General features: G+C 70.6%; 55 protein-coding genes and 2 pseudogenes (2 of these 57 only partly in view). 28 read left to right on the top strand and 29 right to left on the bottom strand.

The annotated features are described in order from the left end of the window. The 3 genes from ACFQVC_RS10210 to ACFQVC_RS10200 form a co-directional block, all read right to left on the bottom strand. Positions 1-648 carry the 5' end (the start) of a Gfo/Idh/MocA family protein gene (locus ACFQVC_RS10210; RefSeq protein ID WP_381829131.1) on the bottom strand. Its footprint begins 843 nt before the window's first position, so 648 of the gene's 1,491 nt are visible here — the first part of the coding sequence; its start codon is at positions 646-648; its stop codon lies beyond the left edge, outside the window. A gap of 447 nt (positions 649-1,095) precedes the next feature. Beyond that, positions 1,096-4,056, bottom strand: coding sequence for an FAD-binding and (Fe-S)-binding domain-containing protein (locus ACFQVC_RS10205; protein ID WP_381829129.1), 2,961 nt, complete (start codon positions 4,054-4,056; stop codon positions 1,096-1,098). 27 nt (positions 4,057-4,083) lie between these two features. After that, entirely contained in the window at positions 4,084-4,521 is a 438-nt protein-coding gene (locus ACFQVC_RS10200; RefSeq protein WP_381829127.1) for a MarR family winged helix-turn-helix transcriptional regulator, read from the bottom strand. 115 nt (positions 4,522-4,636) lie between these two features. On the opposite strand from ACFQVC_RS10200, the gene ACFQVC_RS10195 reads away from it, so the two are divergent. Further along, positions 4,637-6,463 (top strand): ABC transporter ATP-binding protein, encoded by a 1,827-nt coding sequence (locus tag ACFQVC_RS10195; RefSeq protein WP_381829125.1) that lies wholly within the window; start codon positions 4,637-4,639, stop codon positions 6,461-6,463. Positions 6,464-6,555: 92 nt separating this feature from the next. Next, the gene (gene mltG, locus ACFQVC_RS10190; RefSeq protein ID WP_381829123.1) at positions 6,556-7,407 is read left to right on the top strand and encodes an endolytic transglycosylase MltG; all 852 of its coding nucleotides are present in this window, start codon (positions 6,556-6,558) and stop codon (positions 7,405-7,407) included. 153 nt (positions 7,408-7,560) lie between these two features. Here mltG and ACFQVC_RS10185 read toward each other — a convergent pair whose 3' ends face one another. The 7 genes from ACFQVC_RS10185 to ACFQVC_RS10155 all read right to left on the bottom strand — a co-directional run bounded on the left by ACFQVC_RS10185 (position 7,561) and on the right by ACFQVC_RS10155 (position 13,948). Beyond that, positions 7,561-8,715: an NAD(P)-binding domain-containing protein gene (locus ACFQVC_RS10185; RefSeq protein WP_381829121.1), complete on the bottom strand. Its 1,155-nt coding sequence runs from the start codon at positions 8,713-8,715 to the stop codon at positions 7,561-7,563. Positions 8,716-8,737: 22 nt separating this feature from the next. Then, the gene (locus ACFQVC_RS10180; protein ID WP_381829119.1) at positions 8,738-9,481 is read right to left on the bottom strand and encodes a glucose 1-dehydrogenase; all 744 of its coding nucleotides are present in this window, start codon (positions 9,479-9,481) and stop codon (positions 8,738-8,740) included. Positions 9,482-9,655: 174 nt separating this feature from the next. Next, entirely contained in the window at positions 9,656-10,864 is a 1,209-nt protein-coding gene (locus ACFQVC_RS10175) for an LLM class flavin-dependent oxidoreductase (protein ID WP_381829117.1), read from the bottom strand. Next, entirely contained in the window at positions 10,861-11,949 is a 1,089-nt protein-coding gene (locus ACFQVC_RS10170) for an ABC transporter substrate-binding protein (protein WP_381829115.1), read from the bottom strand. Before ACFQVC_RS10170 ends, ACFQVC_RS10175 begins: the two co-directional genes overlap by 4 nt. Positions 11,950-12,084: 135 nt before the next feature. Further along, a complete protein-coding gene (locus ACFQVC_RS10165) occupies positions 12,085-12,840 on the bottom strand; it encodes an ABC transporter ATP-binding protein (RefSeq protein WP_381829113.1) in 756 nt (251 codons plus the stop codon). Further along, on the bottom strand, positions 12,813-13,682 hold the full coding sequence (locus ACFQVC_RS10160) for an ABC transporter permease (RefSeq protein ID WP_381829111.1): 870 nt from the start codon (positions 13,680-13,682) through the stop codon (positions 12,813-12,815). The genes ACFQVC_RS10165 and ACFQVC_RS10160 overlap by 28 nt, the downstream gene beginning before the upstream one ends. Before the next feature lie 197 nt (positions 13,683-13,879). Then, a complete protein-coding gene (locus ACFQVC_RS10155) occupies positions 13,880-13,948 on the bottom strand; it encodes a putative leader peptide (RefSeq protein WP_351286961.1) in 69 nt (22 codons plus the stop codon). Between the two features lie 149 nt (positions 13,949-14,097). Here ACFQVC_RS10155 and ACFQVC_RS10150 point away from each other — a divergent pair, with 149 nt between their 5' ends. After that, a complete protein-coding gene (locus ACFQVC_RS10150) occupies positions 14,098-14,520 on the top strand; it encodes a secondary thiamine-phosphate synthase enzyme YjbQ (RefSeq protein WP_381829109.1) in 423 nt (140 codons plus the stop codon). A gap of 41 nt (positions 14,521-14,561) precedes the next feature. Here the strand turns inward: ACFQVC_RS10150 and ACFQVC_RS10145 are convergent, their stop codons facing one another. The 4 genes and pseudogenes from ACFQVC_RS10145 to ACFQVC_RS10135 all read right to left on the bottom strand — a co-directional run bounded on the left by ACFQVC_RS10145 (position 14,562) and on the right by ACFQVC_RS10135 (position 17,725). Continuing rightward, positions 14,562-14,996: a SpoIIE family protein phosphatase gene (locus tag ACFQVC_RS10145; protein ID WP_381829544.1), complete on the bottom strand. Its 435-nt coding sequence runs from the start codon at positions 14,994-14,996 to the stop codon at positions 14,562-14,564. Positions 14,997-15,112: 116 nt separating this feature from the next. Next, positions 15,113-15,436: pseudogene (locus tag ACFQVC_RS42590) on the bottom strand (winged helix-turn-helix domain-containing protein); the annotation flags it as partial. Between the two features lie 308 nt (positions 15,437-15,744). After that, positions 15,745-16,167: pseudogene (locus ACFQVC_RS42585) on the bottom strand (NB-ARC domain-containing protein); the annotation flags it as partial. Positions 16,168-16,354: 187 nt separating this feature from the next. Then, positions 16,355-17,725, bottom strand: a complete 1,371-nt coding sequence (locus tag ACFQVC_RS10135) for a helix-turn-helix domain-containing protein (protein ID WP_381829105.1) — start codon at positions 17,723-17,725, stop codon at positions 16,355-16,357. Positions 17,726-17,912: 187 nt separating this feature from the next. Between ACFQVC_RS10135 and ACFQVC_RS10130 the strand changes: the two genes are divergently transcribed. Beyond that, positions 17,913-18,641 (top strand): DUF4232 domain-containing protein, encoded by a 729-nt coding sequence (locus tag ACFQVC_RS10130; protein WP_381829103.1) that lies wholly within the window; start codon positions 17,913-17,915, stop codon positions 18,639-18,641. Positions 18,642-19,159: 518 nt separating this feature from the next. Here ACFQVC_RS10130 and ACFQVC_RS10125 read toward each other — a convergent pair. Next, positions 19,160-20,365, bottom strand: a complete 1,206-nt coding sequence (locus ACFQVC_RS10125) for a family 2 encapsulin nanocompartment cargo protein terpene cyclase (RefSeq protein ID WP_381829101.1) — start codon at positions 20,363-20,365, stop codon at positions 19,160-19,162. A 435-nt stretch (positions 20,366-20,800) separates the two neighbouring features. Here ACFQVC_RS10125 and ACFQVC_RS10120 point away from each other — a divergent pair, with 435 nt between their 5' ends. The 13 genes from ACFQVC_RS10120 to ACFQVC_RS10060 all read left to right on the top strand — a co-directional run bounded on the left by ACFQVC_RS10120 (position 20,801) and on the right by ACFQVC_RS10060 (position 32,700). After that, on the top strand, positions 20,801-22,228 hold the full coding sequence (locus tag ACFQVC_RS10120) for a family 2B encapsulin nanocompartment shell protein (RefSeq protein WP_381829098.1): 1,428 nt from the start codon (positions 20,801-20,803) through the stop codon (positions 22,226-22,228). A 27-nt stretch (positions 22,229-22,255) separates the two neighbouring features. Further along, positions 22,256-23,116 carry a geranyl diphosphate 2-C-methyltransferase gene (locus ACFQVC_RS10115; RefSeq protein WP_381829096.1) on the top strand — a complete coding sequence of 287 codons (861 nt, stop codon included), beginning with the start codon at positions 22,256-22,258 and terminating at the stop codon, positions 23,114-23,116. A gap of 213 nt (positions 23,117-23,329) precedes the next feature. Continuing rightward, complete coding sequence (locus ACFQVC_RS10110; protein WP_381829574.1) at positions 23,330-24,238, top strand: hypothetical protein; 909 nt, start codon at positions 23,330-23,332, stop codon at positions 24,236-24,238. After that, positions 24,144-24,743, top strand: a complete 600-nt coding sequence (locus ACFQVC_RS10105; RefSeq protein WP_381829542.1) for a CHAT domain-containing protein — start codon at positions 24,144-24,146, stop codon at positions 24,741-24,743. The genes ACFQVC_RS10110 and ACFQVC_RS10105 overlap by 95 nt, the downstream gene beginning before the upstream one ends. Before the next feature lie 147 nt (positions 24,744-24,890). After that, complete coding sequence (locus ACFQVC_RS10100; protein ID WP_381829094.1) at positions 24,891-25,637, top strand: hypothetical protein; 747 nt, start codon at positions 24,891-24,893, stop codon at positions 25,635-25,637. Positions 25,638-25,665: 28 nt separating this feature from the next. Next, positions 25,666-26,208, top strand: coding sequence for an NUDIX domain-containing protein (locus ACFQVC_RS10095; protein ID WP_381829092.1), 543 nt, complete (start codon positions 25,666-25,668; stop codon positions 26,206-26,208). Between the two features lie 187 nt (positions 26,209-26,395). Further along, positions 26,396-27,073: a chitinase gene (locus ACFQVC_RS10090; protein ID WP_381829090.1), complete on the top strand. Its 678-nt coding sequence runs from the start codon at positions 26,396-26,398 to the stop codon at positions 27,071-27,073. 157 nt (positions 27,074-27,230) lie between these two features. Further along, positions 27,231-28,937 (top strand): hypothetical protein, encoded by a 1,707-nt coding sequence (locus ACFQVC_RS10085; RefSeq protein ID WP_381829088.1) that lies wholly within the window; start codon positions 27,231-27,233, stop codon positions 28,935-28,937. A 251-nt stretch (positions 28,938-29,188) separates the two neighbouring features. Beyond that, on the top strand, positions 29,189-29,494 hold the full coding sequence (locus ACFQVC_RS10080; protein ID WP_381829086.1) for a hypothetical protein: 306 nt from the start codon (positions 29,189-29,191) through the stop codon (positions 29,492-29,494). Further along, the gene (locus tag ACFQVC_RS10075; RefSeq protein WP_381829084.1) at positions 29,481-30,377 is read left to right on the top strand and encodes a M60 family metallopeptidase; all 897 of its coding nucleotides are present in this window, start codon (positions 29,481-29,483) and stop codon (positions 30,375-30,377) included. The genes ACFQVC_RS10080 and ACFQVC_RS10075 overlap by 14 nt, the downstream gene beginning before the upstream one ends. Positions 30,378-30,711: 334 nt before the next feature. Further along, positions 30,712-31,908: a cytochrome P450 gene (locus ACFQVC_RS10070; protein WP_381829082.1), complete on the top strand. Its 1,197-nt coding sequence runs from the start codon at positions 30,712-30,714 to the stop codon at positions 31,906-31,908. Between the two features lie 9 nt (positions 31,909-31,917). Further along, a complete protein-coding gene (locus ACFQVC_RS10065) occupies positions 31,918-32,115 on the top strand; it encodes a ferredoxin (protein WP_381829080.1) in 198 nt (65 codons plus the stop codon). A gap of 69 nt (positions 32,116-32,184) precedes the next feature. Then, a complete protein-coding gene (locus tag ACFQVC_RS10060) occupies positions 32,185-32,700 on the top strand; it encodes a GNAT family N-acetyltransferase (protein WP_381829078.1) in 516 nt (171 codons plus the stop codon). A gap of 34 nt (positions 32,701-32,734) precedes the next feature. On the opposite strand, the gene ACFQVC_RS10055 is transcribed toward ACFQVC_RS10060, so the two are convergent. After that, positions 32,735-33,223: an SbtR family transcriptional regulator gene (locus tag ACFQVC_RS10055; RefSeq protein WP_381829076.1), complete on the bottom strand. Its 489-nt coding sequence runs from the start codon at positions 33,221-33,223 to the stop codon at positions 32,735-32,737. 101 nt (positions 33,224-33,324) lie between these two features. Between ACFQVC_RS10055 and ACFQVC_RS10050 the strand changes: the two genes are divergently transcribed. Continuing rightward, positions 33,325-34,206, top strand: coding sequence for a fructosamine kinase family protein (locus ACFQVC_RS10050; RefSeq protein WP_381829074.1), 882 nt, complete (start codon positions 33,325-33,327; stop codon positions 34,204-34,206). Between the two features lie 101 nt (positions 34,207-34,307). Continuing rightward, positions 34,308-36,026 (top strand): sensor histidine kinase, encoded by a 1,719-nt coding sequence (locus tag ACFQVC_RS10045; protein WP_381829072.1) that lies wholly within the window; start codon positions 34,308-34,310, stop codon positions 36,024-36,026. A 79-nt stretch (positions 36,027-36,105) separates the two neighbouring features. On the opposite strand, the gene ACFQVC_RS10040 is transcribed toward ACFQVC_RS10045, so the two are convergent. The 5 genes from ACFQVC_RS10040 to ACFQVC_RS10020 all read right to left on the bottom strand — a co-directional run bounded on the left by ACFQVC_RS10040 (position 36,106) and on the right by ACFQVC_RS10020 (position 40,529). After that, on the bottom strand, positions 36,106-36,828 hold the full coding sequence (locus ACFQVC_RS10040) for a response regulator (protein WP_381829070.1): 723 nt from the start codon (positions 36,826-36,828) through the stop codon (positions 36,106-36,108). A 155-nt stretch (positions 36,829-36,983) separates the two neighbouring features. Continuing rightward, a complete protein-coding gene (locus tag ACFQVC_RS10035) occupies positions 36,984-37,442 on the bottom strand; it encodes a Crp/Fnr family transcriptional regulator (protein WP_381829540.1) in 459 nt (152 codons plus the stop codon). A gap of 212 nt (positions 37,443-37,654) precedes the next feature. Then, positions 37,655-38,245 carry an Rv1733c family protein gene (locus ACFQVC_RS10030; protein WP_381829069.1) on the bottom strand — a complete coding sequence of 197 codons (591 nt, stop codon included), beginning with the start codon at positions 38,243-38,245 and terminating at the stop codon, positions 37,655-37,657. Between the two features lie 606 nt (positions 38,246-38,851). Further along, positions 38,852-39,514 carry a TetR/AcrR family transcriptional regulator gene (locus ACFQVC_RS10025; protein ID WP_381829067.1) on the bottom strand — a complete coding sequence of 221 codons (663 nt, stop codon included), beginning with the start codon at positions 39,512-39,514 and terminating at the stop codon, positions 38,852-38,854. Positions 39,515-39,569: 55 nt separating this feature from the next. Continuing rightward, the gene (locus ACFQVC_RS10020) at positions 39,570-40,529 is read right to left on the bottom strand and encodes an alpha/beta fold hydrolase (RefSeq protein ID WP_381829065.1); all 960 of its coding nucleotides are present in this window, start codon (positions 40,527-40,529) and stop codon (positions 39,570-39,572) included. A gap of 136 nt (positions 40,530-40,665) precedes the next feature. On the opposite strand from ACFQVC_RS10020, the gene ACFQVC_RS10015 reads away from it, so the two are divergent. The 5 genes from ACFQVC_RS10015 to ACFQVC_RS09995 all read left to right on the top strand — a co-directional run bounded on the left by ACFQVC_RS10015 (position 40,666) and on the right by ACFQVC_RS09995 (position 44,806). Further along, positions 40,666-41,595: an enoyl-CoA hydratase-related protein gene (locus ACFQVC_RS10015; protein ID WP_381829063.1), complete on the top strand. Its 930-nt coding sequence runs from the start codon at positions 40,666-40,668 to the stop codon at positions 41,593-41,595. Between the two features lie 110 nt (positions 41,596-41,705). Further along, positions 41,706-42,356, top strand: a complete 651-nt coding sequence (locus tag ACFQVC_RS10010) for an HAD family hydrolase (RefSeq protein ID WP_381829061.1) — start codon at positions 41,706-41,708, stop codon at positions 42,354-42,356. A gap of 29 nt (positions 42,357-42,385) precedes the next feature. Then, positions 42,386-43,624, top strand: coding sequence for an acyl-CoA dehydrogenase family protein (locus tag ACFQVC_RS10005; RefSeq protein ID WP_381829059.1), 1,239 nt, complete (start codon positions 42,386-42,388; stop codon positions 43,622-43,624). Further along, complete coding sequence (locus ACFQVC_RS10000; protein ID WP_381829057.1) at positions 43,621-44,406, top strand: SDR family oxidoreductase; 786 nt, start codon at positions 43,621-43,623, stop codon at positions 44,404-44,406. The genes ACFQVC_RS10005 and ACFQVC_RS10000 overlap by 4 nt, the downstream gene beginning before the upstream one ends. An 82-nt stretch (positions 44,407-44,488) precedes the next feature. Further along, positions 44,489-44,806, top strand: a complete 318-nt coding sequence (locus ACFQVC_RS09995; RefSeq protein WP_381829055.1) for a putative quinol monooxygenase — start codon at positions 44,489-44,491, stop codon at positions 44,804-44,806. 73 nt (positions 44,807-44,879) lie between these two features. On the opposite strand, the gene ACFQVC_RS09990 is transcribed toward ACFQVC_RS09995, so the two are convergent. From ACFQVC_RS09990 to ACFQVC_RS09970, 5 genes are all read right to left on the bottom strand, one after another. Further along, positions 44,880-45,839, bottom strand: a complete 960-nt coding sequence (locus ACFQVC_RS09990) for a phosphotriesterase family protein (protein WP_381829053.1) — start codon at positions 45,837-45,839, stop codon at positions 44,880-44,882. A 179-nt stretch (positions 45,840-46,018) separates the two neighbouring features. Then, positions 46,019-46,579, bottom strand: coding sequence for a GNAT family N-acetyltransferase (locus ACFQVC_RS09985; protein ID WP_381829052.1), 561 nt, complete (start codon positions 46,577-46,579; stop codon positions 46,019-46,021). Between the two features lie 2 nt (positions 46,580-46,581). Continuing rightward, on the bottom strand, positions 46,582-47,559 hold the full coding sequence (locus ACFQVC_RS09980) for a helix-turn-helix domain-containing protein (RefSeq protein ID WP_381829538.1): 978 nt from the start codon (positions 47,557-47,559) through the stop codon (positions 46,582-46,584). A gap of 176 nt (positions 47,560-47,735) precedes the next feature. Further along, entirely contained in the window at positions 47,736-47,921 is a 186-nt protein-coding gene (locus ACFQVC_RS09975; RefSeq protein ID WP_381829050.1) for a hypothetical protein, read from the bottom strand. A 34-nt stretch (positions 47,922-47,955) separates the two neighbouring features. After that, positions 47,956-48,474 carry a hypothetical protein gene (locus ACFQVC_RS09970; RefSeq protein WP_381829048.1) on the bottom strand — a complete coding sequence of 173 codons (519 nt, stop codon included), beginning with the start codon at positions 48,472-48,474 and terminating at the stop codon, positions 47,956-47,958. A 354-nt stretch (positions 48,475-48,828) separates the two neighbouring features. On the opposite strand from ACFQVC_RS09970, the gene ACFQVC_RS09965 reads away from it, so the two are divergent. Beyond that, positions 48,829-49,629, top strand: a complete 801-nt coding sequence (locus ACFQVC_RS09965; protein WP_381829046.1) for an alpha/beta fold hydrolase — start codon at positions 48,829-48,831, stop codon at positions 49,627-49,629. A gap of 369 nt (positions 49,630-49,998) precedes the next feature. Here the strand turns inward: ACFQVC_RS09965 and ACFQVC_RS09960 are convergent, their stop codons facing one another. Then, positions 49,999-50,400, bottom strand: coding sequence for a DUF5997 family protein (locus ACFQVC_RS09960; protein ID WP_381829044.1), 402 nt, complete (start codon positions 50,398-50,400; stop codon positions 49,999-50,001). 58 nt (positions 50,401-50,458) lie between these two features. Between ACFQVC_RS09960 and ACFQVC_RS09955 the strand changes: the two genes are divergently transcribed. The 3 genes from ACFQVC_RS09955 to ACFQVC_RS09945 all read left to right on the top strand — a co-directional run bounded on the left by ACFQVC_RS09955 (position 50,459) and on the right by ACFQVC_RS09945 (position 52,950). Next, positions 50,459-51,298 (top strand): LysR substrate-binding domain-containing protein, encoded by an 840-nt coding sequence (locus tag ACFQVC_RS09955; protein WP_381829042.1) that lies wholly within the window; start codon positions 50,459-50,461, stop codon positions 51,296-51,298. Between the two features lie 69 nt (positions 51,299-51,367). Beyond that, on the top strand, positions 51,368-52,462 hold the full coding sequence (locus ACFQVC_RS09950; RefSeq protein ID WP_381829040.1) for an NAD(P)H-dependent amine dehydrogenase family protein: 1,095 nt from the start codon (positions 51,368-51,370) through the stop codon (positions 52,460-52,462). An 8-nt stretch (positions 52,463-52,470) separates the two neighbouring features. Further along, a complete protein-coding gene (locus ACFQVC_RS09945; RefSeq protein WP_381829038.1) occupies positions 52,471-52,950 on the top strand; it encodes a carboxymuconolactone decarboxylase family protein in 480 nt (159 codons plus the stop codon). Positions 52,951-53,058: 108 nt separating this feature from the next. On the opposite strand, the gene ACFQVC_RS09940 is transcribed toward ACFQVC_RS09945, so the two are convergent. Beyond that, a complete protein-coding gene (locus tag ACFQVC_RS09940) occupies positions 53,059-54,699 on the bottom strand; it encodes a GMC oxidoreductase (RefSeq protein WP_381829036.1) in 1,641 nt (546 codons plus the stop codon). A gap of 181 nt (positions 54,700-54,880) precedes the next feature. Then, a protein-coding gene (locus ACFQVC_RS09935) for an AMP-dependent synthetase/ligase (protein WP_381829034.1) crosses the window boundary here: on the bottom strand, positions 54,881-54,978 show its end. It continues 1,801 nt past the right edge of the window; 98 of the gene's 1,899 nt are visible here — the last part of the coding sequence; the start codon falls outside the window, past its right edge — the gene reads right to left on this strand; its stop codon occupies positions 54,881-54,883.

Below are 54,978 nucleotides of genomic sequence, written 5' to 3'. Positions count from 1 at the left end.
GGTGCGCTCGGAGAGGTCCACGAGCTGCCACAACTGGTCGAGCTGGAGCGCGATCGGACACTCCACGCCGACGTGCTTGCCGTTCAGCATCGCCGACTTGGCCATCTCGAAGTGCCAGTCCCAGGGCGTGGCGACGTACACGAAGTCCACGTCGGTGCGCTTGCACAGGTTCTCGAAGTCGTGATCGTCCTTGGTGTACGTCGCCGGGGCGGGCTGCCCCGCGTCCGTCACCTTCTTCGCCGCGGCGGCGGTCTTCTCCTTCACCGGGTCGCACAGCGCGACCACCTTGACCCCCGGCAGCGCGAGGAACAGATCGATCATGCCGCCGCCGCGGTTGCCGAGCCCGATGATCCCGACCCGTACCGTGGCGCGCTTCTCGAACGGCACCCCGATCATGGTCGGGCCCTGCCGCGGCGGTGCCTGCGCGGCGGCCGACGCCTGCTCGGGAGTGGCCGCGGTGGCCGGGTTCGCATGCGCCGCGGCGCCGGTCAGGCCGGTGAGGCCGAGACCGACGCCGGTGACACCGGCCGCGCGCATCATGGATCTCCGTGAGACACCGGAGGGCTCCTGGCCGGACGGTTCGGCGGGCTCTCCGACGGTTTCTCCGGCGGGCTCTCCGGGAATCGGCAGGGCCTGGTCGTCGTGCATGGGGCCTCCATACGCGTAAAGGTGCGTGGGCGGAGCTATGCCGGGAGTCACCCTGGCCGGGTGATCACAGGTACGCAAGGGACCGAAGTGGCCGGGGAATTGGACTTCCCGCAGCCGATGGTTGGACTCTCCGGTTCCGCCCCGGCGGCAGGACTCGGCCGAGCACCTCGAAGCCGACGTGCCGGGCACCCTGGCCGTCAGCCCGGCCGCCACCACGACGCACGACGGCAACGTCAGCGACCGCGCGAATGGACGGACCTTCCGGTGTTCCGCACCTGATGGGGCGCGCTTTCACGGGCGGGCGAGCCTTTATGGACGGGCAAAAGGGGCGCGGGGAACTGCGCGACCGGCCACGACGCACCCGCAGGTGTCATACCGGCCTTCCCGCGGAGCGCTCAGAGGGCTGCGCCCCAACGAGTGCCCCTGCCCCTGCGAGTGCCCCCGCCCCTACGACTGCCCCCGCCGCGGCGCCTTCGCTCCCGGCCGGGTGGCGCGCTCCAGTTCCATCAGCGCGGAGTAGTAGCTGCGCCCCGTCGCGTGGTCCATGCCGACCTCGCACATGCGGTTGGCCGACAGATGGGCGTCGTAGGACCGCATGGTCACCTCGGCGGCCTCACGCGCGGTGGCGGACTCGGTGAGCTCCTTGTGCAGCATGCCGCGGTCGCCCGCGAAACCGCAGCAGGCCTCGTCGTCGGGTGTGACCACCTCGTCGGCACAGGCCTCCGCGACCGCCCGCAGCTGCTCGCCGTCGCCGAGGTGTCGCATGGAGCAGGTGGTGTGAAGGACCGCGGAGCCCACCGTGCGAAGGACCGTCAGATGCGGCAGGAGCTCGTCGGCGGCCCACACGATGGAGTCGACGATCCGCAGCTCGGCGTGCAACTCCCGGTTGGCGTCGGTGAGATAGGGCACCACCTCGTGCGCGATCCCGAGCGTGCAGGAGGAGGCGTCGACGACGAGCGGCAGCCTGCCGCCGGCGGTCCAGCCCCAGGCGGCCTCGACGATCCGGTTGGCCATCACCGCGTTGCCCTCGTCGTAGCCCTTGGAGTGCCAGATCGTCGCGCAGCACGTGCCGGCCACGTCACCGGGGATCCACACCGGCCTGCCCGCCCGCGCGGACACGGCGACGACGGCCTGCGCGAGGGACGGCCCCTTGTGGTCCTCGGGGCCGCCGAAGATGCGGTTGACGCACGCCGGGTAGTACACGGCGGCGGCGCCCACGCGCGCGGTGTGCGGCAGTTTGCGGGCGGCGGCGCCGGGGATCTCCGGGAGCCACTCGGGCACCAGGTCGGGGCGGACGGCCTTGCGCGCGGCGCGGGTCACCGTCGTGAGCAACCGGTCGTTGATCTTGTCAGCGGCGGCCACCGCGAGCCGCGCGGAGTGTTCCACCAGCTTGAAGTTCTTCGCCGCGAGCGCCGCGACCTTCTCCTCGCGCGGTGTGTGCCGCGCGTGCCGGAAGGCCTTCATCATCATGCCGGTGTCGATGCCGACCGGGCAGGCCAGCTTGCAGGTGGAGTCGCCGGCGCAGGTGTCCACGGCGTCATAGCCGTACGCCTCGACGAGACCGTCCTCGACCGGGGAACCGGGCGACTGGCGCATCATCTCGCGGCGCAGCACGATGCGCTGGCGCGGTGTGGTCGTCAAGTCGTGGCTGGGGCAGGTCGGTTCGCAGAAGCCGCACTCGATGCACGGATCCGCGATGGCCTCCACCTGCGGGATGGTCTTCAGGCCGCGCAGATGGGCCTTGGGGTCGCGGTCGAGGACGATCCGCGGGGCAAGGACCCCGTCGGGGTCGATGACCTGCTTGATGCGCCACATCAGCTCGGTCGCCCGCGGACCCCACTCCAGTTCCAGGAAAGGCGCGATGTTGCGGCCGGTGGCGTGCTCGGCCTTGAGGGAGCCGTCGAACCTCTCGACGGTCAGCGCACAGAACTCGTCCATGAACGCGGCGTAGCGCTGTACGTCCTCGGGCTTGCCCGCGTCGAAGGCGAGCAGGAAGTGCAGATTGCCGTGGGCCGCGTGCCCGGCCACGGCCGCGTCGAAGCCGTGCCGTGTCTGCAGTTCGAGGAGTGCCGAGCAGGCGTCGGCGAGCTTGGCGGGCGGCACCGCGAAGTCCTCGGTGATCAGGGTCGTGCCCGAGGGCCGGGAGCCGCCGACGGCGGTGACGAATGCCTTGCGGGCCTTCCAGTAGCCGCTGATGGCCTTCGGGTCGCGGGTGAAGGCATTGGTCACCGAGGCCACGGGCGCGACCAGTTCGAGCGTCTCCAGGGCGCGGGCCGCCCGCTCCTCGCAGGCGCGCTGCCGCTCCTCGTCGGGGGCGCGGAACTCCACGAGCAGCGCGGTGGTCTCCTTGGGCAGGTCCGCCCAGTCCGCGGGCACGCCCTGCACGCTCACCGAGGCGCGCAGGGTGTTGCCGTCCATCAGCTCCACGGCGAGCGCGCCCGCCTCGTTGAACTTCGGCACCGCGGCCGCCGCCTCGGTGAGCGACGGGAAGAACAGCAGCGCGGTGGAGACGAGCCGGTCGAGGGGCAGCGTGTCGAAGACGGTCTCCGCGATGAACCCGAACGTCCCTTCCGAGCCCACCATCAGGCCGCGAAGGATCTCCACCGGCGTCGACCCGTCGAGGAAGGCGTCCAGGCGGTAGCCGTTGGTGTTCTTGATCTCGTACTTGGCGCGGATCCGGGCGGTGAGTTCCGGGTCGGCCTCGATCTCCCGCTTGATCGCCAACAGTCCTTCGCAGAGGGCGGGTTCGGCGTGTGCCAGCTGCTCGTCGGCGTCCGGCTCCGCGGTGTCGACGACCGTGCCGGACGGCAGGACGAAGGTGAGCGAGGCGAGCGTGCGGTACGAGTTGCGGGTGGTGCCCGCGGTCATGCCCGAGGCGTTGTTGGCGACGACGCCGCCGAGCGTGCAGGCGATGGCGCTCGCGGGGTCGGGGCCGAGTACCCGGTCGTGCCGGGCGAGTGTGGCGTTGGCCCGCACCACGGTCGTACCGGGGCCGATCCGGGCCCGCTTCCCGTCGTCGAGCACCTCGACGCCGGCCCAGTGCTTGCGTACGTCGACGAGGATGTCCTCGCCCTGCGCCTGGCCGTTGAGGCTGGTGCCGGCCGCGCGGAAGACCACCTCGCGGCCCTTTCCGTGGGCGTACGACATGACGGCCGACACATCGTCGATGTCCTCGGCGACCACCACGACCTGCGGCACGAAGCGGTAGGGGCTGGCGTCCGACGCGTACCGCACGAGGTCGGAGATCTTCGTCAGGACCTTGTCCTCGCCGAGCAGCGCGACCAGGTCGCTCCTGAGCGGCTCAGGGGTGCCCGTGGCCTGCCGGTCCTGCACCCGGTCGGGTGACGGCCCCGTGGTCTCCCGCGCGAGCGGACGCAGGGCTTCCGGCTTCGGCTCCAGCAGGGGCATCGCACACGCTCCTCGGCGTCGGCTTGCTCAACACGGTCCGGGGGCGTCCACCAGGGTGGACAGCAGACCGCCGAGCTGCTCGCGCTGCTGAGCGGTCAATGGAGCCAGGATGTCCTCTGCGGCGGCCAGGCGCGCGCTGCGCAGCTCGCCCAGGGCCTTGCGGCCGACGTCGGTGAGCTCGATCCGGATCACCCGGCGGTTCTCCGGATCCGGCACCCGGCGCGCGCAGTCCGCCTCCTCCAGCCCGTCCACCAGGGTCGTCACGGCGCGCGGCACCACCTCGAGGTCCTGCGCCAGGTCCGCCATGCGCGGCGGCGCGTCGTAGTGCGCGAGGAGGCGCAGAAGGCGGGACTGGCCGGGGGTCAGGCCCATCGGCGCGAGGTGGTGCTTCTGGAGGCGGTGCAGGCGGCGGGCGAGGCGGAGGAGCTGGTCGGCGAGCAGTCCGTCCGGATCGGGCGAGGTCATGACGGCAGCGTAGCAGGACCATGCTCATTGTGAACATAGGTAACAATGAGCTATGCTCCTCCGGTCATAGCGTTCTCACACCTCTCCGCCTGGGAGGTCCCGCCTCAGGAGGCCCATGCACCCCGAAGAATCCAACTGGACCCCACCGCCCCCCGATCCGGAGCAGCCCCGCGAGCTGCGGCGCATCCTCCGGCTCTTCCGTCCCTACCGCGGCCGCCTCGCCCTCGTCGGGCTCCTGGTCGCCGCCGCCTCGCTGGTCTCGGTCGCCACGCCCTTCCTGCTGAAGGAGATCCTGGACACCGCGATCCCCGAGGGCCGCACCGGACTGCTCAGCCTGCTCGCCCTCGGCATGATCCTCAGCGCCGTGGTCACCAGCGTCTTCGGCGTCCTGCAGACCCTGATCTCGACGACCGTCGGCCAGCGCGTGATGCACGATCTGCGCACCGCCGTCTACGGCCGCCTGCAGCGCATGTCGCTCGCCTTCTTCACCAGGACCCGCACCGGAGAGGTCCAGTCCCGCATCGCCAACGACATCGGCGGCATGCAGGCGACCGTGACCTCCACCGCGACCTCCCTGGTCTCCAATCTCACGAGCGTGATCGCGACCGTCGTCGCGATGCTCGCGCTCGACTGGCGGCTGACCGTCGTTTCGCTGCTGCTGCTGCCCGTCTTCGTCTGGATCAGCCGCAGGGTCGGCCGTGAGCGCAAGAAGATCGCCACCGAGCGGCAGCGGCAGATGGCCGCGATGGCCGCCACGGTCACCGAGTCGCTCTCCGTCAGCGGTATCCTCCTCGGCCGCACCATGGGCCGCGCCGACTCCCTCACGAAGTCCTTCGCCGGCGAGTCCGAGCGCCTCATCGACCTGGAGGTCCGCTCCAACATGGCGGGGCGCTGGCGGATGTCGGTGATCGGCATCGTCATGGCCGCCATGCCCGCCGTCATCTACTGGGCCGCGGGCCTCGCCCTGCACCTGGGCGGCCCCGCCATCTCGCTCGGCACGCTCGTGGCCTTCGTCTCGCTCCAACAGGGCCTGTTCCGGCCGACGGTGAGCCTGCTCTCCACCGGCGTCCAGATCCAGACCTCGCTCGCCCTGTTCCAGCGCATCTTCGAATACCTCGACCTGCCGATCGACATCAACGAACCCGCCGATCCGGTACGTCTGGACAAGCCGCGGGGCGAAGTCCGCTTCGAGGCCGTGGAGTTCCACTACGACGCGGACGACGGCGGGCGGGACGGGCGGGGCCCCGTGCTCGACGCCATCGATCTGACGGTGCCCGCGGGCGGCAGTCTCGCCGTCGTCGGCCCCACCGGCTCCGGCAAGTCGACGCTCAGCTACCTGGTGCCGCGGCTCTACGACGTGACGGGCGGCCGGGTCACGCTCGACGGTGTCGACGTACGCGATCTGGACTTCGACAGCCTGGCCCGAGCGGTCGGCGTCGTCTCCCAGGAGACCTATCTCTTCCACGCCTCGGTCGCGGACAACCTGCGCTTCGCCAAGCCCGACGCCACCGACGAGGAGCTGCACGCCGCGGCCCGCGCGGCCCAGATCCACGACCACGTCGCCGCTCTGCCCGACGGTTACGACACCGTGGTCGGCGAGCGCGGCCATCGCTTCTCCGGCGGCGAGAAGCAGCGCCTCGCCATCGCCCGCACCATCCTGCGCGACCCGCCGGTGCTGATCCTCGACGAGGCCACCAGCGCCCTGGACACCCGCACGGAACACGCGGTGCAGCAGGCCATCGACGCGCTCTCCGCCGACCGCACCACGATCACCATCGCCCACCGGCTCTCCACCGTCCGCGCCGCCGACGAGATCGTGGTCCTCGACGCGGGCCGCGTCGCCGAACGCGGTACGCACGAGGCGCTGATGGCGGCGGGCGGCCGGTACGCGGCGCTCGTGGACCGGGACGCGCGCCTGGAGCCGGTGGCGGCGGCGGGCTGATGCGGGGGCCCGTGCCGTCCGCGGGGCCACAACAGACTGTAAATATGCCGGATATACCCGATTTGCCCTGACTCTCGGGTTACCGTGCCCGCATGGTGAACAAGACTCCGCGCCAGGGCAAGATCCGGCTGACCCGCCGTGGCCGGGTCGCCCTCATCGCGACCGGTGCCGTCGTGATCGGAGCGGCCGTCGCGGTGCCGCTGCTGCGGGACGACGGCAACGGGCGGCCCGAGGCGCTCCTCATCCCGGAGGGCTGGCGCTCCGGGCAGGTGTACTCCGCGGTGGACAAGGCGCTCGGCGTCCCGGAGGGCACCGCCAAGAAGGCGGCGGGAACGGCGGGCCTGAAGCTGCCGGGAGAGTCCGGCGGCAACCCGGAGGGCTACTTCTTCCCGGCGACGTATCCGATCGGCGGCCAGTCCACACCGGCGTCCGTGCTCTCGTACATGGTCGACACCGCCAACAAGAAGTTCGGCGCCGGTCATGTCGCCGCGGGCGCCGGCCGCAACGCGGTGTCCGTCTACCAGACCGTCACGATCGCGAGCATCGTGCAGGCCGAGGCGGAGACCGAGCAGGACATGGGCAAGGTGGCCCGCGTCGTCTACAACCGGCTCGACCGCGGTATGCCCCTGCAGATGGACTCCACGATCAACTACGCGCTCAACCGGTCCACTCTGGACACCAAGAACACGGACACGAAGATCAACAGCCCGTACAACACCTACGAGAAGACGGGCCTGCCGCCCACTCCCATCGCCAATCCGGGCGACGACGCGATGAAGGCGGCCCTCAACCCCACCCCGGGCGACTGGCTGTACTTCGTCACCGTCAAGCCCGGCGACACCCGCTTCAGCGCCGACTACGAGCAGCACGGGCGCAACGTCGAGGAGTTCAACCGCGGCCGCAAGGACGCCCAGGGCTCCCAGCAGGCCACCGCCTCGGGCTGACCGTCCGGCCGGCGCCGTGGCGGTGGCGCGATGGCCGCCGGGGCTCCGGTCGCCGACTTCCGCCGACCGTCGCAAAGTTCACGGCCTTCGTGGCCTTCGCGTACGGCCCGGCGCCCGGTCGGGTCGGCCGTGAGCGGCTCTGCCCGGCCGGTGTCAGGAGGTCAACTCCGGCTCTCTGTCCAGAAGCCGGCGGATCTCACGGACCGCCGCGCGCCCCGCCCGGTTGGCTCCGATGGTGCTCGCCGAGGGGCCGTATCCGACGAGGTGGATCCGTGGGTCGCGGACCGCGCGGGTGCCCTCCAGACGGATGCCGCCGCCGGGCTCGCGCAGGCGCAGTGGCGCCAGATGGTCGGTGACGGGGCGGAAGCCGGTCGCCCAGAGGATCACATCGGCCTCGACCCGGCGGCCGTCATCCCAGGCCACGCCGTCGGCGGTGATCCGGTCGAACATCGGCAGACGGTCCAGGACACCGTCGTCGAGCCCCTTGCACACGGCGTCCGTCAGGGCCAACCCGGTCACCGACACCACGCTCCTGGGCGGAAGGCCGCGGCGTACCCGCTCCTCCACGAGCGCGACCGCCGCCCGCCCCTGCTCCTGGCCGAACTCCCCGTCGCGGAAGACGGGTTCGGTCCGGGTCACCCAGGTCGTCGCGGCCGCGAGCGGGGCGATCTCCAGGAGATGCTGGACGCCGGACGAGCCCCCGCCGACAACGATCACCCGCTGCCCGGCGAATTCCTCGGGGCCCGGGTACTGGGCGGTGTGCAACTGCCGCCCGCGGAAGGTCTCCTGGCCCGGATAGCGCGGCCAGAACGGACGGTCCCACGTGCCCGTCGCATTGATCAGGGTCCGGGTGGCGTACGTGCCCTCCGAACTCTCCACGAGCAGCCGCCCGTCCGCGCCCTCGCGCACCGCGCGCACGTCCACCGGACGGTGCACCCGCAGGCCGAAGGCGCGCTCGTAGTCGTCGAAGTACGCGCCGATCACCTCGGACGAGGGCCGCCCGGGATCGGCCCCGGTCAGCTCCATGCCGGGCAGGGCGTGTATGCCGTGCACCTTGCCGTACGTCAGGCTCGGCCAGCGGAACTGCCAGGCGCCGCCGGGCCGCGGCGCATGGTCGAGCACCACGAAGTCGCGCTCGGGCACGGCGCCGGTGCGCCGGAGGTGGTACGCGGCGGAGAGGCCGGCCTGCCCGGCCCCCACCACCACGGTCTCGACCTCCCGTGCGGTGTCGTCGCGTGCCCCGTCTCGTACCCCGATGTCGTTCACATTTCTACTAACCCGGTCGGGGGCCGAGATCTTCCCGTACATCAGGGGGACGGCGACCGAGGACTCAGGCGATACCGCCCCCGGCCCGGATATTCGCGCCCGTCACCCAGCGCGCGTCGGGACCCGCGAGGAATCCCACGACATCCGCCACGTCCGCGGGCTCCCCGAGGCGCCGCAACGGAGTCATCCCCACGACCATGTCGAGGACCTCCTCGCTGTTCGTGCCGCGCAGGAGCTCCGTGTCCGTGGCGCCGGGGGAGACGGAGTTCACGGTGATACCGCGCGGCCCCAGCTCCTGCGACGCCACCAGGGTGAGCTGCTCGACCGCTCCCTTGCTGCTCGCGTAGGGGGCGGAGCCGGGTGCGGGCCTGACCGTGTTGAGGGTGGAGATATTGATGATGCGGCCGCCGTCGCGCATATGGCGGGCCGCGTGCCGCACCGTCACGAACGCGGCTTTGGCGTTGACCGCCATGACCCGGTCGAAGGTCGCGTCGTCGGTCTCCGCGATGGGTGCCGTACGGAAACTCAGGGCGGCGTTGTTCACCAGGATGTCGAGGGCGCCGAGACGCTCCTGGGCGGCGTCCATCAACTCCTGCGCCGCGCCCGGCTCCGCCAGGTCGACACGGAGCGCATGCGCCGTACCGCCCGCTTCCTCGACGCCCGCCACGACAGCGGCCGCGGCGTCCGCGCTGCTCGCGTAGTTGAACACCACTTCCGCGCCATCGCGGGCAAGCCGCTCCACGATGGCCCGGCCGATGCCCCGTGAACCCCCGGTGACGACGGCCGTCTTGCCCTTGAGTACTGCCACTGCACCCTCCAGGTTGAGAACGGCTGCTCAGTGACCGAACCTACGGCGTCACCAGGGGTTCGCGGGGCGGGTCCCAGCGATCTGCGGCCGTTCCTCTGCCGAGGGCGTAGCGCCGCTGTGCCGGGGCACCCCCGCCGGGCATCGCTGTGCCGGCGGTGTCCCGCCGGGCGTGCGTCAGCGCCCCCCTGCCACAAGGAGCGGAGCGCCGCCGGGTGCCGACGCGGGCCTGCCGTTCGCGGCGGGGACGCCGAGGAGGGGCGAGGCCGGAGCCGCGGGCAGCAGTCCGCGCGCGGCCAGGTCGGGGATCACACCCTCGCCGAACCAGTACGCCTCCTCCAGGTGCGGATACCCGGAGAGCACGAAGTGCTCGACGCCGAGTGCGTGGTACTCCTCGATCCGGTCGGCGACCTCGGCATGGCTGCCGACCAGGGCGGTGCCCGCGCCGCCGCGCACCAGACCGACCCCGGCCCATAGATTCGGCGCGATCTCCAGCTCGTCCCGGGAGCCGCCGTGCAGCGCGAGCATCCGCTGCTGGCCCACCGACTCGCTCTTGCCCAGGGCCTGTTGGGCGGCGGCGACCGTGTCCGGGTCGAGATCGTCCAGGAGCCGGTTCGCGGTCGCCCAGGCCTCGGCGGACGAGTCACGGGAGATCGTGTGCAGACGGATGCCGAAGCGCACCGTGCGCCCCTCGGCCGCCGCGAGCCCCCGGATCCAGTCGATCTTCTCCTTCACCGCGGCCGGCGGCTCGCCCCAGGTCAGATACACATCGGTGTGCCGGGCCGCCACCGGCCCCGCCGCGGCGGACGAGCCACCGAAGAAGATCTCCGGCAACGGGTCCGGCGGCAGCGCGGTCAGCCCGCCCCGCACCTGGTAGTGCTCGCCGTCGAAGTCGTACGGACGACCGCCCCACACCCCGCGTACCACCGAGAGGAACTCATCGGTACGGGCATAGCGGCGGTCGTGGTCCAGATGGTCACCGAAGCGCCGCTGCTCGGTCGAGTCGCCGCCGGTGACCACGTTCAGGAGCAGCCGCCCGCGGGTGATGCGCTGATACGTCGCCGCCATCTGCGCGGCGAGCACCGGCGAGATGACCCCCGGCCGGAACGCCACCAGGAACTTCAGGCGTTCGGTGTGCTGGGCGAGTGCGACCGTCGTCAGCCAGGCGTCCTCGCACCAGGTGCCGGTGGGCGTCAACACCGCCTCGAATCCCAGCTGTTCGGCGGCCTTGGCGATCTGCGCCAGATACTCGATGTCCGGTGCGCGCACCCCGCTGACGGGTGTGATCCGGGAGCGCTTGATACCGCCGTCGGTGTAGGCGTGCCGGTCGACGAGGGTGCGGCCGTCGCCGCCGGTCGGCAGGAACCAGTGCAGGTGGACGGTCATCGGGAGTCCTTCGGGTAGCTGCGGGCGGGGGTGGTGGACGGCGGCAGATCGCCGTTGAAGCGCTCGTCCACGAAGTCCTCGAAGTCGACACGGCGGGGGATGAGCTTCAGGCCCGCGAAGGTGTCGACGATCTTCTGCTCGGAGGTGACCACGTTCTTGTCGACGGCGACGGGAACGCGCGTGCCGTTGCTGCGCTTCACGGCGGCGAGCGCCACCTCGTAGGGCAGTCCGGTGTCCTTGGCCCACACCTTCGCCCAGGCCTCCGGATGCTTGAACACCCAGTCCTGGGCTCGCCGCAGCCGCAGCAGATAGTCCTCGATCGCCTCGGACTTCTTGCCGTCGGCGAGCGCGGCGGGCGCGGCCACCTGGAAGTTGAGCCCGTTGACCACGCCTTCGCCGTCGGTCAGCACCCGTGCCTGCCCGGTCTCGAGAACCTGTGAGGTGTACGGGTCCCAGACCGCCCAGGCGTCCACCTTGCCGCCGGTGAACGCGGCGAGCGCGTCGGCCGGCTGCAGATACTTGACCTTCACGTCCTTCAGGGTGAGTCCCACCTTCTTGAGGGACGCCACCAACTGGTAGTGCGCGGAGCTGCCCTGGGCCACGGCGACGGCCTTGCCCTTGAGCTGACCGGGCTTCTTCAGCGAGGAGCCCTTGGGTACGAGCACGGCCTCGCCGCTCGCGTCACCGTGGCTCGCGCTCACCACCTTGATCTTCGACCCGGCGCCCGCGGCGAACACCGGCGGCGTATTGCCGACCGCGCCGATGTCGACGGCGCCCGCGTTGACGGCTTCGAGCAGCGGGGGACCCGAGGTGAACGTCGACCACTTGACCTTGTAGTCGAGGCCCTTGAGTTCACCGGCGGCGGCGAGGACCGCCCTCGAACCGCCCTTCTGGTCACCGACATTGAGGGTGAGCGAGCCCTTCCCGTCGACGGCGCCACTGCCGGTACCGCCCGACGAGGTATCGGCGGACGAGGCCCCGGAGCAGGCCGCGAGGAGCAGGGAGAGGGGGAGCAGGAGGGCGGGGAGCGCGGTGCGGCGTGAGGCGGGGAGCGCGGTGTGGCGCGGGGCGGAGCGTGGTCGCATGGGGTTCCGTTCGCGTGTGTTCTGGTGGGGCTTGGGTGGGGTGGAGCGGAGGCTTGGGCGATACGTGGCTGAGGCGGTGGCGGTACGTGGCTGAGGCGGCCGTGGATCGTGGCTGAGGCGGCCGTGGTCCGTGGCTCAGGCGGCCTCGGCGGTGGCATCCACGCCGAGCCGGTCGAGCAGCCCTGCCCGAATCCGGGCGAAGCGCGGGTCGGCGATGTCGCGGGGCCGCGGCAGATCGATCTCCGCCTCGTGCGCGATCACCCCGTCGTCCATCACGAGGACCCGGTCGGCGAGCAGCACCGCCTCCTCCACGTCATGGGTGACCAGGAGCACGGCGCAGCCGCGCCGCTGCCACAACTCGCCCACCAGACGCTGGGCCTTGATGCGGGTGAGCGCGTCCAGGGCGCCGAACGGCTCATCGAGCAGCAGGAGATCGGGCTCGCGCACCAACGCCCGTGCCAGCGAAGCGCGTTGGGCCTCACCGCCGGAGAGCGTCTTGGGCCAGGCGTCGGCGCGATGGGAGAGTCCCACTTCTTCCAACGCCCGCTCAGCGACGGCACGTTCGGGCTTGTCCGGCAGCCCGAGGAGCACATTGCGCCAGACCTTCTTCCACGGCATGAGCCGGGGCGCCTGGAATGCGGTGGCCTTTCGGCGCGGCACGAACACGGTGCCGTCGATGTCACGGTCGAGGCCCGCGAGGATCTTCAGGAGGGTGGACTTTCCGCAGCCGCTGCGCCCGAGGAGCGCGACGAACTCGCCCGGCCGCACGGTGAGTTCGAGTCCGTCGATGACCCGCCTGCCGTCGAAGGTGCGGGAGAGCCCGGCCACCCGCACGGCGGCCGACGCGGAGCTGCCGGTGGTGGTCACTGGCCCGTGAACGTCGGTCGCCATTGCAGGAGCAGCCTTTCGAGAGTCCGGACGACGAAGTCGGCGAGGAGGCCGAGGAAGGCGTAGACGATCAGGCAGACGACGATGACGTCGGTGCGCAGGAAGTCACGGGCCTGGACCATCAGGAACCCGATACCGGAGTCGGCGTTGACCTGCTCGGCGAAGACGAGCGCGAGCCAGGCCACGCCCAGCGAGTAGCGAAGGCCGGTCATGGCGCCGGGCAGGGCCCCCGGCAGCACGACATGCCGGACGAGCCCCCACCGGGAGAGCCCGAGCGACTGCCCCGCCTCGATCAACTGGGAGTCGACGCCGCGGATACCGGCGTACACATTCAGATACAGCGGGAAGGTCACACCCATCGTGATGATGGCGACCTTGGGTGCCTCGCCGATCCCGAACCAGATGATGAAGAGCGGGATGAGCCCCACGAACGGCACGGTCCGCAGCATCTGCACACTGGCGTCGACGAGATCCTCGCCCACCCGGAAGAGCCCGGAGACCAGCGCGAGCACCGTGCCGAGCACGGCCCCGAGCAGCAGCCCGACCGCGACCCGCTGCAGCGACACCCCCATGGCGGAGGTCAGCTGACCGTCGGAGAGCAGATCCCCGGCCACCGAGGCGATGGTCCCGGGCGAGGCGAGCACATCGGCCTTCAACACCCCGGCAGAGGTGAGGAGTTGCCAGAGAACGAGCAGCAGCAACGGCCCGGAGGTACGCCGCAGCCAGCGCGGCACGCGGGTACGGCGGGTGGAGGAGGAGGCGAGTCGCTCAAGCTCGACGCTCCGCCTTTCCTGCGATATTTCTTCTATTTGGGCATTCTCGGGTGGCGCATGACTGATGCTCATGAAGGCTCCAGGGCAGGCGACGGCTACGGGGTCAGGCCGCAGCGGTCACGTACGGAGATCGGGTCCGGATTTCGCGTACGGCAAGGGGTCGCGTCCCGGGGCCGGTTCACCGCCTGCACGGCGCATGGAACACAGGAAGGACGCGGAAGACGTACGCGAAGGAGAAGAGGCGAGAAAAAGAGAGGAGAGAAAGAGGCTCAGCAGCCGCGGCGACACGCGGCGGAGGCCACCCGCAGCAGGTCGATGTGACCGCGCGTGGTGAGCATGGCTGAACGCAACATGCCGCAGAACGTAGCGAGATCGTCCACGTATGGTCAACGCCCGTCTCGCGGTTCGGACGCCCTTCTGGACGCACACGGGGGTGTGCGGGGTGGCGGCGGACGCCGGGAAGCCGCAGACGCGCGACGATGGACCCATGTCAGATGCCTTCACCACACGCGTCCTGAACATCGCCACCGGCACCTCGGAACAGGTGGCCGACCTCACCCGCGACTGCGAGACATTCCTCCGCGACGTCGCATCCGGCCGGGACGGACTCCTGAATGTCTTCGTCCCGCACGCGACGGCCGGTATCGCCATCATCGAAACGGGCGCCGGCAGCGACGACGACCTTCTCGCCGCCCTGCACACCCTCCTGCCCGCGGACAACCGCTGGCGGCACGCCCACGGCAGCCCCGGCCACGGCCGCGACCACGTCCTGCCGGCCATGGTCCCCCCACACGCAACCCTGCCGGTGGTCAACGGCTCGCTGGAGCTGGGGACTTGGCAGTCGGTGTGTCTGGTGGACACGAATGTCGACAACCCCGAGCGTCAGGTGCGGTTGAGTTTTCTGGGGTGACGGAAACGCTTGCGCCTTCTCCTCGGCGCGCTCTGCGTGCGTCAGGCGGACGGCCGACGGGACCTGCGGTGCTCGTCGTCGACTGTGGGCCGGTGCGGGGGCGCGGGCGGGGTGGGGGCGGGCTGGGCCAGGATCAGGGTCAGGTCGTCGCCTTGTGTGGCGAGGGTGTGCTGGTGCAGCAGGTTCAGAAGGCCCTCCAGTGCTTCGTCGAGGGAGTGGGGCGTCAGGGCCGCTCTGATGTGCTGGTCGAAGGGGAACATCTCGCCCCGGTCGTCGCGGGCTTCGCTGAGCCCGTCGGTGTAGAGGAGCAGCCGCTGGCCGGAGGCGAGCCTGACCCGCTGGAGGCGCGGGCGGGGCGAAAGGCCGAGCGGCGCCGAGCTCCAGCGCGGTGGTCGTCGGCGCCGTCCGGCCGGGTAAGGCCGAACTCCATGGCGGCACGGAAGTTGTCGTGCTCGCCGGTCAGCCGGTCGTACCAGGCGAACTGGTCGTGCCCCATCCAGGCGGCATCGGCGCGCTCGGCCATCGCCAGGTAGTACCCCAGATGCCGCCGCCGCAGCGGGTCTTCCTCGCCCAGTCCGCGCAGCCAGTGCGCGCCGTATTCGCGGAGGGTGTCCAGCATCCGGTACCGCTCACCGGCCCCGGTCGGCTGCCAGGTCAGGATCGACTTGCCGACGAGCGAGGCCAGCAGGTCCACGACTTGATCCTCGGGCAGATGCTCACCGCCACACACCTTCCGTGCCGCCTCGGAGTCGAAGCTGCCCGCGAACACCGACAGGCGCGCCCACAGCAACCGCTCCGCCGGGGTGCACAGTTGATGGCTCCAGCCGATCGTCGTACGCAGGGCCTGATGCCATGGGGGTACGTCATGCAGATCCTGTGCATCCCGCAGATTCCGTACGCCACCGCTGACACCCACGGTGTCGCAGAGGACGGCGAAGCGGTCCTCGAGGCGGTCCGCCAGCTCGGCCACGGACAGCTCCGGCAGCCGGGCAGCGGCCAGTTCGATCGCGAGCGGCAGTACCTCCAGGCGGCGGGACAGACGAAGGACATCGTCCCGGTTGGCGTCGGTGACGGCGAAACCGGGCACCGCGCGGGCGGCCCGTCGGCCAGCAGCACCACCGCGTCCGCCGTACCCGCCGCCGGGTCACCGTCCGCCGGCACCGGCAGCGGCTCCACGGCGAAGACCTGCTCGGCGAACATCCCCAGGGGGCGGCGGCTGGTGGTCAGCACCCGCAGTCCCGGCGCGGCCCGCAGCAGTGCCTCGACCGTCAGGGCGCACGCCTCGGTCTCGCAGGTGTCGAGGACAAGGAGCAGCTCACGGCCGGAGAGATACTCCGCCACCACATCGATCATCGGGCGGGTGGTCTGGTCGGCCAGCGGCAGCACCTCGGCGATCACGTGGGGCAGGACTTCGCCCTTCTTGAGCGAAGACAGCTCCACCAGCCAGGCCCCGTCCCCGAATTGGGGCTGCAGCTCGACGGCGGTCTGCAACGCAAGCCGGGATTTCCCCACACCGCCGGTGCCGGTCAGGGTCACGAGGCGGGACCGCCCGCACTCGCGTGCAATGTGCGCCAGTTCCGATCGGCGCCCGACCAATCTCGACCGCGGTACGGGCAGATTCCCCGCCCGGCTCTCATCAGGTGCCATGCTCGTCTCACCCGGTTCGCATCGATGCCTACGGCTTGACTGCGGCAGCTTGCACCTGGCGCTTACGCAGCGTCACGAGAAGCAAGATAGTGACTGCTCGTATGTCACATGCCTGCGAGGTTGGCGGGCATCGTGACCGGGATTGTGGAAAACGATCTGTTTGGCGGTGCACATCGAGCACAGGGCGTCAGCCCTGCCGTTCGATCCACTCGCCGCCGCCCAGTGGGTAGTCGAAGCCAGGGCGTCCGGCGTCGGCGCTGGTGCGGAACGGAGTGCCGTCGTTGTCGATACGGACGGTGCCGTGGCGGCTGCCGCTCGACCAGTCCAGGGAGAGCTCCCAGCGGACGTCGTGCGCCCTGGTGTGCGCGGTGACGTAGAAGACCTCCGGGTCGGACTCGCTGACCTTGTACGGGAAGTCACGCTGGCCGTTCTTGACGGTGACGGTGGGGCTGCCGTCGTCGAGGTCGACGTCGAACGACTTGGTGCCGACGTTGCCGCCGCAGCCGACGCCCATCGAGTAGTCGTTCCAGGCGAGCGGCGCGGCCTTGCCCATGACGCGTATGTGCAGTGCCTCCAGTACGACGGTGTCGCGCCCGTCGCCCTGCACGGTGAGGGCGACTCGTTGTTCGCCCGATGAGACCGCGCCGTACGCGTCGGCCCAGCGCGGGGCGTCCTGTTCGTTCGCGGGCGGCCCGACCTGTTCGGGTGCGCTGTCGACCAGGAAGTGCTGGCTGCACGGACTTTCGTAGACGTAAGGGCGGGTGGCGACATTCAGCGGAACGCCCGCGCCGTCACCGGTGACCTCGCCCGCGCCCTGCTCACCGCCGCCCTTCGAGGTACCGGGCCCGCCCTTGCCGGGCCCGGCGGGGGAGTTGGACGCCGAGGCGGACGGCTTACGGCTGTTCCCGCCCGCGGAGGGGGCGTCGGAGGCCGACGATTCCTCCGCGCCCTTGCCGCCGTCCTCGGCGCGGGCGCCGGCACCGGCATCCGCGCTCTGCTGATCGCCCGTGCCGCCCCCGCCCCAGCCGGAGGGTGGGTTCACGACGAGCGCAGTGGCTCCCAGGACGGCGGCCACCGCGATGGACGCGATCAGCGCGGTACGGCGGCGTCGTGGGGGTGCGGGTGTGCGTGGCTCGTCGACGTGAACCGGTTCGGTCTCCTCATGTGGTGGGTGTGCTGCTGTGGTGGGGGCCGAATCCGTCCCGGTGTCCGGGGCCGGGTGCGAGTCCGGGGGCGCGGCGGTGGCTTCGGCGGTCCCCGGCCCCGCTCCCGCCGCTGCGGCCTGCTCCGCCCTGCGCCCCCGGGAGGCGTCCGCCAGGATCCAGCGCCGGTGGAGCTCCACCAGTTCGTCCGGTGTCGCCCGGCACAGCCGTGCCAGACGCTCCGCCGGGGCGTAATCGTTCGGCACCGCCGTGCCGTTGCAGTAGCGATGCAATGTCGAGGTGCTCATGTGCAGCCGCTTGGCCAGCGCCCCGTAGCTCAGCCCCGAACGGTCCTTCAACTCCCGCAGCAGCGTCGCGAACTCGTCCGCCGCCCCGCCCCCTGATGCCCCTGACACTCGTTCCTCCGTGTCCCCGTGTCCCAGTCACGCGTTCCAAGACCCCTTTATTCCCCCTGGTCAGAGCCTGTTTCGGCGTTCCAGCGTCCCCAACTCCCCGCCGGATATGGCGGCTGGGACGGATCACCCCACAAGCTCAAGCCATCCAAGCACCACCCCCACCCGAACACCGAAGGGGCACCGCCACATGTCAAGGATCCGCACCTCCCGCACCCGTCTCGCCGGCGCCGCCGCGGCCGCCGTTCTCGCTTCGCTCGCGCTGACGGCGTGCGACAGCGGGACGGGCGTCAACGACGAGGGCGCCTCCTCGACTTCGCCCACCGGGAAGGCCTCCGAGTCGAAGGCACCGGGCTCCGGGGCCGGGTCCGGAGCCGGCTCGGGATCCGGGTCCGGCTCGGGCTCATCCCCGTCCTCCACGGACGCGAAGCCCGGGCCCGGCGGTTCGACACAGACGGCGGACACTTCCACGTCGAAGGCTCCCGGCGTCGGCGAGCCGGTCACGTGCGAGGGCTCCAACACCAAGACCGTCGCGGCGCCGCTCAACCGCCCCGTGAACCACATGCTGCTCACCGTCACGAACACCGGGAGCAAGTCCTGCTTCCTCTACACCTACCCGGCACTCCGGTTCGGTGAGGCCCAGGCCGTGCCGCCGGTCATCGAGGACTCCCAGCCGCAGGCCGTCGTCACGCTCAAGCCCGGCGAGTCCGGCTACGCCTCCGTCGCCCTGTCCGGTGCCGAGGGCAGCTCCGACGGACACACGGAGAAGTCCCTGGCCGTCTACTTCCACGGCCGCTCCGGCAACGAGAGCGTCGGCGCGCCCGCCCACCCGCCCCTGCCCGCCAAGGGCGCCTACATCGACAACTCGCTCAAGGTCACGTACTGGCAGCAGACGATGGAGGACGCCATCGTCTGGTGAGGCCCCGGATCGCCTGGTGAGGCCCCGGCCGAGCCGGGCCTGGCTTCCATCCCGGGCCTGGCTTCCATCCCGGGCCCGGCCTCCACCCTGTTCCTCGGCCGAAAGGCGCAGCTGTCAGTGGCCGGAAGGACCATGCATTTCGGGAGGCGGAGCTGAAGGCTGGAGGCGTGCATGATGTTCCCGGCTTCCACCCCACACCGCACCCACCGCCGTGCGCCCCTTCAGCCGGCTCCTGCGACCACGGGCACACGGAGCTGCGTACGGCGGACTTCGTGGCCCCTTCCCGTGGGCCGAGGGACACCGGTGGGCCGCCGAGATCCGGCATATGGCGAAGCCGCATCCGTACCGCGGCGTACATCGCGACCTTGGTGGGTTCGGGGCTGCTGCTCTTTCACGGACTGCTGCCTTGGCGCCTGCACTGAGATTCACCGGCCCTCCGGGAGTTCGCCACCGCCGACACGCCGCGCGCGTCACACCCGCAGTCGCCCCCCGCCCGGCCGCCTCGAGGTCACCGCATCTCAGGGAGAAGTCGCGTAACGCTTGCCGACATGGCCGGCGTGCCATTCGTGATTGCCGCCGATCCAGTTCGACAGGCCTGTCATGAAGCGGGCGACGAGCGGATGGGTGGCACTGAGCTCGGCGGCCTGTTCCTCGAAGAGGCGGACGATGTCGTTGTGGACCTCGATGGACTTCTGGAAGGCGTCCTCGATGGAGCAGTCGTCCTCGGCGGCGATCACCGTGGGAAGGCTGTAGTGGAAGCGCTCGCTCCGCTGCTCCTTGCGCAGTGAGTAGAGGTCGTTGCAGATGGTCGACGCGTTGGAGGACAGAGCGACGGCCCGCTGTACACCGGGTTCGGCGAAGAGCGCCGCGGGCAGTTCGTAGCCGCCGATGGCGTCGGTGATGGTCAGGCACGGGCGGAAGCTGTTGAACTGTCGCTGCACCAGGTACTCCCAGACCGCCGGTGTGCGGTGCTGATGGATGCAGTCGCCCTCGGCGTTGTACCCGAGATAGAGGCTGGCGATGTCGTGCCGGTAGCGGTGCGCCTGCGCCGGGGTGGCGAGCGCGCGGAAGTGGCCCATGGCCGAGCGCATCGACCGCAGTGCCGGGTGGGAGTCGAGACCGGAGCGCCAATCGGCCTCGTAGCGCGGGGTGTTGTGGGCCGGGTCGATCGCGGACTGGGCGAGGGCGAGAACCGCGCCACGCCGGTCCGCGCTGCCGCCGTACTCCGCTTCGCAGAAGTAGTCGTCCACCGCGTTCTCGCCGACCAGGAGGCGCGCGGCCGCCATGAGGTGCTCGACACCGGGTGCGTCGGGATGGCACAGGACGACCGACCGCCCCGGGTCGAAGCCGACGAGCGCCTCGCGCAGATCGACGTCCGGGTACAGGTCCACGTCGTCCTGCTCCGCCCACTCGACGAGCCGGCCGTTGATCTCGTCGGCCAGCGCACGGTCGTCCCGGACCGGGGGAGGGGAGTAGAGGCCTTCGATCCGCTGGGACGAGGACGAGGACGAGGGCGAGGACGAGGGTGACGAGGGCTGTGGCGGCCCGGACTCGCCGGTCTCCACCGCGGGCGGTGCGAGGCGCAGCGAGCTGGTCCCGAGTCCGGTGGGCCCGGACGGCAGCCGTGGCGGCGGGCCGACGGAGCCCGCGGTGGCGGAGACCCCGGCGGCGGAGTCCGCAGCGGCCGTGGCTGGGTCTGTCGTCCGGGAAGTTGGCGCCTGCATCCGCAACTCCGTCCACGGGAGGTGAGTTGGCTCCGTCCCCGCCGAAGGTACGCACGGGCCGCGGGGCGGCACAAGGACGTCCCGGTTCGCTCGCTGCGGTCGCCGGTATCTGACACTCACTCAAAATCCCTGGCCAGTAAGGGAGTTGCTGGCCTCACTAGATATGCCCGGGCGCATTTGGATCATCTGGGGCGCTTCAGTTGATTTCAGCCGTCCTTGGGAGCAAATGGCGGCGCTTTCCATGGGTGCGGGTGCCCTCTGCGCACGGCATCCGGGTCGCGGGACCGGTGGCGGAAACGGGTGCCATGTGCAGATGGCCGGTCTCGACCGTCGTCGACGCGCGCTGCTTCACTTGCGGCGCGCAACTCCTGTGGCACGGGTTCGCCGCGGGGGCCTCGCATGCCGTATGCCCCAATGCCGTTGGAGGGGAACAGGATGACGACCGCAGCGTCGCCCGAGCAGTCGGATCAGCCTGAACAGACCGCGGGCCAGGCGCAGTTGAGCCTTGGCATCGCAGCCGCGCGCAACCTGACGACCACCACCAAGACCGTTCCGCAGATGCAGGGCATCAGCTCCCGCTGGCTGCTGCGGACGCTGCCCTGGACGGAGGTGGCCGGTGGCGCCTACCGGGTGAACCGGCGCCTGGTGTACGCGGTCGGCGACGGGCGGGTGACCTTCATCCAGGACGGGGCCGACGTCCGGGTCGTCCCCGCGGAGCTGGGGGAGCTGCCGTTGCTGCGCGGCTTCGACGACCCCGCGGTGCTCGGGGCCCTCGCCGAGCGGTTCCAGCAGCGGGAGTTCGGGCCCGGCGAGGTGATAGCCGAGGCGGGCAGCCCCGCCGACCACGTCTATCTGATCGCGCACGGCAAGGTGGAGAAGGTGGGAACCGGCAAGTACGGCGAGGAGGCCCGGCTCGGGATCGTAGCCGACGGCGGGTTCCTGGGCGGCCAGGTGATCGCCGCCGATCCGGGCGGCTGGGAGTTCACGGCCCGCACGGTGACCGCGTGTACGGTCCTGGCGCTGCCCAGGCAGGCGTACCAGGAGGTCGCCGGACAGAGCGAGAGCCTGCGCGGCCACGTACAGCAGCGGCAGACCGAGGGGGACCGGCCGCAGAACAAGCGGGGCGAGGCCGATGTCGTGCTGTCCGCCGGGCACGCCGGTGAGCCGGTACTGCCGGGCACCTTCGTGGACTACGAACTGGAGCCCCGCGAATACCAGTTGAGCGTCGCGCAGACGGTCCTGAAGGTGCACACGCGGGTCGCCGACCTCTACAACGACCCGATGAACCAGGTCGAGCAGCAGCTGCGCCTTACCATCGAGGCGCTGCGTGAGCGCCAGGAGTACGAGCTCGTCAACAACCGGGAGTTCGGGCTGCTCCACAACGCCGCCTACGGCGAGCGCATCTCCACGCACTCGGGGCCGCCCACACCCGACGACTTCGACGAACTCCTGAGCATGCGGCGCCAGACCAAGGCGTTCTTCGCGCACCCGCGGGCCATCGCCGCCTTCGGCCGTGAGTGCAACAAGCGCGGTATCTACTTCGGCGACACCGACGTCGGCGGCCACCGCATTCCCGCCTGGCGCGGCGTGCCCATCTTCCCGCTGGGGAAGCTGGAGGTCTCCGATCAGGCCACGACCTCCATCCTGGCGATGCGTACCGGCGAGGACATCCAAGGGGTCGTCGGCCTGCGCCAGACCGGCATCCCCGACGAGTACGAGCCGGGCCTGAACGTGCGCTTCATGGGGATCAACGACCAGGCCGTCATCTCCTACCTGGTCAGCACCTATTACTCGGCGGCCGTGCTCGTCCCCGACGCCCTGGGCGTGCTCGAGAACGTCGAGGTCGCCCGTACGTCCGACTGACACCGCACGCCGTAAGGAGCCCGCACGATGACGTTCACCCCGGCAGCCTCCGCACGCGTGGTGCGCACCGCCTACCAGAAGGCGGTCGCGGAGTACTGGAACAACGAGAAGGACCCGGTCAATCTGCGCCTCGGCGATGTCGACGGCCTGTACCACCACCACTACGGGATCGGCGACTGGGACCCCGCCGTACTGGAAGGTCCCGAGGAGACCCGTGGCGACCGCATCATCGAGGAACTGCACCGCCTGGAGTCCGCCCAGGCGGATGTCCTCCTCGACCACCTGGGCGCCATCGCACCGGGCGACCGTCTCCTCGACGCCGGCTGCGGCCGCGGCGGAACGAGCGTCATGGCCAACCGGCGCTTCGGCTGCGAGGTCGACGGGGTCTCCATCTCCGAGTCCCAGGTCGACTTCGCCAACGGGCAGGCCCGGCAGCGCGGCGTGGACGACAGGGTGCGGTTCCACTTCCGCAACATGCTGGACACCGGTCTGCCCGCCGGAGCCTTCCAGGGCATCTGGAACAACGAATCCACCATGTACGTGGATCTCTTCCAGCTCTTCGCCGAATACTCCAGGCTCCTTGCCCACGGCGGGCGTTACGTCTGTATCACCGGCTGCTACAACGACGTCACCGGTGGCCGCTCCAAAGCGGTCAGCCGGATCGACGAGCACTACACCTGCAACATCCATCCGCGCAGCGCGTACTTCAAGGCGCTCGCGGCCAACGGCCTGGTCCCCATCAACGTCGTCGACCTGACGGCCGCGACCATCCCCTACTGGGAGCTGCGGGCCAAGTCCGCGCTGGCCACCGGTATCGAGGAGCCCTTCCTGGCCGCGTACCGCGAAGGCAGCTTCCACTATCTGCTCATCGCGGCCGACCACGTCTGACCGGCCGGCTCGGCAGTGCGGGCCCGGTCACGCGGTGACGTGGGGCCGGACCGCAACGAGCAGGCACCGTCGTCGCATGGGAAACCGCAGCGGACCCCGGCGGAACCCACGCCGGCTCTACGCTCATGTCTCTACGCTCCTGTCCAGCAAGACCAGGCCGAACAGGAGCTGACCACCGCGATTCCCTATTTCACGAGGCTCTTTCTCGCGGGCGTGGACGGGTTACCCGACCTCCTGCTGCCCCACCTCGCCGAGAGGGTGGCTCCCGCCACCATCCAGATGCTCTCGGACAAGCTCAAGTCCCTAAGTGCCCCTGAAGACCAGGCAGTTGCCGCCGACCTGGCGAGACGTATCGAGCGCAGCCTCCCCGACGGCCACCACCTCCGGGGCCCGTACCTCGTCGTCATCGGAGAGACCGCGCTGGCCCGGTTCGAGGACACCCTGGACATCGACGACCTGGATGAAGCGGTGGAGGCATACCGCGCCGCCGTCCGGGCCACTCCTGACGACCATCCCCACCGGGCGACCCCGCTCACCCACCTCACGTCCTGTCTGCTCAAGTGCTTTGAGCAGACCGAGGATCCGGAGGATCTCGACGAGGCCGTCGACGTGGGCCGTGCCGCCGTCCGGGCCATGCCCGACGATCATCCCGAGCGGGCGGCGCCGCTGATGAATCTCAGTACGGCCCTCCAGCAGCGATTCCTGCGCACCGGAGACATCCAGGACCTGAACGAGACGGTGACCGTGGGGATCGCCGCCGTCCGGGCCGTCCCCGATGACCACCCCCAGAGAGAGCCGTTGCTGGTCAACGTCCGCGCCGCGCTGCAGCAGCAGTTGGAGCACTCCGGGGACTTGGGGAACCTGGACGAGCTCGCGGCGGTGTTCCGCGCCGCCGCCCGCGTGACGCCCGTCAACAGCACCCACCATGTCGGCCACTTGGCCGACCTGGCAGCCGCGCTGCAGCAGCGGTTCGAACGGACCGGGGACCCGGGGGACGCGAACGAGGTGGTGGAGGCGAGCCGCGCCGCTGTCCGAGCAGCCCCCGACGACCAACCGTGTCCGGGCGCTTCTCCCCGCCCCGGCACAGCTCACCGAACCCGCCCTCGGCACCGACGGCAGTGACCCCCGCACGACAGCCGGGTCTCCCACCACGGCCACGGTCCTCGGCCGCCTCCCGCGTTGCGCCATCGCTCACTTCGCCTGCCACGGGGTCAGCGACCCCAAGGACCCCTCCCGGAGCCGGCTGCTCCTGCACGATCACGCCACCACGCCGTTGACCGTCTCCGCGCTCGCCAAGGCCGATCTGGAAGGGGCGCAGCTCGCCTACCTTTCCGCATGCGGCACGGCGGCTCCTGGCAGCACCGATCTGCTCGACGAGGCAATACACCTCACCAGCGCCTTCCAACTCGCCGGTTTCCCCCATGTGATCGGAACCTTGTGGCCGATCTCCGACCGCCTGGCCGTCGACATCGCCGAATCCTTCTATACGCATCTGACGACCGGCTCACCGGGAACCCTCGATCCCGGACAGGCCGCGTCAGCCCTGCACGACACCGTCCGGACGGTGCGGGACCGCTATCCGGCGACGCCCTCTCTCTGGGCGGCCTATATCAACTCCGGTGCGTGAACACGTCTCCGTCCGCGAGCGCACGGAGGTCTGTGCCGTCCCGCTTTGCCGCTGGCCGGGCGGTGGGTAAGGTCCGGCAGCGGGGTGTGCGGCGGAACGCGGGTGTGGCGGCACAGCGACGAGCAACGGGTGCGGGGGGACCGGAACATGACGGGTGCGGATCGATTCGGTGGCGTGTTGGCCGGGGGCGTGGTGCGTGTCGGGCTCGCCATGGTCGCGGGGGCCGTCGTCGGACTGTGCGGCTATGCCATCAGCAGGGCCGGAGGAGTCCTGCTGTTCACCGTCATCGGTGCGCTGGCCGGCGCACTGGTCGCCGTCGGACTGAACGCCTATCGCCGTTCGGCGCGCCTCACCGAGGTGAAGGTGACGGTGCCGCAGGTCAGCGAACTCACCTTCGTCGTGAACAACGACGCACGCCAGGTCGCCTGGCAGCTGTTCATCGAATCCGTCACCCGGGTGTCCGCGCAGCGGCTCGACAACGAGGACGGTCTGCTGCGGGAGTCCCTGACATCGCTGCACGGGCTGTTCGCGACCACGCGTGAAACGCTCAAGGTCAGCCGCCCCTCCACGCATGTGAGCGCCGGTCTGACGGTCGAGTGCCTGGCCGTGAACTTCCTCAACCTCGAACTGCGCCCCTTCCTCTCCCGCTGGCACCCCCGCCTGAGCGCCTTCGAACAGTCGGCGCCGGACAGCCCCGAGGAGGACTGGCCGCTCGCCGCGGAGTGCCGGGACGACCTGCGGCGGCTGCAGCGCAACGCCCGCCAGTACGTCCTGGCCTTCGCGCGCCTCGCCGGCGTACGGGACGCGGAGGAGATGCTCGACGCCTCGGCCGCGAACCCTGTCCCCGCTCCCACCCCTTCCGTGACGCGTCCCCGCGACCCCGCGGGCAGCTGAAGGCGCGGCCATGTCATACGGTGCCGAAATGGAACAACGGGGACCCTGGACACGGCACAACGGCAGGCAGTCGTGCTCCAACCCCCGGTTCAGCGTGGGCCGTGACGAGATCACCGCACCCGACGGGCGGCGCGGCGATTACCACTGGGTGGACGTGCCCGACCAGGTGCGCGTCGCCGCCCTCGTCGACGGACGTCTCCTCGTCGTCGAGCAGTTCCACTACCTCGCCGGCCCGCTGTGGCAGCTGCCCGGCGGCGCCGTCGACCCCTCCGACGCCGACCCCCTGGCTGCGGCCCGTCGTGAACTGGCCGAGGAGACAGGACGCCACGGCGGGACCTGGACCGGCCAGGGCTCGCTGTATCCGCTGCCCGGCGTCACCGGCTGCCGGGTCCATCTCTGGCGCGCGGAACACACGGCGGCGGGGCCGACCGCCCGGGAGCCGGGCGAAGCGGATCTGAGGGTCCGTCATGTCCCCCTGACGGAGGCGGCGTCGGCGGTACGCAACGGGCTGCTGCGGTGTGCGCCGAGCGCGGCGCTGGTGCTCGCGCTGGTGGCGGAGAGCCGGTCGTAGCCCTCAACGGCCTCTCCGTGAAGCCCGATAGTCCTCAACAGCCGGTCTGTGGCGCCCCATTGACATGGTACAGACCAATGCGGTTGGGTGCGGTCACCCCCACACAGCAAGGGAGCCTCCGATGTCGAGGACGCGCGTCACCGCCGTGCTGGCCGCGATAGCAGCCGCATGTGCGCTGCTATTTGTCATGCCCATGGTTTCCCAGGCGGCTCAGGTCATGCCGCAGAAGGACTCCGGCACGGCCGCCGAATTCGTGGTCACCAAGGCGCAGTTCGAGCAGATCTACCCGAACCGCAACCCCTTCTATACGTACGAGGGCCTCACCGCCGCGCTCGACGCCTACCCGGCGTTCGCCAACACCGGCAGTGACACGGTCAAGAAGCAGGAAGCGGCCGCGTTCCTGGCCAACGTCGGCCACGAGACCGGCGGCCTGGTCCACATAGTCGAGCAGAACCAGGACAACTACCCCCACTACTGCGACGCTTCACAGCCCTACGGCTGCCCCGCAGGACAGGCCGCCTACTACGGGCGCGGCCCCATCCAGCTGAGCTGGAACTTCAACTACAAGGCCGCAGGCGACGCACTCGGCATCGACCTGCTCAACGACCCCTGGAAGGTGGAGAAGGACGCCGCCGTGGCCTGGAAGACCGGCCTCTGGTACTGGAACACGCAGACCGGCCCCGGCACCATGACCCCCCACGACGCCATGGTCAACGGAGCGGGCTTCGGTGAGACCATCCGCGCCATCAACGGCACCCTGGAATGCAACGGCGGCAACCCCGGCCAGGTCCAGAGCAGGGTGGACAACTACAAGCGCATCACCGGAATCCTCGGCACCGTCCCCGGGGACAACCTCACCTGCTGATGCGCCGCTGCACCCAGGGCCTTCGTGTCGAGGGCTGATGCGAACAGGGCCACCCCCGTCCGGCCGGGCGCGGGTGGCCCTGTGGTGCTGTGGCCCTGTGGTCTGAGGGGAGGGGCCCGCAGGGGGACTGTCACTGGCATGGCCTACGTTCAGGTGCATGGACGCTTATCTCGCGGGCAAGGACGCCCCTGAGGGCACGCCTGCCCACTGCCTGTACATATGGATCGAGTCCCTGCACGACCGTATGGATCTGATGGTCGCTCAGTTCACCGGCGGGGACTGGGAGCACGACTATTCGCTCGACTCCCTGAGACAACTGGAAGAAGACCTGGCCGAGCTCTACGCGACCGGTGACGACACGGACGCGGCCGCTCTGTTCATGGAGTGCCTCGCGGGCTACCTCGGCGAGGTGCTGCTCGCCGAAGGCGGCGGGCGCTGGGTGTGGGACGAGAGCGCCGGCGTCGCGGGGCTGCCCGCCGTCGAGCCCGACCCCGTACTCGGACTGGAGTCGATTGTTCCGCTTCTGCTCGTCGGCCAGGCGGTTTATGAGAAGACGGAGAACATCTTCGCCACGGTTGCCCTGCGCCTGCGCAAAGCCGTCACCGAGCGGAGGTCGGAGCACCGGGGATGGAAGCCCGAGCGGGTCCCCACGCCGTGGGTGCGGTTCGACGATCTCGAGGAGTCCGGTGTCCGTTGGAAGCTGTGGCCGAACGAGCGCTTCCACGACTACTGCACGTGGTGGGCCGACAGGGCGGGCGGCGGCCGCGAGCGCTGGGACTTCGGGCCCGACTCCCTGGACGCCCTGGAGGAGCTGCTGCGCGAGCGCCTCCAGACGGTGCAGGCGTACGACAAGGTCGCGACGAGGCGCTTCTGGACCGTGGCCGCCTGGTACGTGGGTGAGTACGTGGTCCGACGCAAGGACGCCTACTGGCAGTACCGCGCCCCCAACCCCGCTGCGCCGCCCGGGACTTGGTACGCGGAGGACTCCTACTGGACGGGCTCCGTCTTCGTCGCCCAGCGGCTGCGCTACAACGGCCACGCCGAACACCCCGCCGAGATGCTGCGAGCCGTCCTCGAGGGCGAGAGCCTGCGTGCCGTCGTGGACCGTTTCCCGGATCCCGTCGGCAGGTCCGGAAGGCGGCGGCGTCGCAGGTCCGGCGAACCCTGGCCCGAGGTGCTGTGGCCGCTCGCCGCGCCCGCACACCTGCCGCCGCCCCTCACCCCGCAGCAGCGCGACGAACTGGCCGAGGAGCTGAGGGAGTTGGAGGCCGACCCCGCCCTGAAGGACCCGGAATTGCACGACAACCCGCGCCTCCACGCCTGGCTGGCCGACCGCCGCGAGGCCTTCGCCGACTGGGCCGAACGGGCGGACCCGGCCGCTGGGTCCGCGGCCGCCTGGGACTTCTCACCCGAGAGCCTGGACCGGCTCGAAGCCCTGGTGCGGGCACGGTTCGCGACGGGCGAAGAGATGGAAGCCGCCCAGGACGACTGGTTCCTGGCCGGTGCCGCCTGGTATCTGGGCGAGGTCCAGGTCATCCACTGCGGCGCCCGATGGCAGCTCAACCCCGAGCCCTACGACGAGACGCGCCGCGACGAGCCGGAGGTCGTCGAACCGGGCCGGGACGAGGACTCCGAGGATGGTGAGGAGGGCGGCGAATACGGCGACGGCGAGTACGGCGACGACTTCGACCACGACGACTATGAGTACGACGAAGACGAATACGACGACGATGCCGATGGCTACGGGCACGTCTGCGTGCCCGCCGAGCACCTCCGCGACCTGATCACCCGCAACGACCCCGGCGAGCGGCTGCGCGACGTCTTGGACGGCTATCGCCGCGGGCCCGTCAGTGACAGCGGATGAACGCGCTGGACGTACGCGCGATGAGTGTGCCGGAGGTACGGAAGATGAGTGTGCCGGAGGTGCGGAAGGGATATGGCGGGCTGCGCTCAGCGGGATCACGGCCTCTCGGTTCTTTCCGCACGTTTCTGTAATGCTGCAGGTCAGAGCGGTGCGGCTGGCTGTGGGGTGTGCTGGGGCGAGTGAACCCGCACGTTCGGGGTGCGCTCTGACGAGGTGACCACACCTCCTGCCGACGCACTAGGAACGTAGCGATGCGCACCACCACCCCCACCCTCCCCATACTCCTGCTGTCCGGATCCCTCGTCCTGGGGGTGGGCGTCAGCGCCCCGCAGGCCCAGGCGGTGGCGCCGGCGACCACTGCCGCCGACGATGCGCCCGTCCCGGAGCTGGTGGTCGGCGCGCCGGGCCTCGGCGGCTCGGAGGCCGAGCCGCGCACCTACCGCCTCGACGGCGCGAGCACCACGGTGACCGGCCCCAAGGGCGGCCCCCTGCGGATCCGCTACCCGCAGGACTCCCGTGGCGAGGAGCCCCCCCCTGACCACCGTGACCTTCGGTGACAGCTCCCGCCGTATTCCGCTGTACGTCCTGGACGTGACCGAACCCGACGCGTGGGCGTCGACACTCGACGCAGCCGAGAACGACCCGGAGAACGTCCCGGTGGGCCAACTCCGCAGCAAACACACGGTGTTGACGGATTCCCTGCACGCGGCCCTCAAGTACCGGGACGAGGACGTACGGCGTCTGCTGCGCACGTACGACGACATCGTCCGCACGGAGAACACCGTGGCGGGGCAGCCGGGGCCGCACGAGCAGGACCGCGTGAGCCCTCTGCTGTACTACGTCTCGGAAGGCGAGGCGGGCACCAACCCCAACGCCTACACCTTCCGGGTGCACTGGCCCGCCGACCTCATGGAGGAGATGCTCACCACCAAGGGGCTGCGCCGCTCGTGGGGCATGTGGCACGAGCTCGGACATCTGCACCAGCAGGCGGTCTGGGAGTGGGAGCAGACCACAGAGGTCACGGTGAACGTGTACTCCCTGGCGGTGCAGCGTATGTTCGGCGAGCCCTCGCGCCTGGAGCAGGAGGGGCACTTGGACAAGGCGCGCGCCTTCCTCGAACGGCCTGACGGGGAGCGGGACTTCGCCGATCTGGCCGAGGAGCCGTGCACCATGCTGGTGATGTTCGAGCAGCTGCGTATGGCTTTCGGGGATGAGTTCTACGCCACCCTGCACCGTCTCGCGCGCGAGGAGCGCACCGTCCCCGACGACGAGGGCGCCCGCAAGCGCTTCTTGATGGTCGTGGCCTCCCGTGCCGCGCACACGGACCTGATCGGGTTCTTCGAGCGCTGGGGCTTCACGGTGGACGAGCGGACCCGTTCCAAGGTCGCGCGTCTCAAGCTGCCCCGGCCCGCCCGGGACGTGGCGGCCCTCGGCCTCTGAGGGGCTTTCAGGGGCGTTTAGGGGCCATTAGGGACCTCGGAGGGGACCTCTGAGCGGCGTCCGAGTGGCCTCTGAGCGGGGCGTGCCGATGGGCCGGATGCTTTCTGGACCGTTCTTATGGGCAGTTCAGGCCACGGCGCCCGGCCGACGCGTGGCATGTCCGTCCGGATCCGGCCCCTGGAGATCGGCCCGCCGAGCCGGCTCGAGACTGCGTACGAATCAATCAGGCCAGAGGCGGCCCCGGGCGATCTGGCCGGTGCCGACGTGGACGAGGTAGATGCCTGAGGCATCCAATGGTGAGAGGCAAGACGGCGCTTCGCAAATGAGGTCATTCATGACGGAAGCAGTGGCTTTCCCCCAGGACCGTGCGTGCCCCTACCACCCGCCCACAGCCTACGAACCCCTCCGCGCGGCCCGGCCGCTGACCCGCGTCACCTTCTACGACGGCCGTTCCGTGTGGGCGGTCACCGGACATGCGGCGGCCCGCCAACTCCTCGCCGACCAGCGGCTGTCCAGCGACCGCAGGAACAAGTCCTTCCCCGCGCCCACGGAACGCTTCGCCGCCATCCGTGACCGTGGTGTCGCCCTGATCGGCGTCGATGACCCGCTGCACAACGTCCAGCGCCGCAAGCTCATCCCCAGCTTCGCGGTCAAGCGGATCAACGCGCTGCGCCCCAGGATCCAGGAGACCGTCGACCGGCTCCTCGACGCAATGGAGGAGCAGGGAAGCCCGGCCGAGGTGGTGAGCGCCTTCGCGCTGCCGGTGCCCTCCATGGTGATCTGCGCCCTCCTCGGGGTGCCCTACGCCGACCACGACTACTTCGAGGAGCAGTCCCGGCGCCTCCTGCGCGGCCCGCGCGCCGAGGACGTCGAGCGGGCCAGGGGTGAACTGGAGGGATACTTCCACCAGTTGATCGAGCGGAAGTGGGGCGACCCCGGCGACGGCCTCCTCGACGACCTGATCAGGGAGCACCGCGCGACTCCCGCCGGGGATACGGCCGACCGCGACGAACTGGTCAGCCTGGCCGTCATCCTGCTCGTCGCGGGCCATGAGACCACCGCCAACATGATCTCGCTCGGCACCTTCACGCTGCTCCAGCATCCGGAGCAGCTCGCCCAACTGCGGGCCGACGAGACGCTGATGCCCGCCGCCGTCGAGGAGCTGCTGCGCTTTCTGTCGATCGCGGACGGCATGCTGCGGGTGGCGAAGGAGGATATCGAGGTCGCGGGCCGGACGATCCGGGCCGGCGACGGCGTCGTCTTCTCGACCTCCCTCATCAACCGTGACGCCGACGTGTACCCGGAGTCCGAAGAGCTGGACTGGCACCGGGCCACCCGCCACCACCTCGCCTTCGGTTTCGGTATCCATCAGTGCCTGGGCCAGAACCTCGCCCGGGCGGAACTCGAGATCGCCCTGCGGGCCTTGTTCCGGCGGCTGCCGAAGCTGGAACTCGCCGTGCCCGCACAGGAGATCCCCTTCAAGCCGGGCGACACGATCCAGGGAATGCTCGAACTCCCCGTCACCTGGTAGGAGATGACGATGCGGCTTCATATCGAGAAGGAGCGGTGTGTGGGCGCCGGTATGTGCGCCCTCACCGCGCCGGGCGTCTTCACTCAGGACGACGACGGCCTGAGTGAGGTGCTGCCCGGCGGTGAGTACCGCGACGACGGCGACACCCTGGTGCGCGAGGCGGTCCGGGCCTGCCCGGTGCAGGCCATCGCTGTCGACGGGCCCTGAAGATAGCTGTCGACTCAACCGGTCCCGCGACAGTTGTCGTAAGTGTCACAACGGCTATAGGCTCATTACATGGCGCGGATACGGCAGGCAGTGGTGGACGACGTCGCGGAGCTCGTACGGCTGCGGGCCCTGCTCTTCGAGACGCTGGGCGGAGACTTCTTCAACCCGGCCTCGCAGGAGGACGATTGGCGCCACAACCTCGCCACCGTCCTGAAGGAGCAGGTGACTTCGGACTCCGTGCGCATTCTGGTCGTGGACAGCGAGGGCAGTGAAGGCGGCGAGGACGGCGAGGACCGTGAAGGCGGCCGGCGCGGTCTCGCCGCCTGCGGTATCGGCACCATCGAGCAGCGGCTGCCGGGCCCGCATCTGCGCAACGGCCGGATCGGTCATGTGATCGGAGTGATCACCGATCCGGCCCACCGGCGGCGCGGACACAGCCGGGCGATCATGCAGGGCCTCCTGGACTGGCTCCGCGAGCGGGAGGCGGCCCGCGTGGATCTGTACGCCTCCGCCGAGGGCGAGCCGCTCTATCGCGCACTCGGTTTCGACGACCACCCCGACCCGGCCCTGTGCTGGCGCCCATGAGGGCCACTCGGCCGGAGCCCTGCCACCGCCACCGTCACCCCGCCTGAGGCCGGGGCAGGTGGTGGAGCTCCAGCGGGACGGGCGGCGGCAGCGGCTCGTCGGCGTCGCCGGTGCTGAAGGACTGCAGCAGCAGGGCGACCAGGCGGCGCGACGCGGCGGCGGCCGCCTCGGGCGATGCGGTGGCGACACCGCTGTTGGCCGTGAGGACGAGCGCGAGATCGCTGCTGTCGAAGTCGGGGCGGAGCCGCCCGGCGTCCTTGGCCCGTTGCGCGAGCACCGCGAACCCCCGCTCGGCGCGCTCGCGTTCACGCTCGAAGTCGACCGCGTCAGGGAATGCCGTCAGGAAGGCCGCGCTGAAGCCCCGGTCGGCGACATGCATGGCACACACCTTCTCGATGACCGTGCGGAAGCCCCGCCAGGGATCGGGATCGGCGAGCGCGTCGTCGACGACCGACACACAGTCGCCGAGCTGACCGGCGAAGAGCATCGCGCCCTTGAGGCAGGCGGTGTCCGGGGCAAGCATGTGGTGCGGGTGATCTGAGCGCCGGGCCGCCGCACTTCCCGGTGTACGTTGACGAAAAGCGACCATCAGTAAGCGACCACCAGTGAATTCACGAGGTACAGGTGACCCCGCGACACGACACGGACGGCGCCGAGTCGCCGGGGGCCGTGGCGGCACGGCTCACCGGGCGGCCGGTGGTCGGGGAGCGCCGGCTCTCCGGGACGCTCGCCGAAGTCACCCTCGGCGACGGGCGGTTGGTGATGGTCAAGCGCGGTGACGACCCCGGCGCCGCGGTGGCCGAAGCGGCGGGCCTGCGCTGGCTCGCCGCCGCCGGCACGGTCCGGATCCCGGCCGTGCACGGCCACGACCGGAACTGGCTCGTCACCGACCGGATCGCGTCCGTACCGCCGAGCGCCCGTGCGGCCGCCCGGTTCGGCCGCGAACTGGCCGCTCTGCACGACACCGGCGCGCCCGCGTTCGGCGCACCGCCGCCCGACGGCCCGCAGGACGCGTACATCGGACGTGCCCCCATGCGCAACGTCCCCGGCGCCGACTGGCCCCGCTGGTACGCCGGACACCGGGTGCTGCCCTATCTGCGCCGCGCCGTCGACGACGGCACGGTCCGCGCCGCCGAGGCCACGGTGATCGAGACGGTCTGCGAGCGGCTGCCCGAACTGGCAGGTCCGGCGGAGCCGCCCGCCCGGCTGCACGGCGACCTGTGGAACGGAAACGTGCTGTGGGGCGACGACGGGCGGGTCTGGCTGATCGACCCGGCCGCGCACGGCGGCCACCGCGAGACCGACCTGGCGATGCTCCAGCTCTTCGGCTGCCCCCACCTGGCCGAAGTCCTCGACGGCTACCGGCAGGTGGCCCCGCTCGCCGACGGCTGGCGCGAGCGCGTCGGACTGCACCAGCTGTTCCCGCTCCTGGTGCACACCGTGCTTTTCGGCCGCGGCTACGCGGAGCAGGCCCTGGCGGTGGCCCGCGCGAGCCTCACCGTGTGAGTACGCATTCCGTTTCCCCTGACGGGACGGGCCACTACCGTGGGCGCGGGGATGTCTCGCCGGCTGCCGGCAGCCGGCGCGCGTAGGGGCGGAGGAACGTCATGGGTGGGGACGGGGTCGAGGAGGCGGGGCAGTTGCCCCGGCTGAGGCTCGATGAGCTCCTCGGAGAGCTGCAGATACGGATCGACGCGGTCCTCGGCACCCGCGACCGGCTGCACGGGCTGCTCGAAGCCGTGCTCTCGGTCGGCAAGGAGCTCGATCTGTCGCAGGTGCTGCGGCGGATCGTGGAGGCCGCGGTGGTCCTCCTCGACTGCGAGTACGGCGCACTCGGAGTGATCGGGCAGGACCGGCGCCGGCTCTCCCGCTTCCTGCCGGTGGGCGTCAGCGACGAAGTATGGGCACAGATCGGCGACTTGCCCTCCGGTCACGGCCTGCTCGGCGAGCTGATCCGGCACCCGGAACCCCTGCGCCTGGCCGATCTGTCCGAGCACCCGGCGTCGTCCGGCTTCCCGGCACACCATCCGCCGATGGGCAGCTTCCTGGGAGTGCCGGTCCGCGTGCGCGACGAGGTGTTCGGAAATCTGTATCTGACCGAGAAGCGCGGCGGTGAGTTCGACGCCGAGGACGAGGCCGTCCTGTCCACCCTCGCCGTCGCCGCCGGAGTGGCGATCGAGAACGCCCGCCTCTACCAGGAGGTGCGGCTTCGGGAGAGCTGGCTCGCGCTGAGTGCCGAGTTCACCTACAGCCTGCTGTCCGGCGTGCACGAGACCCAGGTCCTGAAGCTGATGGTGGAGCGGGCCCGGGAGATCACCTCGGCCGAACTCGGCGTGGTGGTCCTGGTGGTGGAGGGCAGCGACGAACTGCGCGAGGCGCTCGCGCTCGGTCCCGACGTCGAGGTGCACCGCGATGTGCTGCTGCCCCGTGAGGGCACCCTTGCCGGGGAGGCCCTGCGGGTGGGGGAGCTGGTCACGACCGCGGACGTACGCAAGGACCCGCGGGTCACCTACCACCCGGACCGGTGGCACGGACTCGGCCCCGCCGTGGCGGTGCCCATGGGGACCAGCGGGGGAGTGCGCGGCGTCCTGGTCCTCGCCCGGCGCGCGGAGCAGCCGCCCTTCACCGAGGCCGAGACGGCGCCCCTGCTCGGATTCGCGGGCCAGGCGGCCCTGGCGCTCGAACTCGCGGACCGCAGGCGCGACGCCGAGCAGATGAGCGTCCTCGAAGACCGTGACCGGATCGCCCGCGACCTGCACGACCTGGCGATCCAGCGGCTGTTCGCCTCCGGGATGACCCTGCAGAGCGCGCAGCGGTTCATGACCCATCCGCAGGGCGCGGAGCGGCTCGGCCGCGTGGTGGACGACCTGGACTCCACCATCAAAATCATCCGGTCGACCATCTTCGCCCTGCGCTCCCACGAGGCGACCCCGGGCGGCAGCGGTCTGCGGGTGCGGGTGGTACGGGCGGTGGAGGAGTCGGCCGCGGTGCTCGGCTTCACGCCCGCGCTGCGGATGGAGGGGCTGATCGACGTCGATGTGCCGGCGGCGGTGGCCGACGACGTGGTGGCCGTGCTCGGTGAGGCCCTGACGAACGCCGCCCGGCACGCACGGGCCACGAGCGTCGAGGTCGCCCTTGTCGTACGCGAGGGCCGGCTGACCCTGACCGTCCTCGACGACGGCGTGGGCCTGGACGCCGAACAGCGGCGCCGCAGCGGCCTGCGCAACCTCGCCGAACGCGCCGAGCGCCGCGGCGGCGAACTGACCCTGGAACCAGGCGATCCGGTCGGCGGTATGCGGCTCACGTGGCGGGTGCCGCTCTCCTGAGACCGTTCTTCTGGGTTCGCTCTCCTGAGTCCGCTCTCCTGGGTCCGCTGTTCTGAGTCCGGTTCGTCAGTCCGGTTCGTCAGTCCGGGTTCCCGCCGTCGCCGCCCGCCTGGGTGAACTGTGCGGCGATGACGGCGGCCTGGATACGGCGTTCGACGCCGAGCTTGGACAGCAGCCGGGAGATGTTGTTCTTGACGGTCTTCTCGGAGAGATAGAGACGCTTGCCGATCTGACGGTTGGTGAGGCCCTCGCCGATCAGGGTCAGGATCTCGCGTTCGCGTGCCGAAAGACCGGTCAGGCGCGGGTCCTCGGCCGCCGCGGAACCCGTGTCGGGTCCGCGCAGATTGCTCATCAGACGGGCGGTGGTCGCCGGGTCGAGCATCGACTGGCCGGAGGCGACCGTGCGTACCGCCGAGATCAGGTCGGAGCCCTTGATCTGCTTCAGTACGTAGCCTGATGCCCCGGCCATGATGGCGTCGAGGAGCGCGTCGTCGTCGTCGAACGAGGTCAGCATCAGGCACGGCAACTCGGGCATGTGGGAGCGCAGTTCGCGGCAGACGGTGATGCCGTCGCTGTCGGGCAGACGGATGTCCAGGATCGCCACGTCGGGCCGTAGGGCCGGTCCCCGTATCAGCGCCTGCTCGCCGGTGGCGGCCTCGCCGACGACCTCCATGTCGGGCTCTGCGTCGAGCAGGTCGTGCAGACCTCGGCGTACCACCTCGTGGTCGTCGAGGAGGAAGACACGGATCGTGGAGTCGGCGGATCTGGGCTGTTGTTGCGGGTGGGGCTGGGGGTCGGGCATGGAGGCTCCCTGCGAATGATTGCTCCCGTCGGACGATCGTGTCGTACGCGGACGGGGAGTACCAGGGCCGGATGGTCCCGGACGCCGACAGCCTGCCGGCACCTGCCACTCGGCAGGGGCGGGCTGCTCAGCGCGGGCTGCTCAGCGCGGGCCGCTCAGCGCGGGCCGCCGCTGCCGTAGGGCGCGTACAGGTCGAGGATCCGGGTACGGGTGGCGCGCAGCCGGTGCGCGAGTACCTTGCCCACCCAGTGGCCGACCTCCCTGCCGAGCGCGGGATCGTCCTCGCACATCAGCCGTACCGCCAGGGCGTCGAACTCGTAGGCGCGCACCGGGCTCACCGCCACCGCGCCGAGCTGCCACACGTACGGCGGGAACATCCAGGACCAGCCGATGAGTTCACCGAAACCGAGCGTGTCGATGACGGGGGCGCGGCGGCCGGGGACGTACATGTCGAGGGCGACGGTGCCGCTGCGGACGATCCAGAACCGGTCGGCGCGCCCGCCCTGCTTGAACAGCCGCTCGCCCTGCGCGATGGCCACCTCGCGGGCGATGTACATCAGCCGGACACGATGCTCGACGGGGAGTGTCTGGACCGTCCTGCCCGTCGTCGCGATCGGAGCCGGAGCCGGAGCCGGAGCCGGAGCCAGGGCCGGAGCCGGGGCCGGGGCCAGGGCCAGGGCCGGGGCCGGAGGGGGAGCGGGAGCCGGAGCCGGGGCCCTGGCCGTGATCGCGGTCAGGGCATGGGCCGCGGCCGGGACCGTGGCGCCGGTGATGGTGGCCGGTATCGATTCCTGTATCGGTGTCGTGGTCATGGTCGTGTCTCCGTTCAGCTCTTGCGGTGGTCCCACTCCGGTCCGGCCCGCTCCCATGCCTGCTCCCACTCGGCCATCCGCCGGGCCTGGGCGACGCGCCGTACGACGAGGCGGGCGGCCAGTACGAAGAGGGCGAGCGAACCGGACGCGGTGACCGCCACGGCGAGGGTCTGCGCCCATACGTCGGAGGAGTTCGCGGGCGCCGGGACGATCCGGCCGTGCGGGTCGAGCCAGATCCGTACGTGCTCCCCGCGGTGTGTTCCCGCCGGCACCGTCGCCGTCCCCGAGTGCGCCTTCTGGTCGGCGCCGGTCCAGGTGACGGTGGCCCGGTACTTGCGCGGGGGGCCGATGTCGTGGGACGACACGGATCTCAAGCGCGGTGTGTCCTGGGCCAGTTCGGCCCGTACCGGACGATTCCCGGCTGTCTGCCGCGCGGCCGCGGCCCGGCCTTCGGCATGGGCGGCGAGGCCCGCGGCGATCCCCGCCGCGGGGGTGCCGAGCAGCAGCGCGAGCCCGAGCGCCAGGACCGTCCAGGCCTCCACCACGTCGGAGCGGCGGCGCAGTTCGTTGCGGCGCCAGCGCCAGAACCGCACTCGGGTGCGCATGGGTGTCAGCTCCCGCCACGGCCGTCGGGACGGCCTCGGCCGGGCAGCCGCGTGACTGTCATCTTCCCCCCTGCTCCCCAACAGGCTGGTGCGCTCCCGACAAGCCTCGGGTGCGGCGGCGCCGGGACCCAGGGGCTGCCGGGGTACAGAGCAGGGCCGACCGGCCCACCAGCGGCGGGACGTGGACGAAGCGGTGGTGACGCCGGGCGGCAGGGGGCGGCTGAGACGGCCGCCGCCGGGGCTTATGCGCCGCGCCGGCGGCGGCCGGGCGCGAAGACCGCGGCTCCCCTCCGCACTGTCTTCGCGTTTCCGCCCTGTCGGCGCCGGGGCGCGCGGGAGGTCGCCCCGGCCGTTGATGGACCGAAAGGGCGGAAGCCGGGGCCGCGAATGTCGGCGAAGCGGCTCCGGCTGGCCGAGAGCTGGGAGTTGTGTCACCAGGTCCGGGGGCCGGGGACCGCGCGGGGATATGCGAGCGGCAGTGGCTGCCGGGCTTCCCCGAGGAAAGCGTAGGCCCGTCGGCGGACGACGGGAACCACCGTTCTTCGGCCAACTCGCGGCGATGGCCGATAATACCCCCCTGGGGTGCGCCGACTCTCGGACTTCCGGTCAGGCCTCAGGCGCCGTTTCCGGCTCCGGATCGCCGAGCTGGAGTGCGTTCGCCCAGATCTGGTTGAGCGTGGTGACGAGCCGCTCGAAGGGAATCCGCTGGCCGAGCACGAACACCATGTAGGCCATGCGGCTCACCATCACGGACAGGGCGTGCGCGGTCACCAGCGGATCCAGGTCCCTGTCGGCCTCGCCGTCGTCCTGGAGGGTGCGGATCAGTTTGGCGTTGCGCCGGGCGAAGGCGTTGCCGCGCTCGATGCGCAGCTTCATGAACTTCTCGTCGATCTGGGCCACTTGCTCGAACAGGGCCATGAGACGGGCGTTCTTCTTGTACGCGCGCAGATACTCACGGTTCGAGGCGTCGATGAGCTTCCGGGTGTCGGTGATCCCGGTGCGCTCCCGCAGATGCGGATGCAGCATCTCCTCCTGCACCTGCTCGACGAGCGCCTGGAAGATCTCTTCCTTGCTGGTGAAGTAGGTGTAGAAGGAGCCCGACGCGACGTGGGCCGCCTTGGAGATATCGGTGATCCGGGCGTCGAGATAGCCGTCGCGCTCGAAGACCTCGCGGGCGGCGGCGATCAGGGCATTGCGCGTCCTGACGCCGCGGGCGCTGCGTGGCGTGGTCTTCTGGCCGCCGTCTGCGGCCGGGGCCTGGGCAGCCAATGCGGTCCATCCACTGTCGTTCGTATGTCTGCGTAGCCGGTGGCTGCGGATGCTATCAGCCGAGCCCATCGAGGAACCCCAGGAGAGCGGCGTTCACCTGCGCGGGCCGCTGCTGCTGGACCCAGTGGCCCGCGCCGTCGAGAACGACGTGCCCGCGCAGGTCGGTGAGGACCTTCTCCAGCGAGTGGGCCGGCATGAAGTGCGCGACGGGATCCTTGGAGCCGGTGACGAAGAGCGCCGGCGGGGTGATGGGGCGTCCGTCCAGGTGTGTGGTGAGCTCCCAGTTGCGGTCCAGGTTGCGGTAGTAGTTGAGGCCCCCGGTGAAGCCGGTCTCCTCGAACGCCCGGACGTAATAGGCGAGTTCCTCCTCGCTCAGCCATGGCGGGGGCGGCAGCTGCTCGTCGCTCCTCGCGGCCCACTCGGCGGAGTAGACCTCCTTGGATACGAGGGTCCTGCGCACGTTCCGGCTCAGGGCGCGGTCGGCCACGCCCGGCTCCTGGAACCACAGGAAGTAGAAGTCGTCACCGAGGCGCGAGCGCAGGATCGGCAGCGGCGGCGCCGGTGCGCGCGGGGTCGCAGGCACGCTCAGGCCCGCCACCGCGCGCACCCGCTCCGGGTACGCCCAGGCCATGTGCCAGACCACGGACGCGCCCCAGTCGTGTCCCACGAACACCGCGTCGTCCGCCCCGGCGTCGTCGAGAAGCCCGGCGAGATCCGCGCAGAGCGTCAGTACGTCGTACGCGTCGACGTCCGCCGGCCGTGAACTGCCGCCGTAGCCGCGCAGATCGGGGGCGAGCACCCGGTACCCCGCCGCGGACAGGGCGAAGATCTGGTGCCGCCACGAGAAGGCCAGCTCGGGAAAGCCGTGGCACAGGACCACGAGGGGCCGCTCCGGCCGGCCCGGTGGCGTCGGCCCTTCCGGCCCGTGCTCGAAGACCCGCAGGGTGATGCCGTTGGTCGCGACGTCCCGCGCCGTGAGGCGCTCCCAGTCGGCCAATGGCAGGTGTGTGGTCATCGGGGCAGCTCTCCCTCGTGTCGGCCGGCCGCCGAACTCGCCCTGCCGCAGGGTGGGTTGGCGGTACGTGTGCCACGTATTGAACTTGACGTTGAGTTCAAATATACAGAGGGCGGTCCGCCTGAGGAGGTCGTCCATGGTGAGCGCATCCGCCCCCGAACCGCAGCAGCCGACGGTCCTCGCCGAACGGCGAGGGCCCGTCCTGGTGCTGACCCTGAACCGCCCCGACCGGCTGAACGCCTGGACCGACGAACTGGAGGACCGCTACTTCGCCCTGCTCGACGAGGCAGAGGCGGATCCGGAGGTACGGGCCATCGTCCTCACCGGAGCCGGGCGCGGCTTCTGCGCGGGCGCGGACATGGCGGAACTGCAGCGGATCGGCGCCGCTCAACAGCCGGCCGAGGATGCGGTTGACGTGCCTGCCGAGGGGGCAGCTGACGCGTCGCCAGAGGGGGCTGCCGACGTGCCTGCCGAGGGCGCTGCCGATGTGCCGGACGGGCAGTCGCCCGGTGCCGGGCCGCCGCGGCGCGAGCGTCCCCGCTGGTTCCCGCTGACCCTGCGCAAGCCCCTGATCGCGGCGGTCAACGGGGCCGCGGCCGGGCTCGGCCTGGTCCAGGCCCTCTACTGCGACATCCGGTTCAGCACGCCCGACGCCAAGTTCACCACCGCCTTCGCGCGCCGCGGGCTGATCGCCGAGTACGGCGTCGCCTGGCTGCTGCCGCGCCTGATCGGGCCGAGCCGGGCCCTTGATCTGCTGCTCTCAGGGCGTGTGCTGCGCGGCACGGAGGCGTACGAGACGGGCCTGGTCAACAAGGTCGTCGCGGCGGACCGGATCCTCGACGAGGCGGTGGCCTACGCCACCGAACTGGCCACCTGGAGCTCACCCACCTCGATGAGCGTGATGAAACAGCAGGTGTACGAGGCGCTCGACACCGACTTTCCCACCGCGGCGGCCCGCTCCGAGGCGCTGATGCTCGACTCCTTCCGGCATCCCGACGCCGCCGAGGGCGTCACCAGCTACCTGGAGCGCCGCCCGCCCGCCTTCGGCCCTCTCGGCCCCAAGTGACGCACGGCCGGTGGGGGTTGTTCTGCTTCATTGAACTTGAATCCGGATTCAAGTAGCGTGCGGCAGGGCCGGACCGGAACGCCGGAACGCGCACCCATGGAGGAGTCCTGATGACCGACACCCCCGCGAACGCCCCCGCGTGCAGCGCGGTGCTCTTCGACTTCGGCGGGGTGCTGACCACCAGCGTGGTCGCCGCCTTCGGGGAACTCGGACGTGAACTCGGCGGCGACGAGCGGCTGTTGCTGCGGCTGCTCTCGAAGGACGAGGAAAGCAGCGCGCTGCTCGTGGCGCACGAGGAAGGGCGCATCGGTGAGAGCGAGTTCGAGGACGGATTCGCCGCGCGTCTGCGGGCGCACGGGGCGACCGTGCGAGGACCCGGACTCGTACGCCGGATGCAGGCCCGCCTGCGCCCCGACCCGGACACGATCGCCCTCGTGGCGAAGGTGCGGGCCGAGGGTCACCGGGTCGGGATGCTCTCCAACTCCCTCGGCGACGACTGCTACGCGGGCTTCGACCTGCCCGCGATGTTCGACGCGGTGACCGTGTCCGGCGAGATCGGGGTCCGCAAGCCCTCGCGCCGCGCCTACGCCATCGCCTGCGAGCGGCTCGGCGCGGCGCCGGAGGAGACCGTCATGGTCGACGACCTGGAGCAGAACATCACCGCGGCGGCCAGGATCGGCCTGGCCGGGATCGTGCACCGCGACGCCGCCACGACGGCCGCCGCGCTCTCCCGGCTGCTCGCCCCGGCCACCCCGCACTGACATCGCAGACTTCGGCAGACTTCAACCGTATGACCGTGGGAGGACCCGTGTTCGACCTTTCCGACAGGGCCAAGGAGTACCAGGACGAGCTGCTCGACTTCATGGCCGAGCAGGTCTACCCGGCCGAGCCGGTGTACGCCGCGCAGATGGCCGAGTCCGGCGATCCGCACCACCATCCGCGGATCATCGAGGAGTTGAAGACCGAAGCGAAGAAGCGCGGCCTCTGGAACCTCTTCCATCCGCACCCCGAGTGGGGCGCGGGCCTGACCAACCTCGAATACGCGCCGCTCGCCGAGATCATGGGCCGCAGCGCCCACCTGGCTCCCGAGGCCACCAACTGCAACGCCCCCGACACCGGAAACATGGAGGTCCTCACGCTCTTCGGCACCGAGGAGCACAAGGAGAAGTGGCTCAAGCCGCTGCTCGCCGGGGAGATCGCCTCGGCGTTCGCGATGACGGAGCCCGCGGTGGCGAGTTCGGACGCCCGCAACATCCAGATGCGCATGGAGCGCGACGGCGACGACTATGTCCTCAACGGCCGCAAGTGGTGGACCTCCAACGCCCTGCACCCGCACTGCGAGGTCCTCATCGTCATGGGCAAGACCGCCCCCGACGGCCCGAGCCACCGGCAGCAGTCGATGATGGTCGTGCCCCTCGACACCCCGGGCGTCACCGTGGTGCGCGGTCTGCCGGTCTTCGGCTACCAGGACCGCGAGGGCCATGCCGAGGTGCTCTTCGAGAACGTGCGAGTGCCGCGTACCGCGCTGCTCGCCGGCGAGGGTGACGGCTTTATGATCAGCCAGGCACGGCTCGGGCCAGGGCGTATCCACCACTGCATGCGCTCGATCGGCATGGCCGAGCGGGCCCTCGACCTGATGATCGACCGGGCGCAGGCGCGGACGACGTTCGGGGCGCCGGTGGCGGAGCGGGCCAATATCCAGGACTGGATCGCCGAGGCCCGGATCGAGATCGACATGGCACGGCTGCTCACGCTCAAGGCCGCCCACCTGATGGACACGGTCGGCAACAAGGAGGCCCGTACCGAGATCGCCGCGATCAAGGTGGCGGCGCCCCAGGTCGCCCTGAAGGTCGTCGACCGGGCCATCCAGGTGCACGGCGGCGGGGGAGTCTCCGACGACTTCCCGCTCGCCTCCATGTACGCCCATCTGCGCACCCTGCGGCTCGCGGACGGACCCGACGAGGTGCACAAGCGGACCATCGCGCGGCGTGAACTGCACCGCCGAGAGGCCGGGCGGGGCGAGGCGTGAGCACCCCGGACGGACGGGGCGCGAGCTCCCTCGAAGGCGCACTCGAAGGGCAGGTCGCCGTGGTCACCGGTGCGTCGCGGGGCATCGGCCTCGCGGCCGCCGCGGCCCTGCGCGACCGCGGTGCCCAGGTCGTGGTGACCTCACGCAGTGCCGAGCGCGCCAAGGAGGCCGCGGACCAACTCGGGCCGGGAGTGGCCGGGTTCGGCGCCCACGCCACCGACGAGGACGCCGCCCGCGCCTGTGTCGACTTCACCCTGGAGACTTACGGACGCCTGGACGTCCTGGTCAACAACGCCGGTACGAACCCCGCGTACGGCCCCGTCGTCGACCAGGACCACGCCCGCTTCGCGAAGACGATGGACGTCAATCTGTGGGCGCCGATCCTGTGGACGTCGCTCGCGGTGAAGGCCTGGATGGGCGAGCACGGCGGCTCGGTCGTCAACACCGCCTCCATCGGCGGCCTTTCGGTCGCCCGCGATGTCGGGATCTACCATGTCTCGAAGGCGGCGCTGATCCATCTGACCAGACAACTCGCCCTGGAACTCGGCCCGAAGGTCCGTGTCAACGCCATCGCCCCCGGCATCGTCCGTACCCGCCTCGCCGAGGCCCTGTGGCAGGAGCACGAGGACCAGGTGGCCGCCGCGACCCCGCTCGGCCGCATCGGCGAACCCCGGGACATCGGCGAGGCGGTCGCCTTTCTCGCCGGTGCGGGCGCACGCTGGATCACCGGCGAGACCCTCGTCATCGACGGCGGCCAGCTGCTGGGCGCGGGACCTCTGTGACCGCCCCGGCCCGAGCACCGCGCAGCCCGGAACGCATCCGGGGCATCCACCCGGAGCCCACCCTCACGAGGAGCACGCACTCATGTCGTACGTCGTCATCGCCACCATGATCGCCAAGCCGGGCCAGGAGGACCTCGTGGAGAAGACCCTGCGCGAGGCGGCGGCCGAGGTGCACGCCGAACCGGGCTGCGCCCGCTGGGCCCTGCACCGCAGGACCGGATCCGCCGGTCACTTCGTCATGGTCGAGAAGTGGGAGTCCAAGGAGGCCCTCGCCGCTCACGGGAAGGCACCCGCGCTCGCCGGTATCGGGCGGGTGCTGAAGGACGCCCTGGAGGGCCCGGCCGATGTCGTGGTCTACGACGCGCTGCCGGCGGGTGACGCGGGCAAGGGCGCGCTGTAGCGGCAGCCGGTACGCGGAACATGGGGCGCGGGCACCGCAGTTGACTGTCCGGGGGCCCGCGCCCGCCGCGCGCTCAGATCTCGAAGTACCGCCGCGGGTTGGCACGCAGCATGGTGTCGATGTCGTCCTCGGTGAGGCCCTTGGCGAGCAGTGCGGGGATGACGTCCTCGCTGATGTGCCGGTAGTTCCAGTGCGGCGCGATGACGTTCCGGTCCACGGGGCCGAACCAGTCGATGGTGCAGGACGCGTCGTGGGCGAGGGTGAGGCGGTCGGTGTAGCCCCGTCGTACCAGCTCCACGACGGTGTCGACGCGGTCCTCGAACGACAGCAGCGGATCGAGGCCGAACCGGTCCATGCCGAGGAAGGAACCGGCGTCGGCCAGCCGCATCAGATAGTCGAGATCGGTGGTGTCGCCGCTGTGCCCGATGATCACCCGCGCCAGGTCGACACCCTCCTCGGCCAGCACCCGCTGCGCGACGAGCCCCGACTGCGAGTGCGGGTGGGTATGGACGGTGATGGGCGTGCCGGTGGCCACGGAGGCCTGCCCCACGGCCCGCATCACGCGCTCGACACCGGCGGTGAGGCCCGGCTCCTCGATGGCGCACTTCAGGAACGCGGCCCGTACGCCCGTGTCCGCGATCCCCTCGGTGAGGTCCTTCACGAACAGCTCGACCATCGGCTCCGGCATCTCGAACATCTGGCCAGGGCCTGCGTACTGGAACTGGAAGGGCACGTCGTTGTACGTGTAAAGCCCGGTGGCGACCACGATGTTGAGCTCGGTGCGGGCCGCGATCCGCTGGATCCGGGGGATGTTGCGCCCCAGGCCGAGCACGGTCGGGTCGAGGATGGTGTCGATGCCGAGGGCCTTGAGCTCGTCCAGCTTGCCGACCGCTTCGTCGACGACCCGGTCCTCGTCCCAGTCCGAGTAGTTCTGCCGGAACTCCTCGCCCACGATGACGACATGCTCATGGACGAGGACGTTCCCAAGCCCGGCCGAGTCCACCGCGCCCCGCGCCGTCCGCACTTCCGCCATCCGCAGCACCTTTCGGTGGTCGGCTTGTTTCGGTGGTCGGCTTGCCGACTTTGACGCCGGATTCAAGTTCTGCCGAGCGTGCCGGGCGCGGGGCGGGACGTCAAGACGTCACGCAGGACCCTCCGTGCCGGACGTCGGTCGGGGGCGCCGCGTGCCGAAGGCCTCGGTCCGAAGAGCGCTCACGTGCGTTGCCGGGCGGCCCGCCACTCCGGTGCGAGCACGGACCAGATCTCCATGTCGAGCCGCTCGCCCCGGTACAGGTAGTTGTCCCGCAGCACGCCCTCCTTGGTGAGGCCGAGCCGGCGGGCCACCGCGATGCTGGGGGCGTTCGCCGACGCGCACCACCACTCCACGCGATGGATGCCGCGCTCCTCGACGGCCCAGTCGAGAAGGACCCGCACGGCGCGGGTCACCAGACCCCGGCCCGTGGCCGCCGGCTCCAGCCAGCAGCCCGCTTCGGCGATGCCCTGCTCGAAGTCGAGGGTGCGCAGGATGACGGCGCCGACGAGCTTGCCGTCCGTGCGGATGCCGAGGATGCGGCCGGTGTCGGCGGCGGTCTTGTCCGCGTACGCCTGGAGGTACGAACGGCTCGACTGCACGTCGGTGATGATGTCGGGGAGGCCGTTGTAGCGGCCGATGAACTCCCGTCCCCGGTCGATATGGGCCAGGAACTCCTCGGCCTGCCAGGGTTCGAGCGGGCCGAGCTCCGCGCCGTCGTCGCCCAGGGAGATCGTGTACATCGTCACCTTCCGCTGCTGTCCGCTGTTGTTCGCGGCCGTTGCCGGCCGTTCGTGGCTGCCGTGTGCGAGTCGCCGCCCGTCGACGTGTTCTCCAGGGCGGTACGCAGCCAGACGTCGATGCTGCCGGGAGTGGGCTCGGGCGGCCCCGACCGCGGGGCGGTCGCTTCGGCGACGAGCTGCCAGTAGCGGTCGATACGGGGCTCGGCGGCGAGCCGGCGCACGAGCAGCCGCCGGAAGCCGGGGGTGTCGTGTGTGCCCAGGCACCGGGCGTGGGCGGTCACGAAGCAGTCGAGGGCCTCGCCCCGGTGCGGTGAGCGTCCGGCCCGTATCCGGGCCGAGGCGAGGGAGTAGGCCTCGATGAGCCCTTCGTAGAGCATGGCGGGACGCTCTCCCGACTCCCGCCGGTGGGCCTCGGGCTGGGCCTGCGCCTTGCCCGGGCGGGCGTCACGGACCAGGGCGTGGAGCCGGGCGAAGGCGAGCACCTGGGACGGGGTGGGGTCGGCGGGCAGCTGGGGTACGGCCTGGTCGACGATCGCGGAGACCAGGGGACCGGGGATCCGGGACGGCTGCAGCCAGCCCCGCCAGAAGCGCGCGAGGGCGGCGGTGCTGGGCGGTGTGGACATGCCCCCGATCAGCCGGAGCCGCTCGGCGCGCTCCTCGGCGGTGCAGTCCTGAAGCAGCTGGAGGGCGGCCTCGCGCCAGCGCAGCGCGGTGAGTTGGGAGCCGAGCTCGCGCAGCTGCCCCGCGACGATGTCCTCCAGCGTGTCCTCCTGGTCGAGAACCCGGCCGACATCGGGCACCGGCAGATCCAGACTCCGCAACGAGCGGATGAGCCGGAGCCGGTCGAGCGCCTCGGGTCCGTAACGCCGGTGACCACCGCTGCTGCGGGTGGCCTCGGGCAGCAGTCCGCGGTCCGAGTAGAAGCGCACGGTCTTGACGGTGACCCCCGCACGCTCGGCGAGCTCCCCGATGCTCCACATGCCGTCGAAAGACAATGCCCGACCTCCCCCAGGTGCAGGGACCAAGCCTACGACGTCCTCGCACGGCACTCGCAGGGTCCTCGCAGGGAGCGCCGCGACGCTCCCGCTGTGCCGGAGGGGCCCCACAAATCGCTTGCGGGACCCCTCCGGAAATTCAGCCCAACCGGGCGTTTCTGTCAGCGTCGCCCTCGGGACGCGATCCAGGCCGCCAACAGTCCACCCGGTACGGCAATGGCCAAGTACAAGGGGACCGACTCCATCAGGCTGCCGTCGCTCGACTTCAGCTCACCGCTGATGAGCAGGCCGAGAAAGAACACGAAAATGGCGACCAAAAAGCCGACGGCCGAAGTGCGACTCTTCACATTCGCCTCCTGACCCGCTCGGCGCCCCTCAAACTCAGTAGCACTTAACACCCTTGGGCCTGCCGGTGTACGAGAACTTCATCTCCACACCTTTCTTGCATTTGTCGATCCCCTCGTTGCCGAGCGAGACCATGTAAGTGTAAACACCCGCGGCGACGGCACCGCCGATCCCCCCGGTGATCACACCGATGATCCCGGCCGCGGTTGCCGCAGAGCCCGCGTTGATCGCCTTGGCCTGCGACTTGCTCAGCTTCACGTACACGTACCAGCCGAAGCTGACCCCCCGCAGCACCGGACCCTCCTCGTCCCCGGGCAGGTCACCGCGCACCACCGTGACGACATCGGAATCCTTGAACGCCTCAACGGCCTCCTCGTAGGTGTAGCCCTGAGACGCGAGATCCACATATGCGCCCTGCCCGTTGACGGCCGCCGGCTCGACCGGCTTCACCTCCACCGGTCGGGCCGTTGCCGCAGGAGCGGCCCCGACGAGAACGGCACCGGCAAGAACGGCAGCACAAGTCGTCCGGAAAAGACGGGACTTGGTCACAGACACGCTATTCCCCATATTCAAAAGATGGCAGGATCCGCCGAGTTCGGGCGGAACGGTGACAGTTCATCATGTTGCGAAGAAATTGCCACAGGACCTAAGTCCCTGCCGTCCGGGACCAACTTCCTTCCGGTTTACCAAGCCGTTGCCGACCTATTGGAACCCATTCCTTGCCCAGCCCGTCCATGAACCTCTGCTGCCCAACTCGGCCCTGTTCGTCTGCTGGTTGCTGACCCGTGACGGTCGGTTGAGCGGTGGGGCGGGGCTTGAATCTCCCCCAGCTGGAGTTCCTACCGTGACCGCGAGCGCGGGCGGCCGAGGTGGCCGGGCGTGCGGGCCGTGACGTACGAGGAGGCATTCATGACGGCGTTCGTGCTGGTGTCGGGCGGGTACACCGGGGGCTGGATCTGGCGGGACGTGGCCGCGCGGCTCAGGGAGTCGGGTGCCGAGGTGCACCCGGTGACGCTGACCGGAACGGGGGAGCGGCGCCATCTGGCGGGCCCGGGAACGGACTTGGCCCTGCACATCGAGGACCTGGTGCAGGTGATCGACCACGTGGAGGCGCCGGAGGTGGTCCTCGTCGGCTACTGCTACGGCATCTATCCGGCCGTCGCCGCCGCCGAGCGCCGGATGGACCGGGTCGCCCGGATCGTCTATCTGGACTCGCCCATGCCGCAGGACGGCTACTCGGTCCTGGGCCAGGTCCAGGAGCAGATGGCCGACGAGGCCACGAAGGACCGGATGCTGCAGCAGGCCGAACGGGCCGAGGACGGCTGGCGGATCCCGGTGCCGACCGGGGAGGAATGGCAGGCCTGGGGCAATCTCGCGGGCGTGTCCGAGGAAGGCCTCGAACGGCTTCGGCGGCTCGCCTCGCCGCAGCCGCTCGGCACGCTCATCCAGCCGATGGAGCTGTCGGGGGCCACCGCCAAGCTGCCGACCACCGGTGTCTTCTGCACCGACGGCGGCACGATGGACATCGCCACCCTGGAGGCGCTGGTGGCCTCGGGGGCCCCGCTCGTGCAGGATCTCGTCGACCCCCGTGTGGGTTTCTTCGAGCTCGCCACCGGGCACTGGCCGATGCTCTCCACGCCGGACGAACTGGCCGAGGTGCTGCTCCGCGCGGCCGCCGACGAGGGGCACCGGCTGACCGGCGCGCCGTGAGGAAGGCAGCGGGGCGAGCCGTGCGGTGAGCGGTGTGCCGTCACCGTTCCGCGCTACGGGGCGACCGGTGACGGGGGCGATCGGTGACAGGGTGCGGCGGGTGCCCTGAGCGTGTATCCGGTGAGGGCGTGCGGCGCGGAGGCGCCGGCCGTACGGGGGTCGGCCATGGGCGCGTCCGGATCGGCGCGTGCGCCAGGGTGCTGTGGCCCTGTATCGGAGAGCCCGCACGGAGTGCGGCGCGGACTGTCCCGTCCTGCCGCCTCAGCCGTGGGGCGTGTCCCCGCCGGCGCGAGCCGCGCCGCGCACCGGCCCCGTCAGTCGTTCCGGGGCCTCGTCAGTCGTTCCGGGAACCGCCCCCGGCGGAGCGCGTCAGTTCTGCTCCGTGGCGCGCTGCGCCTTCTTCTCCTGCATCTCCTTGATGCGCACCGATTCCTTGCGCACCTCCGCCTGGGTGGCGCGCTCCTTCTGGAGCCACTCGGGGTTCTCGGTCTTCAGGGCGTCGATCTGTTCCGTGGTGAGCGCCTCGGTGACCCCGCCGCGGGCGAGGCCCGAGATGGAGACGCCCAGCTTGGCCGCGACCACCGGGCGGGGGTGCGGGCCGTCGCGGCGCAGGTCGCGCAGCCACTCGGGGGGATCGGTCTGCAGCGCGTTGAGCTCGCTGCGCGAGACGACGCCCTCCTGGAACTCGGCGGGGGTTGCCTCGAGGTACACACCCAGCTTCTTCGCCGCGGTGGCGGGCTTCATCGTCTGGGTGTTCTGGTGCGAAGTCATGATGTCCAGGGTATCGAGCGCCTGCGCGACCGCTGACCACGCCCGGTAACCTGGCGGAGTGACAGACTCCGCAGACTCCCCCTCGTTCCGCCTCGCGTACGTCCCGGGAGTGACCCCCGGCAAGTGGGTGCGGATCTGGAACGAGCGGCTGCCGGACGTTCCGCTCACTCTCGTCCAGGTGACGCCCGCCGAGGCCCCGGACGTTCTGAGGGACGGGGGCGCGGACGCCGGTTTCGTCCGCCTTCCCGTGGACCGTACGGTCTTCTCGGCGATCCCCCTCTACACCGAGACCACGGTCGTCGTGGTTCCCAAGGATCACCTCGTGTCCGCCGCCGACGAGGTGACGACCGAGGATCTGTCCGACGACATCGTGCTGCACCCCCTCGACGACACCCTCGGCTGGGAGCGGCTGCCGGGGCTGCCCGCGATCGAGCGACCCGCCACGACGGCCGACGCCATCGAGCTGGTGGCCGCGGGCGTGGGCGTCCTCGTCGTGCCCCAGTCCCTGGCCCGCCTTCACCACCGCAAGGACCTCACGTACCGCACCGTGACGGACGCCCCCGAGTCGAGCGTGGCCCTGTCGTGGCCGGAGGACAGGACCACTGACCTGGTGGAGGACTTCATCGGGATCGTCCGCGGGCGGACCGTGAACAGCACCCGCGGCCGCGCCCAGACCGACGCCGGGCGCCCCGAGTCCCCCGGCGGCGACCGCCGCAAACCCGCGGCGGGGGGCAGGTCCCAGGGCAGGACCGCAGGCAAGAGCGGAGGCAAGGCCCCCACCAAGGCGGGCGGCAAGAATCCGCGTGGCCGTTCCGGCGGTGGCGCCTCCAAGGGCGGTGCCCCCAAGAGTGGTGCCCCCAAGAGCGGCGGCCGCGGCAAACCCCGCCGCCGTTCGTAGCCCAGTACCGCTCCAGGAACCTCCAGCACGCCCCTAGGAACCTCGACGCCCCCTCGCTACCCTCCGCGCATGATTTCCACGGTTGTCTGGGGTACCGGGAATGTCGGTCGCGCGGCGATACGTGCCGTCGACGCCCATCCGGGGCTCGAGCTCACGGATGTCCTCGTGCACGACCCCGCGAAGGTCGGCCGTGACGCCGGCGATCTCGCGGGGCTCGGCGATGGCGACGGCACGGGCGGGATGCTCGGTGTCGTGGCGCGCGACGACGTGGACGCGGTGCTCGGCGCCCGTCCGCGCGCGGTGGTGTACGCGGCGTCGGGGGATCTGCGCCCCGACGAGGCCCTCGACGACATCACCCGCGCGCTCAGGGCCGGCGCCGTGGTCGTCACGCCCGCCCTCTACGCGCTCTACGACCAGCGCGGCGCACCGCCGGAGTTCCGTGACCCGGTGCTCGCCGCCATCGCCGACGGCGGCGGTTCGCTGTTCGTGTCCGGGGTCGATCCGGGCTGGGCCAACGACGTCCTGCCGCTGCTGGTCACCGGGGTCGGCACGCGCGTCGACGCGGTCCGCTGCCAGGAGATCTTCGACTACTCCACGTACGACCAGGAGGAGTCGGTGCGCCATCTGGTCGGCATGGGGCACCCCATGGACTACGAGCCGCTGATGTTGGCCGAGGGCATTCCGACGATGGTGTGGGGCGGGCAGATCCGGCTGATGGCCAGGGCGCTCGGGGTCGAAGTCGACGAGATCCGCGAGACGTTGGAGCGCCGTCCGCTCGACACGGCCGTGACCACGAGGACCATGGGCGAGTTCGCGGCCGGGACACAGGGCGCGGTGCGGTTCGAGGTGCAGGGCGTCGTCGGCGGCGAGCCCCGCATCGTGATCGAGCACGTCACCCGTATCCACCGCTCCTGCGCGCCGGACTGGCCCGTCGCGCCCGGCGGCGGTGACGGGGCGCACCGCGTGGTCGTCGAGGGGCGGCCGCGGATCGAGGTCACCGTGGAGGCCACCGACGAGGGCGAGAACCGGTCCGCGGGCGGCAACGCCACCGCGGTCGGCCGCCTCGTGAACGCCATCGACTGGCTGGTGGAGGCCGGACCCGGTCTCTACGACGCGCTCGACGTCCCGCTGCGTCCCGCAGCCGGCCGCCTTGGAAGGAAGTGACGACGCGCATGCAGATCGACATTCCCGAGGGCAAGGAACCGATCACGTACGTGTGGGGGGAGATGGTCCCCGGTATCGGTACCGCCGCCGCGGAGTTCTCCCTCGCCGTGTACGCCCACACCACCCTGGGGCTGCGCGAGTTCGAGGCCGCGCGGCTGCGGATCGCGCAGATCAACGGCTGTCTGTTCTGTCTCGACTGGCGCACCGACCGCGACGGCGACAAGGTCGAGGACGGCTTCGACGAGGCGGTGGCCCAGTGGCGTACCACCGCCGTCTTCGACGACCGCACCCGGCTCGCCGCCGAGTACGCGGAGCGGTACGCCCTGGACCACCACGGACTCGACGAGGAGTTCTGGGACCGGATGCGCGCGCACTACAGCCAGCCGGAGATCGTGGAGCTGAGCATGTGCCTCGGCTCCTGGCTGGCGTTCGGGCGGCTCAATCATGTCCTCGGCCTCGACGCCGTGTGCGTGCTGCCCGGTCACTGAGGTTTCCGGCTTCCGGTTCCGGGTTCCGGGGTTCCCGGGTTCCTGGGTTCCTGGGTTCCTGGGTTCCGGAGGGTCAGGGCGTACCGCGATTTCAGGAGGCGAAGCCGCTCAGAAGTCCGCCGCGATGATGCGCTCGATGTTGCGTTCGGCGAGCGCGGTGATGGTGACGAACGGGTTCACGCCGGCATTGCCGGGGATCAGGGCGCCGTCGATGACGTACAGGCCCGCATGCCCGTGCAGGCGCCCGTAGTTGTCGGTGGCCTTGCCGAGGACGGCGCCGCCGAGCGGGTGGTACGTGAGGTGGTCTCCCCAGATCTTGCTGCCGCCGAAGAGGTCGGTGCGGTAGATCGTGCCCTCCTTGGCGTTGATCTTGTCGAAGATGGTCTTGGCGGCGTCGATGGACGGCTGCTTCCAGGCGGTCTGCCAGTTCAGGTCGACCCGGCCGGCCGCAGCGTTCCAGGTGAACGCGGCACGGTTCGGGTTCCTGGTGATCGACAGATAGAACGAGGCGTACGTCTCGATCCCGGTCGGCAGCGGCGCCACCTCGGCGAACGCGCCGCCCGCGGCCCAGTTGTCGATCCCGGCGGTCGGCATGGACGCCTGCAGTTTCCCGGTGGCGTCCCACATGTGGTTGGCGCGGCCGCACATGACGTTGCCGTTGTCGCCCCAGCCCTTGCCGATCTCACCGTTCAGCAGCGGGAGTTGGCCCTTGGCCTTGAGTTTCACCAGCAGTTTGGTGGTGCCGACACTGCCCGCCGCGAAGAACACGCGGTCCGCGGTGACGGCCTTCGTGGCGGTGACGGCGCCGGTGGTGTCGAGCTGCTCGATGGCGACCGTATAGCCGCCGCCCGCCGCCGGGGCGACCGAAGTCACCCGGTGCAGCGGCGAGACGGTGACCCGTCCGGTCTGTGCGGCCCGGGCCAGATAGGTCTTCTGGAGGGTCTTCTTGCCGTGGTTGTTGCCGTACAGGACCTCGCCGACGAGGGCCGACTTGGGGACGTTGCCGGTGGCCTCCTGCTTCATGTACTCCCAGTCGTACACATTGGGCACGAAGACGAACGGGAAGCCGGAGCGCTGGGCGTGCTTGCGGCCGACACGTGCGTACTGGTAGCAGGCGGCGCTCTCCCACCAGGCCGGGTCCACATGGGCGACGCCGAGGCCCGTGTTGGCGCGCGGGTAGTAGGTCGCGTACATCTCGTCGGCGTTGACGGTCGGCAGTACGGCGCCGAAGTTCTCCCTTCTGGGGGTCACGGCCATGCCGCCGTTCACCAGGGAGCCGCCGCCGACGCCGCGGCCCTGGTACACGGTGATGCCGGCGAACTCCTCGGCGTCCAGGACACCGGTGAAGCGCGGTACGTCCTTGTCGATCGGGAAGCCGAGGAAGCTGCTCAGGGGCTGCTTGGTGCGGGTGCGCAGCCAGAAGGATCGGTAGTCGGGCGCGGTCGTGTTGGCGAAGATCTTGCCGTCCGAGCCCGGGGTGTCCCAGGCCATGCCCATCTCGACCATGTGCACGTCGACGCCCGCCTGGGCGAGGCGGAGGGCGGCGACGGAGCCGCCGTAGCCGCTGCCGATCACCAGGGCCGGGACGGCGGCACCGTCGGCGAGCAAGCGCGGTGCGGGGATGGGCCGTTCGGCGGCCACGGCGTGACCGCCGAGCACCGAGACCCCAAGAATAGAACCAGTTGCAGCAATGAATCTTCGGCGCGACACATCCTTTGGGTCCGGGCTGTGCTGGGCAGTTGACGTCATGTGAGGTTCCTCACTCTCACAGGAATGGGAACGTGTTCGTACTGCTGCCCGCGTAACAAGTCACGCCATACTTAAGGGTAATTTCACGCCATGCCGGTGCGGCGTACTTGCCGCACACGTGTCAACGCCCGCGCCATGCCGCGCCGCGCGGCATGCCGCGCCCGCGCCGCGTCCGCGCCGCTCAGTGTCCGTAGAGCGCGTCGATCTCCTTGGCGAAGTCCCGCACGATGGCCGAGCGCCGCAGCTTCAGGGAGGGCGTCAGATGGCCCTCGTCCTCGG

The organism is Streptomyces monticola (assembly GCF_042665355.1).
GTDB lineage: Bacteria > Actinomycetota > Actinomycetes > Streptomycetales > Streptomycetaceae > Streptomyces > Streptomyces monticola.
The sequence above is the reverse complement of the archived record's forward strand: the minus strand, read 5'-3'. Positions and strand labels throughout refer to the sequence as shown.

Excerpts from the sequence above, each read along its gene's own strand:
- ACFQVC_RS10205 (WP_381829129.1), bottom strand. The coding sequence starts at position 4,056 with ATGCCCCTGCTGGAGCCGAAGCCGGAAGCCCTGCGTCCGCTCGCGCGG.
- ACFQVC_RS10200 (WP_381829127.1), bottom strand. The coding sequence starts at position 4,521 with ATGACCTCGCCCGATCCGGACGGACTGCTCGCCGACCAGCTCCTCCGC.
- ACFQVC_RS10195 (WP_381829125.1), top strand. The coding sequence starts at position 4,637 with ATGCACCCCGAAGAATCCAACTGGACCCCACCGCCCCCCGATCCGGAG.
- mltG (WP_381829123.1), top strand. The coding sequence starts at position 6,556 with ATGGTGAACAAGACTCCGCGCCAGGGCAAGATCCGGCTGACCCGCCGT.
- ACFQVC_RS10185 (WP_381829121.1), bottom strand. The coding sequence starts at position 8,715 with ATGTACGGGAAGATCTCGGCCCCCGACCGGGTTAGTAGAAATGTGAAC.
- ACFQVC_RS10175 (WP_381829117.1), bottom strand. The coding sequence starts at position 10,864 with ATGACCGTCCACCTGCACTGGTTCCTGCCGACCGGCGGCGACGGCCGC.
- ACFQVC_RS10170 (WP_381829115.1), bottom strand. The coding sequence starts at position 11,949 with ATGCGACCACGCTCCGCCCCGCGCCACACCGCGCTCCCCGCCTCACGC.
- ACFQVC_RS10165 (WP_381829113.1), bottom strand. The coding sequence starts at position 12,840 with ATGGCGACCGACGTTCACGGGCCAGTGACCACCACCGGCAGCTCCGCG.
- ACFQVC_RS10160 (WP_381829111.1), bottom strand. The coding sequence starts at position 13,682 with ATGAGCATCAGTCATGCGCCACCCGAGAATGCCCAAATAGAAGAAATA.
- ACFQVC_RS10150 (WP_381829109.1), top strand. The coding sequence starts at position 14,098 with ATGTCAGATGCCTTCACCACACGCGTCCTGAACATCGCCACCGGCACC.
- ACFQVC_RS10130 (WP_381829103.1), top strand. The coding sequence starts at position 17,913 with ATGTCAAGGATCCGCACCTCCCGCACCCGTCTCGCCGGCGCCGCCGCG.
- ACFQVC_RS10125 (WP_381829101.1), bottom strand. The coding sequence starts at position 20,365 with ATGCAGGCGCCAACTTCCCGGACGACAGACCCAGCCACGGCCGCTGCG.
- ACFQVC_RS10120 (WP_381829098.1), top strand. The coding sequence starts at position 20,801 with ATGACGACCGCAGCGTCGCCCGAGCAGTCGGATCAGCCTGAACAGACC.
- ACFQVC_RS10115 (WP_381829096.1), top strand. The coding sequence starts at position 22,256 with ATGACGTTCACCCCGGCAGCCTCCGCACGCGTGGTGCGCACCGCCTAC.
- ACFQVC_RS10100 (WP_381829094.1), top strand. The coding sequence starts at position 24,891 with ATGACGGGTGCGGATCGATTCGGTGGCGTGTTGGCCGGGGGCGTGGTG.
- ACFQVC_RS10095 (WP_381829092.1), top strand. The coding sequence starts at position 25,666 with ATGGAACAACGGGGACCCTGGACACGGCACAACGGCAGGCAGTCGTGC.
- ACFQVC_RS10090 (WP_381829090.1), top strand. The coding sequence starts at position 26,396 with ATGCCCATGGTTTCCCAGGCGGCTCAGGTCATGCCGCAGAAGGACTCC.
- ACFQVC_RS10085 (WP_381829088.1), top strand. The coding sequence starts at position 27,231 with ATGGACGCTTATCTCGCGGGCAAGGACGCCCCTGAGGGCACGCCTGCC.
- ACFQVC_RS10080 (WP_381829086.1), top strand. The coding sequence starts at position 29,189 with ATGCGCACCACCACCCCCACCCTCCCCATACTCCTGCTGTCCGGATCC.
- ACFQVC_RS10070 (WP_381829082.1), top strand. The coding sequence starts at position 30,712 with ATGACGGAAGCAGTGGCTTTCCCCCAGGACCGTGCGTGCCCCTACCAC.
- ACFQVC_RS10065 (WP_381829080.1), top strand. The coding sequence starts at position 31,918 with ATGCGGCTTCATATCGAGAAGGAGCGGTGTGTGGGCGCCGGTATGTGC.
- ACFQVC_RS10060 (WP_381829078.1), top strand. The coding sequence starts at position 32,185 with ATGGCGCGGATACGGCAGGCAGTGGTGGACGACGTCGCGGAGCTCGTA.
- ACFQVC_RS10055 (WP_381829076.1), bottom strand. The coding sequence starts at position 33,223 with ATGCTTGCCCCGGACACCGCCTGCCTCAAGGGCGCGATGCTCTTCGCC.
- ACFQVC_RS10045 (WP_381829072.1), top strand. The coding sequence starts at position 34,308 with ATGGGTGGGGACGGGGTCGAGGAGGCGGGGCAGTTGCCCCGGCTGAGG.
- ACFQVC_RS10040 (WP_381829070.1), bottom strand. The coding sequence starts at position 36,828 with ATGCCCGACCCCCAGCCCCACCCGCAACAACAGCCCAGATCCGCCGAC.
- ACFQVC_RS10030 (WP_381829069.1), bottom strand. The coding sequence starts at position 38,245 with ATGCGCACCCGAGTGCGGTTCTGGCGCTGGCGCCGCAACGAACTGCGC.
- ACFQVC_RS10020 (WP_381829065.1), bottom strand. The coding sequence starts at position 40,529 with ATGACCACACACCTGCCATTGGCCGACTGGGAGCGCCTCACGGCGCGG.
- ACFQVC_RS10015 (WP_381829063.1), top strand. The coding sequence starts at position 40,666 with ATGGTGAGCGCATCCGCCCCCGAACCGCAGCAGCCGACGGTCCTCGCC.
- ACFQVC_RS10010 (WP_381829061.1), top strand. The coding sequence starts at position 41,706 with ATGACCGACACCCCCGCGAACGCCCCCGCGTGCAGCGCGGTGCTCTTC.
- ACFQVC_RS10005 (WP_381829059.1), top strand. The coding sequence starts at position 42,386 with ATGACCGTGGGAGGACCCGTGTTCGACCTTTCCGACAGGGCCAAGGAG.
- ACFQVC_RS09995 (WP_381829055.1), top strand. The coding sequence starts at position 44,489 with ATGTCGTACGTCGTCATCGCCACCATGATCGCCAAGCCGGGCCAGGAG.
- ACFQVC_RS09990 (WP_381829053.1), bottom strand. The coding sequence starts at position 45,839 with ATGGCGGAAGTGCGGACGGCGCGGGGCGCGGTGGACTCGGCCGGGCTT.
- ACFQVC_RS09985 (WP_381829052.1), bottom strand. The coding sequence starts at position 46,579 with ATGTACACGATCTCCCTGGGCGACGACGGCGCGGAGCTCGGCCCGCTC.
- ACFQVC_RS09980 (WP_381829538.1), bottom strand. The coding sequence starts at position 47,559 with ATGTGGAGCATCGGGGAGCTCGCCGAGCGTGCGGGGGTCACCGTCAAG.
- ACFQVC_RS09965 (WP_381829046.1), top strand. The coding sequence starts at position 48,829 with ATGACGGCGTTCGTGCTGGTGTCGGGCGGGTACACCGGGGGCTGGATC.
- ACFQVC_RS09960 (WP_381829044.1), bottom strand. The coding sequence starts at position 50,400 with ATGACTTCGCACCAGAACACCCAGACGATGAAGCCCGCCACCGCGGCG.
- ACFQVC_RS09950 (WP_381829040.1), top strand. The coding sequence starts at position 51,368 with ATGATTTCCACGGTTGTCTGGGGTACCGGGAATGTCGGTCGCGCGGCG.
- ACFQVC_RS09945 (WP_381829038.1), top strand. The coding sequence starts at position 52,471 with ATGCAGATCGACATTCCCGAGGGCAAGGAACCGATCACGTACGTGTGG.
- ACFQVC_RS09940 (WP_381829036.1), bottom strand. The coding sequence starts at position 54,699 with ATGACGTCAACTGCCCAGCACAGCCCGGACCCAAAGGATGTGTCGCGC.